Source organism: Breznakibacter xylanolyticus (assembly GCF_003254275.1).
Classification (GTDB): Bacteria; Bacteroidota; Bacteroidia; order Bacteroidales; family Marinilabiliaceae; genus Breznakibacter; species Breznakibacter xylanolyticus.
In genome coordinates, this window is the sequence record NZ_QKZK01000007.1 from 114,410 (window position 1) to 172,080 (window position 57,671).

At 48.6% G+C, this 57,671-nt stretch carries 50 protein-coding genes and 3 tRNA genes (1 of these 53 cut by a window edge); 22 read left to right on the forward strand and 31 right to left on the reverse strand.

Features of this window, described 5'->3' with window-relative positions; all coding sequences use genetic code 11:
* Positions 1 to 57 precede the first annotated feature (57 nt).
* The 9 genes from LX69_RS05800 to LX69_RS05840 form a co-directional block, all read right to left on the reverse strand.
* A tRNA-Trp gene (locus LX69_RS05800) sits at positions 58 to 129 on the reverse strand.
* Positions 130 to 171: 42 nt separating this feature from the next.
* Positions 172 to 1,359, reverse strand: a complete 1,188-nt coding sequence (tuf, locus tag LX69_RS05805; protein ID WP_111444883.1) for an elongation factor Tu — start codon at positions 1,357 to 1,359, stop codon at positions 172 to 174.
* A 90-nt stretch (positions 1,360 to 1,449) separates the two neighbouring features.
* A tRNA-Gly gene (locus LX69_RS05810) sits at positions 1,450 to 1,522 on the reverse strand.
* A 127-nt stretch (positions 1,523 to 1,649) separates the two neighbouring features.
* Positions 1,650 to 1,732: transfer RNA gene (locus LX69_RS05815), tRNA-Tyr, on the reverse strand.
* Between the two features lie 185 nt (positions 1,733 to 1,917).
* Positions 1,918 to 2,232: a ribosome hibernation-promoting factor, HPF/YfiA family gene (gene hpf, locus LX69_RS05820; protein ID WP_245934947.1), complete on the reverse strand. Its 315-nt coding sequence runs from the start codon at positions 2,230 to 2,232 to the stop codon at positions 1,918 to 1,920.
* 3 nt (positions 2,233 to 2,235) lie between these two features.
* Positions 2,236 to 3,120 (reverse strand): tyrosine-type recombinase/integrase, encoded by an 885-nt coding sequence (locus tag LX69_RS05825; protein WP_111444885.1) that lies wholly within the window; start codon positions 3,118 to 3,120, stop codon positions 2,236 to 2,238.
* Positions 3,121 to 3,201: 81 nt separating this feature from the next.
* Positions 3,202 to 3,393 carry a 30S ribosomal protein S21 gene (rpsU, locus tag LX69_RS05830; protein ID WP_111444886.1) on the reverse strand — a complete coding sequence of 64 codons (192 nt, stop codon included), beginning with the start codon at positions 3,391 to 3,393 and terminating at the stop codon, positions 3,202 to 3,204.
* A gap of 164 nt (positions 3,394 to 3,557) precedes the next feature.
* A complete protein-coding gene (locus LX69_RS05835) occupies positions 3,558 to 4,616 on the reverse strand; it encodes a ComEA family DNA-binding protein (RefSeq protein WP_170124255.1) in 1,059 nt (352 codons plus the stop codon).
* Positions 4,617 to 4,678: 62 nt separating this feature from the next.
* On the reverse strand, positions 4,679 to 6,007 hold the full coding sequence (locus LX69_RS05840) for a sodium-dependent transporter (protein WP_111444888.1): 1,329 nt from the start codon (positions 6,005 to 6,007) through the stop codon (positions 4,679 to 4,681).
* Between the two features lie 254 nt (positions 6,008 to 6,261).
* Between LX69_RS05840 and LX69_RS05845 the strand changes: the two genes are divergently transcribed.
* Positions 6,262 to 7,257: a class II fructose-bisphosphate aldolase gene (locus LX69_RS05845; RefSeq protein ID WP_111444889.1), complete on the forward strand. Its 996-nt coding sequence runs from the start codon at positions 6,262 to 6,264 to the stop codon at positions 7,255 to 7,257.
* An 84-nt stretch (positions 7,258 to 7,341) separates the two neighbouring features.
* On the opposite strand, the gene tamL is transcribed toward LX69_RS05845, so the two are convergent.
* Positions 7,342 to 9,654, reverse strand: coding sequence for a translocation and assembly module lipoprotein TamL (gene tamL, locus LX69_RS05850; protein ID WP_245934948.1), 2,313 nt, complete (start codon positions 9,652 to 9,654; stop codon positions 7,342 to 7,344).
* A 95-nt stretch (positions 9,655 to 9,749) separates the two neighbouring features.
* Between tamL and LX69_RS05855 the strand changes: the two genes are divergently transcribed.
* Positions 9,750 to 10,514 (forward strand): TrmH family RNA methyltransferase, encoded by a 765-nt coding sequence (locus LX69_RS05855; RefSeq protein WP_111444890.1) that lies wholly within the window; start codon positions 9,750 to 9,752, stop codon positions 10,512 to 10,514.
* Here LX69_RS05855 and LX69_RS05860 read toward each other — a convergent pair.
* The 4 genes from LX69_RS05860 to purL all read right to left on the reverse strand — a co-directional run bounded on the left by LX69_RS05860 (position 10,511) and on the right by purL (position 16,084).
* Positions 10,511 to 12,091: an NAD(P)/FAD-dependent oxidoreductase gene (locus LX69_RS05860; protein WP_111444891.1), complete on the reverse strand. Its 1,581-nt coding sequence runs from the start codon at positions 12,089 to 12,091 to the stop codon at positions 10,511 to 10,513. The genes LX69_RS05855 and LX69_RS05860 overlap by 4 nt on opposite strands.
* Before the next feature lie 147 nt (positions 12,092 to 12,238).
* Complete coding sequence (gene porT / locus LX69_RS05865) at positions 12,239 to 12,955, reverse strand: type IX secretion/gliding motility protein PorT/SprT (protein WP_245934949.1); 717 nt, start codon at positions 12,953 to 12,955, stop codon at positions 12,239 to 12,241.
* Between the two features lie 41 nt (positions 12,956 to 12,996).
* Positions 12,997 to 13,725 (reverse strand): bifunctional demethylmenaquinone methyltransferase/2-methoxy-6-polyprenyl-1,4-benzoquinol methylase UbiE, encoded by a 729-nt coding sequence (ubiE, locus tag LX69_RS05870; protein WP_111444893.1) that lies wholly within the window; start codon positions 13,723 to 13,725, stop codon positions 12,997 to 12,999.
* A gap of 133 nt (positions 13,726 to 13,858) precedes the next feature.
* Positions 13,859 to 16,084 (reverse strand): phosphoribosylformylglycinamidine synthase subunit PurL, encoded by a 2,226-nt coding sequence (gene purL, locus LX69_RS05875; protein ID WP_111444894.1) that lies wholly within the window; start codon positions 16,082 to 16,084, stop codon positions 13,859 to 13,861.
* Between the two features lie 509 nt (positions 16,085 to 16,593).
* On the opposite strand from purL, the gene LX69_RS05880 reads away from it, so the two are divergent.
* The 6 genes from LX69_RS05880 to LX69_RS05905 all read left to right on the forward strand — a co-directional run bounded on the left by LX69_RS05880 (position 16,594) and on the right by LX69_RS05905 (position 21,684).
* Positions 16,594 to 17,301, forward strand: a complete 708-nt coding sequence (locus LX69_RS05880; RefSeq protein ID WP_111444895.1) for a LiaF transmembrane domain-containing protein — start codon at positions 16,594 to 16,596, stop codon at positions 17,299 to 17,301.
* A gap of 18 nt (positions 17,302 to 17,319) precedes the next feature.
* Positions 17,320 to 17,901: an NAD(P)H-dependent oxidoreductase gene (locus LX69_RS05885; RefSeq protein WP_111444896.1), complete on the forward strand. Its 582-nt coding sequence runs from the start codon at positions 17,320 to 17,322 to the stop codon at positions 17,899 to 17,901.
* Between the two features lie 187 nt (positions 17,902 to 18,088).
* The gene (locus tag LX69_RS05890; protein ID WP_111444897.1) at positions 18,089 to 19,144 is read left to right on the forward strand and encodes a sensor histidine kinase; all 1,056 of its coding nucleotides are present in this window, start codon (positions 18,089 to 18,091) and stop codon (positions 19,142 to 19,144) included.
* Complete coding sequence (locus LX69_RS05895; protein WP_111444898.1) at positions 19,141 to 19,893, forward strand: LytR/AlgR family response regulator transcription factor; 753 nt, start codon at positions 19,141 to 19,143, stop codon at positions 19,891 to 19,893. Before LX69_RS05890 ends, LX69_RS05895 begins: the two co-directional genes overlap by 4 nt.
* Positions 19,894 to 20,320: 427 nt before the next feature.
* On the forward strand, positions 20,321 to 20,953 hold the full coding sequence (locus tag LX69_RS05900) for a class I SAM-dependent methyltransferase (RefSeq protein ID WP_111444899.1): 633 nt from the start codon (positions 20,321 to 20,323) through the stop codon (positions 20,951 to 20,953).
* 251 nt (positions 20,954 to 21,204) lie between these two features.
* Positions 21,205 to 21,684 (forward strand): hypothetical protein, encoded by a 480-nt coding sequence (locus tag LX69_RS05905; protein WP_111444900.1) that lies wholly within the window; start codon positions 21,205 to 21,207, stop codon positions 21,682 to 21,684.
* A gap of 370 nt (positions 21,685 to 22,054) precedes the next feature.
* Here the strand turns inward: LX69_RS05905 and LX69_RS05910 are convergent, their stop codons facing one another.
* Both LX69_RS05910 and LX69_RS05915 read right to left on the reverse strand, forming a co-directional pair.
* Positions 22,055 to 22,756, reverse strand: coding sequence for a response regulator transcription factor (locus LX69_RS05910; RefSeq protein ID WP_111444941.1), 702 nt, complete (start codon positions 22,754 to 22,756; stop codon positions 22,055 to 22,057).
* A gap of 309 nt (positions 22,757 to 23,065) precedes the next feature.
* A complete protein-coding gene (locus LX69_RS05915; RefSeq protein ID WP_111444901.1) occupies positions 23,066 to 24,094 on the reverse strand; it encodes a sensor histidine kinase in 1,029 nt (342 codons plus the stop codon).
* Positions 24,095 to 24,831: 737 nt separating this feature from the next.
* On the opposite strand from LX69_RS05915, the gene LX69_RS05920 reads away from it, so the two are divergent.
* The 5 genes from LX69_RS05920 to LX69_RS05940 all read left to right on the forward strand — a co-directional run bounded on the left by LX69_RS05920 (position 24,832) and on the right by LX69_RS05940 (position 32,398).
* Complete coding sequence (locus LX69_RS05920; protein WP_170124256.1) at positions 24,832 to 27,072, forward strand: inorganic phosphate transporter; 2,241 nt, start codon at positions 24,832 to 24,834, stop codon at positions 27,070 to 27,072.
* A gap of 289 nt (positions 27,073 to 27,361) precedes the next feature.
* Positions 27,362 to 30,082: a TonB-dependent receptor gene (locus tag LX69_RS05925; protein WP_111444903.1), complete on the forward strand. Its 2,721-nt coding sequence runs from the start codon at positions 27,362 to 27,364 to the stop codon at positions 30,080 to 30,082.
* Between the two features lie 52 nt (positions 30,083 to 30,134).
* The gene (locus tag LX69_RS05930) at positions 30,135 to 31,301 is read left to right on the forward strand and encodes a hypothetical protein (protein WP_111444904.1); all 1,167 of its coding nucleotides are present in this window, start codon (positions 30,135 to 30,137) and stop codon (positions 31,299 to 31,301) included.
* 331 nt (positions 31,302 to 31,632) lie between these two features.
* A complete protein-coding gene (locus tag LX69_RS05935; RefSeq protein WP_170124257.1) occupies positions 31,633 to 32,067 on the forward strand; it encodes a response regulator in 435 nt (144 codons plus the stop codon).
* 37 nt (positions 32,068 to 32,104) lie between these two features.
* Positions 32,105 to 32,398 (forward strand): hypothetical protein, encoded by a 294-nt coding sequence (locus LX69_RS05940; protein ID WP_146260653.1) that lies wholly within the window; start codon positions 32,105 to 32,107, stop codon positions 32,396 to 32,398.
* A 35-nt stretch (positions 32,399 to 32,433) separates the two neighbouring features.
* Here LX69_RS05940 and LX69_RS05945 read toward each other — a convergent pair whose 3' ends face one another.
* Entirely contained in the window at positions 32,434 to 33,099 is a 666-nt protein-coding gene (locus LX69_RS05945) for a DUF2461 domain-containing protein (protein ID WP_111444907.1), read from the reverse strand.
* A gap of 339 nt (positions 33,100 to 33,438) precedes the next feature.
* Between LX69_RS05945 and LX69_RS05950 the strand changes: the two genes are divergently transcribed.
* On the forward strand, positions 33,439 to 34,509 hold the full coding sequence (locus LX69_RS05950; protein ID WP_111444908.1) for an Ldh family oxidoreductase: 1,071 nt from the start codon (positions 33,439 to 33,441) through the stop codon (positions 34,507 to 34,509).
* A 60-nt stretch (positions 34,510 to 34,569) separates the two neighbouring features.
* Here the strand turns inward: LX69_RS05950 and dapA are convergent, their stop codons facing one another.
* Positions 34,570 to 35,457 carry a 4-hydroxy-tetrahydrodipicolinate synthase gene (gene dapA / locus LX69_RS05955; RefSeq protein ID WP_111444909.1) on the reverse strand — a complete coding sequence of 296 codons (888 nt, stop codon included), beginning with the start codon at positions 35,455 to 35,457 and terminating at the stop codon, positions 34,570 to 34,572.
* Positions 35,458 to 35,699: 242 nt separating this feature from the next.
* On the opposite strand from dapA, the gene LX69_RS05960 reads away from it, so the two are divergent.
* Positions 35,700 to 36,374, forward strand: coding sequence for an aspartate kinase (locus LX69_RS05960; RefSeq protein WP_111444910.1), 675 nt, complete (start codon positions 35,700 to 35,702; stop codon positions 36,372 to 36,374).
* Between the two features lie 117 nt (positions 36,375 to 36,491).
* On the opposite strand, the gene LX69_RS05965 is transcribed toward LX69_RS05960, so the two are convergent.
* Entirely contained in the window at positions 36,492 to 37,217 is a 726-nt protein-coding gene (locus LX69_RS05965; RefSeq protein ID WP_111444911.1) for a hypothetical protein, read from the reverse strand.
* A 175-nt stretch (positions 37,218 to 37,392) separates the two neighbouring features.
* Here LX69_RS05965 and LX69_RS05970 point away from each other — a divergent pair, with 175 nt between their 5' ends.
* The 6 genes from LX69_RS05970 to LX69_RS05995 all read left to right on the forward strand — a co-directional run bounded on the left by LX69_RS05970 (position 37,393) and on the right by LX69_RS05995 (position 41,609).
* Positions 37,393 to 37,941, forward strand: a complete 549-nt coding sequence (locus LX69_RS05970) for an ATP-binding protein (protein WP_111444912.1) — start codon at positions 37,393 to 37,395, stop codon at positions 37,939 to 37,941.
* Between the two features lie 332 nt (positions 37,942 to 38,273).
* Positions 38,274 to 38,792: a flavodoxin gene (locus LX69_RS05975; protein WP_111444913.1), complete on the forward strand. Its 519-nt coding sequence runs from the start codon at positions 38,274 to 38,276 to the stop codon at positions 38,790 to 38,792.
* A gap of 31 nt (positions 38,793 to 38,823) precedes the next feature.
* A complete protein-coding gene (locus LX69_RS05980) occupies positions 38,824 to 39,048 on the forward strand; it encodes a 4Fe-4S dicluster domain-containing protein (protein WP_111444914.1) in 225 nt (74 codons plus the stop codon).
* A 57-nt stretch (positions 39,049 to 39,105) separates the two neighbouring features.
* On the forward strand, positions 39,106 to 40,188 hold the full coding sequence (locus LX69_RS05985) for a 3-methyl-2-oxobutanoate dehydrogenase subunit VorB (RefSeq protein WP_111444915.1): 1,083 nt from the start codon (positions 39,106 to 39,108) through the stop codon (positions 40,186 to 40,188).
* Positions 40,189 to 40,198: 10 nt separating this feature from the next.
* Positions 40,199 to 40,960 carry a thiamine pyrophosphate-dependent enzyme gene (locus tag LX69_RS05990; RefSeq protein WP_111444916.1) on the forward strand — a complete coding sequence of 254 codons (762 nt, stop codon included), beginning with the start codon at positions 40,199 to 40,201 and terminating at the stop codon, positions 40,958 to 40,960.
* A gap of 70 nt (positions 40,961 to 41,030) precedes the next feature.
* Positions 41,031 to 41,609 (forward strand): 2-oxoacid:acceptor oxidoreductase family protein, encoded by a 579-nt coding sequence (locus LX69_RS05995; RefSeq protein WP_111444917.1) that lies wholly within the window; start codon positions 41,031 to 41,033, stop codon positions 41,607 to 41,609.
* 219 nt (positions 41,610 to 41,828) lie between these two features.
* On the opposite strand, the gene LX69_RS06000 is transcribed toward LX69_RS05995, so the two are convergent.
* From LX69_RS06000 to LX69_RS06015, 4 genes are all read right to left on the reverse strand, one after another.
* Positions 41,829 to 42,827: an alpha/beta hydrolase gene (locus LX69_RS06000; protein ID WP_111444918.1), complete on the reverse strand. Its 999-nt coding sequence runs from the start codon at positions 42,825 to 42,827 to the stop codon at positions 41,829 to 41,831.
* Between the two features lie 158 nt (positions 42,828 to 42,985).
* Positions 42,986 to 44,512: an alpha-N-arabinofuranosidase gene (locus tag LX69_RS06005; protein WP_111444919.1), complete on the reverse strand. Its 1,527-nt coding sequence runs from the start codon at positions 44,510 to 44,512 to the stop codon at positions 42,986 to 42,988.
* Between the two features lie 93 nt (positions 44,513 to 44,605).
* The gene (locus tag LX69_RS06010) at positions 44,606 to 45,730 is read right to left on the reverse strand and encodes an aldose epimerase family protein (RefSeq protein ID WP_111444920.1); all 1,125 of its coding nucleotides are present in this window, start codon (positions 45,728 to 45,730) and stop codon (positions 44,606 to 44,608) included.
* Positions 45,731 to 45,766: 36 nt separating this feature from the next.
* Entirely contained in the window at positions 45,767 to 47,266 is a 1,500-nt protein-coding gene (locus LX69_RS06015; protein WP_170124258.1) for an arabinan endo-1,5-alpha-L-arabinosidase, read from the reverse strand.
* 357 nt (positions 47,267 to 47,623) lie between these two features.
* Here LX69_RS06015 and LX69_RS06020 point away from each other — a divergent pair, with 357 nt between their 5' ends.
* The gene (locus LX69_RS06020; RefSeq protein WP_170124259.1) at positions 47,624 to 51,958 is read left to right on the forward strand and encodes a hybrid sensor histidine kinase/response regulator transcription factor; all 4,335 of its coding nucleotides are present in this window, start codon (positions 47,624 to 47,626) and stop codon (positions 51,956 to 51,958) included.
* A 21-nt stretch (positions 51,959 to 51,979) separates the two neighbouring features.
* Here LX69_RS06020 and LX69_RS06025 read toward each other — a convergent pair whose 3' ends face one another.
* The 8 genes from LX69_RS06025 to LX69_RS06060 form a co-directional block, all read right to left on the reverse strand.
* The gene (locus tag LX69_RS06025) at positions 51,980 to 52,693 is read right to left on the reverse strand and encodes a PHP domain-containing protein (RefSeq protein ID WP_170124260.1); all 714 of its coding nucleotides are present in this window, start codon (positions 52,691 to 52,693) and stop codon (positions 51,980 to 51,982) included.
* A 90-nt stretch (positions 52,694 to 52,783) separates the two neighbouring features.
* The gene (locus tag LX69_RS06030) at positions 52,784 to 53,125 is read right to left on the reverse strand and encodes a serine kinase (protein WP_111444924.1); all 342 of its coding nucleotides are present in this window, start codon (positions 53,123 to 53,125) and stop codon (positions 52,784 to 52,786) included.
* Complete coding sequence (locus LX69_RS06035) at positions 53,112 to 54,494, reverse strand: [Fe-Fe] hydrogenase large subunit C-terminal domain-containing protein (protein WP_111444925.1); 1,383 nt, start codon at positions 54,492 to 54,494, stop codon at positions 53,112 to 53,114. Before LX69_RS06035 ends, LX69_RS06030 begins: the two co-directional genes overlap by 14 nt.
* Positions 54,495 to 54,518: 24 nt before the next feature.
* Complete coding sequence (locus tag LX69_RS06040) at positions 54,519 to 54,929, reverse strand: ATP-binding protein (protein WP_111444926.1); 411 nt, start codon at positions 54,927 to 54,929, stop codon at positions 54,519 to 54,521.
* Positions 54,930 to 54,941: 12 nt separating this feature from the next.
* Complete coding sequence (locus tag LX69_RS06045) at positions 54,942 to 55,286, reverse strand: DRTGG domain-containing protein (RefSeq protein ID WP_111444927.1); 345 nt, start codon at positions 55,284 to 55,286, stop codon at positions 54,942 to 54,944.
* A gap of 44 nt (positions 55,287 to 55,330) precedes the next feature.
* Positions 55,331 to 56,152, reverse strand: coding sequence for a bestrophin-like domain (locus LX69_RS06050; protein ID WP_111444928.1), 822 nt, complete (start codon positions 56,150 to 56,152; stop codon positions 55,331 to 55,333).
* A gap of 112 nt (positions 56,153 to 56,264) precedes the next feature.
* Complete coding sequence (locus tag LX69_RS06055; protein ID WP_111444929.1) at positions 56,265 to 57,461, reverse strand: SpoIIE family protein phosphatase; 1,197 nt, start codon at positions 57,459 to 57,461, stop codon at positions 56,265 to 56,267.
* Positions 57,445 to 57,671, reverse strand: the 3' portion of a protein-coding gene (locus LX69_RS06060) for a [Fe-Fe] hydrogenase large subunit C-terminal domain-containing protein (protein ID WP_111444930.1). 1,633 nt of this gene lie beyond the right edge of the window; the window shows 227 of its 1,860 coding nt (coding positions 1,634-1,860); its start codon lies beyond the right edge, outside the window; it ends in the stop codon at positions 57,445 to 57,447. The genes LX69_RS06055 and LX69_RS06060 overlap by 17 nt, the downstream gene beginning before the upstream one ends.

Genomic DNA, 57,671 nt, shown 5'->3' on the forward strand with positions numbered 1-57,671 from the left:
TTGGGTCACAAAATTAGCAAATGCACCAACAAAAACAAATCTAAATTGTGCAAAAAGCACGGGAGGAGAGATTCGAACTCCCGACAGCTGGTTTTGGAGACCAGTGCTCTACCGCTGAACTACTCCCGTAGAAAAGGTGGAGGAAACCCTCCACCTTTGAGTTATTGAAACTTATTCAATAATTTCAGTAATCTGACCAGCACCTACAGTACGGCCACCTTCGCGAATCGCGAAACGCAAACCTTGGTTCAAGGCAACAGGGTAGATCAACTCTACAGTGATGCTCACGTTGTCACCAGGCATAACCATTTCAGTACCTTCGGGCAAAGAAATTTCACCGGTGATATCCAAAGTACGCAAATAGAACTGAGGACGATATTTGTTGTGGAAAGGAGTGTGACGACCACCTTCTTCTTTCTTCAACACATAAATTTCAGCTTTGAATTTAGTGTGAGGCTTGATAGAACCAGACTTACACAATACCATACCGCGTTTTACGTCAGCTTTGTCGATACCACGAAGCAACAAACCTACGTTGTCACCAGCTTGGCCTTCGTCCAAAATCTTACGGAACATTTCAACACCGGTACATACGGTTTTCTTACCTTCAGAACCCAAACCAATCAACTGCATTTCATCGCCAGTGTGAATGATACCAGTTTCAATACGACCAGTAGCCACAGTACCACGACCAGTGATTGAGAACACGTCCTCAACAGGCATCAAGAATGGTTTTTCAGTATCACGGGGAGGGAGAGGAATCCACTCATCCACAGCAGCCATCAATTCAACTACTTTTTCTTCCCACTCAGCTTCACCATTCAAAGCACCTAAAGCAGAACCACGGATAACAGGAGAATTGTCACCATCGAAGTTATAGAAACTCAAAAGGTCACGAAGCTCCATTTCAACCAAGTCAAGAAGTTCAGCATCGTCCACCATATCCACTTTGTTCATGAACACAACGATACGAGGAACGTTTACCTGACGAGCCAAAAGGATGTGCTCACGTGTTTGTGGCATAGGACCGTCAGTAGCAGCACAAACCAAAATTGCACCGTCCATCTGAGCAGCACCGGTAACCATGTTTTTCACATAGTCAGCGTGACCAGGACAGTCAACGTGAGCATAGTGACGGTTAGCAGTCTGGTACTCAACGTGAGAGGTGTTGATAGTGATACCGCGTTCTTTCTCTTCAGGAGCGTTGTCGATAGAATCGAAAGATTTTACTTCAGACCAACCTTTTTTCGCTAATACTGTTGTGATAGCAGCAGTAAGAGTGGTTTTACCGTGGTCAACGTGACCAATGGTACCAATATTCACGTGAGGCTTGTCCCTTTTAAATGTTTCTTTAGCCATAACTCAAATTATTTGACAATTAGATATAAATGTGAATAAATTCCGTTTTTAAAAAAATGCTTGTTACCAACAAGCCAGGTTTACCCTATGAGCGGGAAACGGGGCTCAAACCCGCGACCCTCAGCTTGGAAGGCTGATGCTCTATCAACTGAGCTACTCCCGCTTATGATGCTTTTAAACATTAAAAATCAGGGCACTAAAGATAAACAATTTCACAATACATCGATTGAAAAAGTTTAAAAAGATGCCTTGATTACGATATTTATCTATGCAAGCAAAGATAAAAATTGTGGGGAGAGGAGGATTCGAACCTCCGAAGTCGTAAGACAACTGAGTTACAGTCAGTCCCATTTGGCCACTCTGGTATCTCCCCAAAACTTCAGCACCATCTACAAAAAGAGATGGTTCATTCCCTTTTATTCAATTTAATAGGCTGATCACATTGAGTAAATCAGCCTATTAAATCAAATTTCAAAACAACAAAATGCTATTCTGAAATCGGTGTGCAAATGTATGTTTAATTTTTAATCCAGCAAAAAAATCTTGCATTTTTTTCACTTAAACTGCACGCACTTTTTCTTTCCATTTAATGAGTTGTTTTCTCAGCGCCTCACAAGCCAAATCAATTGACTCTTCAAACGACTTCGATTGCTTCTTGGCAAAAAGATCACCGCCTGGAATATTCAGGCTGATTTCGGCGACTTTGTTCTCAGTATCATCCGACTTATCAAGTCGTAGAATCACCTCTGCGTTCATAATGCCGTCAAAATACTGCTCGAGTTTATTCACTTTTTGATTCACAAACAACTCTAAATGATCGGCAGTTGTAAAGTGCACAGATTGAATGGTCACGTTCATAGTACAATCCTCCATAATTTAAGCTCTTGGATGAGCTTGTTTATAAATAGTGTTAAGCTGTTCAAACGTATTATGTGTATATATTTCTGTTGCCGACAAATTGGCATGTCCCATCAATTCTTTAATTGCATTGAGATCGGCGCCGTGATTCAGCAACGTGGTTGCAAATGTATGCCTCAACACATGAGGACTACGTTTAGCCAAAGTAGTAACCAAGGCAAGGTGTCCTGTGACAACACGGTATATCAACTTATTATATACCGGAGCGCCTTTGTCTGTTAAAAAAAGATGTTTCCCCACTGAAGAACCAAATGAACTGTTCCTTATCAACAGATAATCTATGATGGAAGCTTTCATACTAGCTGTAAACGGAACAATCCGTTGTTTGTTGCGCTTACCTGTTACACGAATGACGCCACCGGAAAGATCAACATCGGGAATGGTCAACGAAGATAATTCAGAAAGACGCATCCCTGTCAGATAAAACAAATCAATGATTAATTTGTTGCGCACACCGGGATAGTCACTTCCAAATTCAACGTGATCGAGCAGGAGATCCATCTCCTTTTCCTTCACGAAAACAGGAAGTCTTTTGGGAATTTTGGGAGCTGAAATTTTATCGGTAGGGCTGGTTTCGAGCACCCCTTCACGAAGCAAAAACCGGAAAAAGGACTTCAAAGTAGCCACTTTCCGGTTCACAGATCTTGCTGTCACCCCGGCATCTAATAGATTCATCATCCACTGACGGATGTGCCTAAAGGTAACACGAGACCAATCAGAAATTTGATTGGACTCTAAAAAATTATAGAATTGCTTTAAATCGCCCTCATAAGCCGTAACGGTATGATGCGATCCTCGCTTTTCGTACTGTATATAATTCAGAAATGAGTGAATGAATTGCATTTACAAAAGGGCTTTAATCGGATGAACCGTTATGACAATATACAAAAAAAAGAGTGATATTGCTCCCATTTGCAAGGAAATTTATTCTTCTACACGCTGAAGTTGCTCAATGTAAATTGCTTTCTTAATTTGCTCACGACGAACCACAGATGGTTTAGTGAAAGCCTGACGGTGGCGCAATTCTTTCATGGCACCGGTTTTCTCAAATTTACGTTTAAATTTTTTCAAGGCACGCTCAATGTTTTCGCCTTCTTTGATAGGTACTACGATCATAACAGATTCGATTAATATGAAAAATTAATAATTAACAATCATCCAAAAATCAAGACGTTACACAGAGATGATTTGCTTCTGCACGTCAATTTTTGCAGTTGCAAAGAAAAGGAAGATTCTTGACTACCACAAATTTTACGACATTTTTTTTCACATCCAACACATTACTGCAGGCAGAAGTAATGACTGTACATTTGAGCATCGACATCGGCAAATACCATTAGACTCATGACGTCGTCGAGATGACGAATTGGCCCGTTTTTTTGTCGTAAATCGACAATGGCTTGCGCCCTGTAATACCCCAACAAGGGGTGCTCCTTCATGCGTCTGAGGGAAGCTTGATTGATGTTTAGTGGAGTGATCAGTGAATTATCCACTTTCAGGAATGGCTTGGCCAGCTCGACAACGGTGGGAGGCATGCCATAAACCTGTAACAATTGATCGAGATGATAAAACCCACCGAGTTTACGTCGAAATTGCACAATACGTCGTGCAAGCACAGGACCAATCCCTTTGATAAGGGTTAATTGGGATGTATCAGCAGCATTAACCTCAACGACAAAATTAGTTTCGGAAGTTCTGGCATGACGAGGAGCTAGAGCGTTGTGAAAAAAATCGCTAACGCACACACCGATATTTTTCAACTCTCCAAGGGTATATGTTTTCTTAAACCAGTGTGTATTGCGGATTTTCATAACAGAATCAGCGACTGCATCATCAATACCAAGCGACTTGAGTCGCGCAGCATTCACTCGGTTCAGATCAATTTCAAAATCGTTTCCTTTAGAATAGCCAACAGCGACAGGCAACCAAGGCTTCCGAGGGATGACGTCAAACACCATTGAATCGGCCAGCCGAGCTACAAACATGGTATCAATCCCGTAAAGCCGCTTCACATCAGTGATATTACGAAAGCACCCCCCGGCTTCGAGGTATTTCTTCCAATTAAGAATTGCATTTCGGCTCAGCCCCATCTCCTCTAATTGTTTTATCGAAACCGTATTCGGATTAAACCGTTGCAAAACAGCACCAACATGAGACTTCGGTTGTTCAGACGTTGACGTCAACGTACTATCGGATAATGACAATAAAAGCGCTGCCGTTTCGCGATAGCGCATCTGATTGGGCATGAGCAATACGAGCACGACCATCACCAGGATGACAATAACCATAAAAAAGCAACGCTGTTCCAACCGGGAAAGCGTCCAAAAATCTCTCCACATAAGGTATAAAGTTTGGTTCATCAATATAAAAAGAAGAATACAAACCCGCAATCAGTAAACAATTATCCCAACCACCCAAGCCCGTTTAAAAAGACCAAAGCAATGGCTAACGGGGCAATAAACTTGATTAACCACCAAAAAACAGGAAAAAACTTCATGGTATTTCCCCCGGCTTCAAGTTCATTCTTAACCACATGACGTTGAAGCACCCAAACCACAAACAAAACGATAAACATCCCTCCCACTGGCAATAAAATATTAGAAGAGAGAAACTCGAGTACCGAAAAAAAGGCCGCATATTTGACACAAAAAACCGACATGACAGTCATAACCACTGCAGCGACAAGGGTTGCCACACGCCGTTTCATTTGTAGCTCCTCAGTAAAATAGGCAACCACGACTTCGAGCAATGAAAATGTTGAGGTGAGTGCAGCAATACTCAGAAGCAGAAAAAATAGCGAGGCAAACAAAAAACCACCGCCCATTTTTGCAAAAATGTTGGGTAAAGTCACAAACACCAATCCGGGTCCTGCATCGGGCTTGAGTCCAAAAGCAAATACAGCAGGGAAGATAACCAAGCTAGAAAGGACAGCCACCAACGTATCGACCGAGGTTACGGAAATAGCTGTATTTCCCAAACGCTCTTTTTTACTGATATAGGAGCCATAAGTTGCCATCACCCCCATTCCTATACTCATACTAAAAAAAACCTGCCCCAAAGCTACCATGACGGTTTTGGCCGTCATTTTGCTGAAATCGGGTTTAAAAAGAAATTCGACACCCGCCCAAGCCCCATCAAGAGACAAAGAACGAAACATGAGAAAGACAATAATCACAAACAAAAGGGGCATCAAAAACTTAGAATATTTTTCAATTCCCCCTTTAACGCCTCCCATCACAATAATGACATTTAAAGCCATAAATAAAAGCGTCCATAGGACGGGACGATAAAAATCGGTCGTGAAATGAAGGTAATAATCGTTTAACTGCTCGACCGAAAGCCCTTCGAGGGAACGGGTCATCGAGGCGTAAAAATATTCGATGGTCCAAGCACCCACCACACTGTAAAAAGCCATAATCACAAAAGCAGCTCCCACGCCCATCACCCCAACAAGGAACCAAGGACGTCCGGGCGTAAGAAAATGAAAGGCTCCGATGACATTTTTACGCGACAAACGTCCAATCAACATTTCGGACATCATAATAGGAATGCCAATAAGAAGAGCGATGAATAAATAAAGTAACAAAAAAGCAGCCCCGCCATTCTCGCCCAGCAAGTAAGGAAATCGCCAAATATTCCCTAACCCGACAGCCGAACCGGCCGCTGCGGCAATCACGCCAAAGCGGCTTGAAAAACTTTCTCTCTCGAGACCCGAAGATTTTTTTTGCATATAGAGTGTTTTGCAATGAACAGAAATGAATGTAGAATGGTTTAATGCATGAGAGTAATCATCTCCCCCCAACACACATGCACCTCAATCTGAAAAATTCCTACGCAAAGTTAAATGATCCTTACAAAAAGGCAATTTACCTTTTGAATTATAGTAAAAATTGTAAAAGTTCTTTGCAATCATTATTTTTGGGGCGGATTTCCCGAATGAGAAGTCAATGCAATTGAATTACACAAACATAAACAATTAAACAAATGGCTGTTAATTACAAAGAATTGGGCCTGGTAAACACGAAAGAACTGTTTGCCAAAGCAATTGCCGGTGGCTATGCCATCCCGGCTTACAACTTCAATAACCTGGAGCAGCTTCAGGCAATTTTGCAAGCATGCGTTGCAACCAAATCGCCCGTTATCCTCCAGGTCTCTTCGGGTGCCCGCAAATATGCCAACGCAACCCTTTTGCGCAACATGGCTAAAGGTGCTACCGAATATGTGAAAGAATTGGGTTATGATATTCCGGTTGTATTACACTTAGATCATGGCGACAGCTTTGAAATTTGTAAAGAATGTATCGACAATGGTTTTTCATCGGTGATGATTGATGGTTCACACCACTCATACGAAGAAAACATTGCCCTTACCAAAAAAGTAGTTGAGTACGCACACGCACACGGTGTAACCGTAGAAGGTGAATTGGGTGTATTGGCAGGAGTAGAAGACGACGTGGTTGCAGAGCACTCAACCTACACACGTCCCGAAGAAGTAGAAGACTTTGTGAAACGCACCGGCGTGGATTCACTGGCTATTTCAATCGGCACATCACACGGAGCGCACAAATTTACGCCAGCACAATGTACTCGTAACGCTGAAGGCGTGTTGGTTCCTCCCCCGCTGAAATTCGAAATCCTGGATGAAATTGAAAAACGAATTCCCGGATTCCCCATCGTTCTTCACGGAGCTTCTTCAGTTCCTCAAGAGCATGTTGCAACCATCAACAAATTCGGTGGTGCGATGAAAGAAGCAGTAGGTATTCCAGAAGAGCAACTGCGTCGTGCAGCGAAATCGGCTGTATGCAAAATCAACATCGACTCAGACGGACGTTTGGCCATGACTGCTGCCATCCGCAAAGTATTGGCTGAAAACCCAGGCGAATTTGACCCTCGCAAATATTTGGGTCCTGCACGTGACGTGTTGAAAGCACTTTACATGCACAAGAACGAAAACGTATTGGGTTCTGCAGGAAAAGCATAATCGAATCACGATTTTACCACTATAAAAAAGGCTGCCCTATCCGGCAGCCTTTTTTCATCCCCCAAGGGATGGATAATTCGTTCATCAAAACGGATAACCAATGGCAAAGTTAAAGGTCAAATCGTTCCAACCAAACGGCTGATTGGCCAGCACCCAGCGTTTCCCAACAGGCTGTATGGGATCCCGAGCCTTAACTCCGGCATCCATCCGAAAAAGAAAATAATTAAAATCCAACCGAATGCCGGCTCCAACACCAATTGCAATCTCTTTATAAAACTCATCAAATTCAAACAGCCCCCCCGGCAAACTGGCATCCGAACGAATTCCCCAAATATTACCGGCGTCGGCAAACAAAGCACCTTCGAGCACCCAAAACATTTTAAAACGATATTCGGCATTCAGTTCTAATTTGATATCGGCCGTTTGATTATAAAAAGCAGAAACAGTATCGACAAAAGTTCCCGGCCCCACCCCACGCACCGGCCAAGCCCGAAGGCTGTTGGCTCCACCTGAGAAATACCTTTTTTCAAAAGGGAGCACTTTGGTGTTACCATAAGGGTATCCGACCCCTGCAAACAGGCGATAAGCAAAAGTATTGGCCCGGTTGATGGCATGATGATAACGCACGTCCACATCACCCTTGACATACTGCGAGAACTGAATATCCATCACCCGGTAATGACCATTTTCATCAGGTTTTTCCCATAGCGAAACCAACGAGCGAAGGAAATTGCCGGCACCTTCCATATTAATGCGAGCAAACCAATATTCGGTTTGACGAGTTCGGGACTGATTATTGAACTGAAAAGCATAGGATGAATTGAGGATAAAGTGATCTTCGTAGCTATACCTCAAAAAAGTGCCACTGATATATTTCCAAAAATCATCGTTGACATAAGGCAACCACACCAAGTTAAACTCAGCAGGATTAAAGGTATGGGTCACATAGCGCGATGAACGCCAATTATAGCCATATCTCAAATTCGCAATGGTACGGGTATAATCAGGACGATGCTGATAACTATATACAGCCTGAATATTGGTTTTAGGTGTAAACCGTTTACGAAATCCCTCAAACTCAAAAGGCAACCAAAACTTGGGCACTTCCAGTCCAACTTCCACACCATATTCAGAAGTATTGAACACATCGGTGGTATTGCGCACAAATTGACGCTCCTGCGACATTCGAAAACCGACATCCAGCACTTCGGCACCCCGCCACAAATTGCGATGCTGATATCGCAAGTTACCTCCAGCCCCCAAGTTACCCGAAGAATTAGTCCCTTCAACCTCCACCGAGAATACTTGTTTACGCGCAGGCACCATTTGAATGTAACAATCGAGCCACCCATTTTCGTCATCCGGAGTCGTTACATCCTTATATCGAATGTCGACATATCGGAAATAAGCCAATCCCGAGAGCAACATCTGCGTTCGATCGGCATAAAAGGCATTAAACCGCTCCCCCGGAGACAAATAGCTGGAGCTAATCAATACCGTAGGATGAACCTCAATATTTTTTTCAAACAGAAACACATTCCCCTCATAGGACAACGTATCAAATCCCTGAAAGCCACCTTCAAGCAAAGCCCGCTGAGGGGTTTCACTAATGATGTAATACACATTGCGGTAATAATAGCGACGATGCGTCCCATTAGGATTGGATGCACCATCGGGCAATGGACAAGAAAGAATGAGGGAATCGACGACAGCATACCTTCCCAGTGCACTATCGACAGAGAACGAGATGTAATCTTTATTAAACGCGTAATAGCCCTGGTTTCGCAACCGCGAGGTAATGCGATCGCGTTCTTCATCGTGCAACGCGGCATCAAACGGTCGGCCGCGCCTTAACAACGAACGGGAAGTATCGGCCAACACATAGGCACGCATCGAATCGTCATCCACGCGGTAGCCCATTTGGTCGATGCGATAACGCCGGGAGGGGTGAATGGTATACACCACCTTCACCTTTTTCTTTCCGGTTGGGATAACGGTATCGGTCACCAATGCGGTGAAAAAGCCCTTGGAGTGCATCAGGCGTTGTAACTGGTCGCGCGACATTCGGGTCAGGACTTCGTCATATAACACCGGCTCCTCACCAATGCGGCGCAACACCTTATTGACCCATTTGGATGTATCGGCACCCGAAAGGTTATAAATGCCCAGATGAGCCTTCCAAAAACCCAATATTTTCACATTTTCACGCTGACGCAGATAACTTTTCATCTCCAGCATGGAGATATCACGAATGGGAGAATGAATCATTGTGCGTGCCAGCATCTGCTCACCATCGGGCACATAACGAGTGGTACGGCATCCTGACAAAAGAGAGACCCCTACCACAATCAGTACTAACCAAAAGCCGTTGGAAAAACAGAAAAAACGATATCGCACAACGAAGAACTCTACTTGTTACCCTTCAAACGGAAAGCGTGTAAAGATATTGAAATCCATTTAATAAATTATTTTTGCACCCAAATGAATTTGGGATGCTAAGCAAGAACAAGATTAAACTCATCAACTCACTCACCCACTCGAAATATCGACAACAGGAAGGGCTTTACATTGCCGAAGGCACTAAACTGACCGAGACGTTGCTGGATGCGCAACGCCCCATTGCCACCATTATTGCGACACCACAATGGTTGTCAGCACACACACTCCCCCCTTCCATCGAAATAGTGGAAGCAGATGAGAGTGAAATGAAAAAAATCACCCAACTGAGCACCCCCTCCCCGGTGATGGCACTGGCTCGAATCCCAACCAACCAGTCCACGCCCAACACGCCCGAAGGACAACTATGGCTGGGGCTCGACAACATTCGCGACCCGGGCAATATGGGCACCATCATCCGTTTGGCACAATGGTTTGGCATCGATGCCATTATATGCAACAAAGGAACTGTGGACTGCTACAACCCCAAAGTGGTGCAGGCCACCATGGGTGCCATCGCACATGTCAACATCCACTACACGGCACTCAACGCGTTTATTGCCACACATCAATCGGAACAATGGCCCGTGTATGGTACTTTTTTAGAAGGGAGAAATCTGTTTCAAGAGTCGCTCTCAGCCAGTGGCATGATTGTGCTGGGCAACGAAGGACAAGGCATCAGCGATGAAGTCGCCAAAGAAATCAACAAAAAAATCCTCATCCCCGACTTTTCCGGAGAAGGCCAAAAACCGGAATCCCTCAATGTTTCGGTGGCAGCAGCCATCGTGTGTGCCGAATTTCGGCGCAGAACACTTGGCTAAGCTTCGGAGATCTCTTTATGAAAGATGATGGCCGCCAAACGTTCGGCACACTTTTCACCATCGATGGCACTCGATGCTATGCCCCCCGCATAACCGGCACCTTCACCACAAGGAAACAGACCGTTGACATGGATGTGCTGCAATGTATCGGCATTGCGGGGAATGCGTACCGGAGCAGAAGTGCGGCTTTCGGTACCCACCACAAGGGCATCGTTGGTCAAAAAACCATCGGCCCACTTGCCAAATTGCTTGAACCCGTCGCGCAGGCGGAGCGCCATGTTATCGGGCAAAATGAAGTGCAAGGGCGATGCAACCAACCCGGGCACGTATGAGCAATCGGGCAAATCGAACGAGAGACGCCCTTTTACAAAATCACCCAGACGTTGAGCCGGCGCAATGACCCCGTTTCCACCATTGATATAGCACAACCGCTCAACGTGTTGCTGAAACATCAATCCGCCCATAACCCCATGATTTTGGAACTCACCAATATCCTCGGGACGAATTTCGACCACCATGCCCGAATTGGCAAAAGGCGAATTACGACGCGAAGCCGACATACCATTGACCACCATTTCGTCGGGACCGGTCATGGCCGGCACGATGAAACCGCCCGGGCACATGCAAAACGAATAAACCCCGCGCTCCTGCACCTGAGTGGTAAAACTGTAGCTGGCAGCCGGCAAATAAGAGCCACGCCCCTGATTGGTATGATATTGAATATTGTCGATCAATTCCTGCGGATGCTCCACCCTCACGCCCATGGCCCACGTTTTAGCCTCCAGAGCCACCCCTTTGCGGTGAAGCAGATGGTACACATCGCGAGCCGAATGACCGGTAGCCAGGATAACGGCCTGTGCCTCGATGCGGTCGCCGGTTGCGGTTACCACCCCTTGCACGGTATTGTCATCGATGAGTAAATCATCCATCCGGGTGTTGAACAAAACCTGTCCTCCGGCATCAAGAATGGTTTGCCGGATGTTTTTAATCACGGCAGGTAATTTATCCGTTCCCACGTGAGGATGGGTGTCCACAAGGATGTCGCCATCGGCACCATGAAAACAAAGCACCTGCAAAAACTTATGAATATCGCCCCGCTTATGACTCCGGGTATAGAGTTTGCCATCGGAAAAAGTCCCTGCCCCACCTTCGCCAAAGGCATAATTCGATTCGGGATTCAAGCCCTGATTGCGATTGAGCAAAGCCACATCCTTCTTACGCTCGCTCACCTCCTTGCCCCGTTCAATCACCACCGGACAAAGCCCCAGTTCGATGAGCCTCAATGCGGCAAAAAGGCCGCCGGGGCCGGCACCCACCACAATAACCCGCGGTGCAGTCGAAACGTTACTATACCCCAAAGTGAATGTCTCGGCAACAGGGACCGCTTCGTTGACCCACGCCTGCACATGCAACTGTACAAACACCTGTTTCTGACGGGCATCGATAGAACGACGAACCACCCGAAGACCGGTAATTTCATCGGGACGAACCCCCAACTGTTTGGCCACAAGAGGCCGATAAAACACTTCGGAGGAAGCTTCCTGCGGCGTTAAGCGCAATGCAATCTCTTTATTCATGACAACGAAAAATCAAATCAAAACTCCATCATCCAATGTCGGCGAGGGAAACGGTGCAAAGAAAGTGCATTTTGACGAAACCATCAAACAGCCACCACAGACGCCATTCACAGGCCTTCGTGCAAGCTCACAATGGAAATTCAGCAACTACTCAAAATAAAATGTGAAATGAAAAATATTCGACGTCAACTTGTCGATGGCTTGACCGAAAACCATGTCAGCAGGGTCTTCGGTAGCCTTATAGCCTTTGACATTGAGCATGCCAAACGATGCCTTGAGTTCGGTAGAGAGACGAAAATAATTCAGATAGAAATCGATACCGGCACCCACCTCAAGGCAAACATCGAAGGGTTTGAGCACCATTTTTTCCTGTTTACTCCGAGCCAAGTCGACCCGCATGTTGACCCCGCCGATCAAATAAGGTTTGAAATTTTGATCACGAACCGCACTGTACTTCAACAACAAGGGAAATTCCAGGAAAGTCGATTTCAATTCGATGGGATTTTCGACCCGCTTGCCATCCTCATAAATGAAATATAAATCGCGCTGACCAAAAGAGATGCCGGGCAAAAAGCGAAGATTAAAATATTTGTGCAGCCGCAAATCGGAGACAATGCCAATATTAATGCCCGGTTGCAGATGAATGATATCAGCATACAAAGGCGTCTGCTTGTTCAAATCAGTGGCCACTCCGTTATTGAAGACCTGAAAATCCATGGTATTGAGCCCCAATAAAAAGCCAAAGTGCAATTGCCGTGCGTCGAAACCGGGCAAGTTGGGCACATTTCGTTTTCGGGGGACATTTTGAGAGAACATACACATGCCCCAACACCCCAAACATATTATCAACAGGATTTTCTTCACACCAAACCGATTTACAGGTAATAAACAGCCCTTACACGGTTTTATTGCACCGGATTGACCGAAAAATAGATGGTGGCAATGCCAAACGAAAGCCGATACTGGCGAATCTGTTCCATCCCCACAACGCTTAAAACCGCCATAAAGTCCTCTCCTTCGGGAAACTGCTCAACCGACTGGGGTAAATAATCATAAGCCGCACGATCCTTTGAAATCAACCCGCCCAAGAATGGCAAAATGGTGGATGAATAAAAACGAAACAACTGTTTAACCGGAAACACCGAAGGCTTTGAAAATTCGAGCACCAACATGCGCCCCCCGGGCACCAAAACCCGTTTCATCTCCCGAAGCCCCTGCTCAAGGTTCTCGAAGTTGCGCACCCCAAATGCCACGGTCACCGCATCGAACGAGGACGAATCGAAAGGCAACCCCTCCGAATCCCCCTGCACCAGAGTCACGTCGGTCAATTGACGCCGAGCGACCTTTTGGCGAGCCACGTTGAGCATCTGCTCCGATAAATCGAGGCCGGTCACACTCACCTTCAAACGACGATGAATGGCAATGGCCATATCGCCGGTTCCGGTGGCCACATCCAGCACACGCGGGCAAGGTGACTGCCGAAGAATTTGAATGACTTTGCGACGCCAAATCTTATCGATGCCCATCGACAACAGATGATTCAACAAATCGTAACGAGGCGCAATGTTATTGAACATTCGGGCAACCTGACTCTTTTTCCCGTCAGTAGCATGTTTATATGGAATCACCGTCATGGGGATATGCAAAAGGGGTTTGAGCCCCAAAAGTGGGAAAAGATTGCGAAACGGCAAAAACCTACTTCCCGAAAAGGCAAGGGGCAAAAACCCATATCCGTTTTTGCCCCTTGCAGGAAATTATACCACTCAATCAATCTCTTTCTTCAACCCAACGCTTCAGCGTGCTCTCAAAAGCCGCCTTTAAATCCTTGATAAAGCCATACGACTCATCGTCCACGCGAATCTCGCCCTTGGTGACGTGCCCCAAAACAGAGAAGGGCACCCCACTGTCGACCATGAAATCGACAAATAAATCCTGCTTGCCCGGGGCAACCGACACCACCACGCGGCTTTGCGCCTCGCCAAAGAGGAAGGCATCTTTTCGGACTTCGGCATCGGTGGTGATATCAAACCCAAAATCCATGGGAATGGCGCACTCGAGCAAGGTAAAGAACAAGCCGCCATTGGAGACATCGTGAACCGAATGCACCAAATCGGCCTTGATGGCTTCCTTCACCACCCGCTGCACATCCAGCTCTTCCTCCTCCACATAACGGGGAGGCGCCATGGCATCCACCCCAAAAATGATTTTCAAATATTCGGAGCCATTGACATCGTTGTGCGAGCAGCCAATAAGAAATATCATATCGCCCTTTTGACGAAATGGCAAAGTGGTATGATGCTGCAAATGATTAATCAGCCCCACCATGCCGACCACCGGCGAGGGAATAATGGGAAGGATGCGCCCCTCTTGCGACCGATGATTGTGGAAGCTGACATTGCCCGATACCACGGGCGTTTTAAAGGCCTCACAGGCACGCGCCAACCCGCGGATGCTCATCACAAATTGCCAATACACTTCGGGGTCGTGGGAGTTGCCAAAATTGAGGCAATCGGTCACGCCAATAGGTTCGCCGCCCGCACACACAATGTTGCGCGAAGCCTCGGCCACCGCTATTTGGGCTCCAATGTAAGGATCGCCCGTCATGTAATTGGGATTGCCGTCCATGGTGAGCACCAACGCCTTGTGGCTTCCATTGACCGGCACAAAAGCCGCATCAGAAGGGTATTTTCGGTTCTCACTTTCGCGATGAAGCAGTTTATCGAAGTGGTCGACCAGCCATTTCTTGGACGATACATTCAGACCCGTGATCATTTTGCGTACCACGGCCGGATAATGGTCGGGCTCCTGAAGTTGATCCACCGGATAAGAGGTGGGTTTAAAGAGCGGTTCAGCCCAAATGGGGTCATACACGGGCGCATTACCGCCCAGGCCGACATACAACACCGGGATTCGAGCCACCGATTCCTTACCATCCATACACTCCAGAATGGTTTCGGAAGTGACGCGGCCAACCACCGCCAGAGGCAAATTGGCATCGGCCGCCAGGGCAGACACCATCGCTTCGTCGTCGGGGTCGATGCAGAGCAGCAGGCGCCCCCAGGTTTCGGACAGGAGAATCTCGCGAGAGGTCATCTGTTCGCGCACCGGCACCTGTTGCAAATGCAGCACAATGCCATTGTGTGAACGAGCCGCCATTTCGGCCGCAGCGCCCACGATGCCTTGCGCGCCAATGGGTTGCACCCCGCGCAGCACCTCTTTTTGCATCAAAGCATCCAACAAGCCCTGCAGGTTTTTCTCAACCGACACATCGTGCAAATCGTCGAGCGAAATATTTTTGGCCTCAAGCAGAAAAGCCATGTTGGCCACAAACGTATCGTCATCAATGCCATCCTTTCCGGTAGGCGCTCCCACAATGGCTATGAGCTGTCCCGGTTTGGGGGCAACGCCCGACAACAAACGGTCAGCATTGGCAACGCCCACCACCATTTGATTGACCACTGGGTTAGAATTAAATCCCTCGTTGAAATAGACCTCGCCACCCACCACCGGCACATCGAGGCCACGTTCGAAATCACAAATCCCTTCGACCACCCCTTTAAACAGCCAACGAGCCGTATCGCGATGGCCATCGCCAAAGCGCAACGAACTGAGAATGGCCAGCGGCGTGGCACCGGTGGACATGATGTCGCGATGCACCACCCGCAACCCGGTAGAAGCGGCCAAACGAGGTTGCACGGCGCAGGGGTGGTTGTGCGACTCAACCTTGAACACGCACGCCAAGCCGTCGCCAATGTCGATGGCACCGGTGTTGTCGCGGCCGGCCTCAACCAGCACCCGCTCACCCTTACGGGGCAGCAATTGCAACCATTTGAGGGAGTTTTTGTAGCAGGCATGCTCGGACCAAAGCAGTCCAAAAATTTCGAGTTCCAGCTCATTGGGCACCCGCCCCATCACTTCGCGAATCAGGCGATACTCTTCATGAGAGAGGCTGACGCGTTCAGCATCTTTTTCGGTGGTCAATAATAATTCCATCACTAAGGTTTAAAGTTGGTTAGATAAAAAAATGACGTTTGCGCATTCATATTAATAAAGGAATCATTCATCCCCTTATGGCGCAAAAGCGAAAATGAAATTAGAAAAAAAAGAAACCGAAAAAACATCACACAACGCAATCAGACCGAAAGGGTTATCAAATCACCCTCAAAGATGGGGGTGGCACGTCGAAACGGTTGCACTTCGCAACCCATGGGGTGATCATCACCCCCCAACACCCCGCTCCCCAAACCATCCCTTCCGCCCCCCCATTGTAACAATCCGCGCCCCAACATCCTTCAGAGACACCTCATCGACACTCACCGCCCGATATCGCCCACTCACCGAAAGCGAGTTTGATAAAAGAATCGGAGCCACTACTTTTGAGCCATCATTAATAAAAGTTGACGCAACACATCTCAACGTTGTTTAGTTAAGAGAAGAAGACGTGAGATAATGAGATCACTCACGAAACAACAAAGTATCACATTTCATCAAAAACAGACATCATGAGCAAAAAAACATGCAATTCGGTTCAACACTGGGGCACCGGACTGGTATTTATCGCTGCCGGCCTCATTTTTTTAGCAGGCAACCTGGGGATGATTCCGGATGGTATTTACCACGTGCTCACCAGTTGGCCCATGATACTGGTAGCCATTGGCACCATCACGCTATTCAAGGGCGAAATGAGGCCCACGCTGATTCTCTATTCCATTGCGGCTTATTTTCTGCTGCCGAAAATCATCCCCGGCTTGTCATTGGCCGAGATATGGAAGTTTTGGCCGGTGCTACTCATCATCATCGGACTATCTATTATATATAGGCCTAAAAAAAAACGGGATTTTACGATGCCCGAGGAGATGACCAGTAATGATGATGGTTTTGACGAGATTGCCGTGTTTGGGGGGCGCAACATTCGCATGGAGTCACAACAATTTAAGGGCGGCAAGGTCACCTGCATTTTTGGAGGAAGCGAACTGCAAATGACCCGTTGCCGCATGGCCGGCAACAGCGCGGTGATTGAGATGACGGCCATCTTTAGCGGGGTGAAAATGATTATTCCCCGCGAATGGAACGTGAAAGTGGAAGTGGTGAGCATCTTTGGCGGATTTAACGACAAACGGCTCTACACCCAAAACAACGCCGACAACACCCCCACACTCTATATTAAAGGAGTGACCATATTTGGTGGGGGTGAATTGATAAGCTATTAAAATCAACTCCCATTCACAATGTCTAAGAAAATAGTCATCATCAACGGCCATCCCGACAAACAAAGTCTGTGCTACACCCTGGCCGAAAGTTACCATCGCGGAGCCCTGTCGGGCGGGGCGCAAAGCCAGATGCTTCACTTGTGCGAGATGACTTTTAACCCGGTGCTGCAATACGGTTATCGACAGCGCACACCTCTGGAGCCCGACCTTGAAAACGCCCGCCGGGCGATTGGCGAAGCCGATCATCTGGTGTGGATTTATCCCACGTGGTGGGGCACCTTTCCTGCGCTGATGAAAGGATTCATAGACCGAATCTTCCTGCCCGGATTTGCCTTCCGGTACCGCGACAACTCGCCGCTGTGGGACAAGCTCCTCAAGGGCAAAACAGCCCGCCTGATTGTGACCATGGATTCACCACGCTGGTACTATTGGCTGGTGGCACGTCAACCGGGACACCACGCCATGAAAAAAGGGCTGCTGGAGTTTTCGGGCATCCGTCCGGTTCGCATCACCACGCTGAGCCCGGTGAAAAGCAGCACCGACACCACGCGCCGGAAATGGCTTGATCAAATTCACCAATTGGGCTGTCAACAATGTTAAGTCAATGTCGTTTAGTTAGTGACAATTGAATAATAGACAAGAAGAAATTTAGACTGCAGATAGATTAGACTGTAAAGACGAAGAAGACATCTAATTATCTTTCCTTATCTCATCATCTGTCTCATAGTCTTACGTCTTCTTCTCTTAATTTAACGACATTAAATATTAAGTCCTCAATCCCTCATCCATGCTTCACCCACTGTTTTCGCAAACCCGAATATTGCTTTACTACCTCAGCGGATGGCTCATCATTGCCCTAATGCAGGGACTGGTGGTTTACCAAATGGCGCCGCTGAGCCTGGCACAGGTCATTGGCGACACGCTCATTTACAACAGCATTCTGTTGGTTCTGAGCTTCAGCTTTTGGTTTCCGCTGCGCTATGCCGACAAAACCAGCCACACACTCACGCAACTGGGCAACAACCTGTCGGTGTACGTTATATATCTGGCCATTTGGATGGCGGCCGGATGGGGAATCACCCGGCTGCTGTACGGACATGAGCCCGATTATGTGGCATTCACCACCCAAATCGTTTGGTTCAGGGCGCTGTGGGGAGCCATTTTGCTACTGCTCATCGCAGTGCTGTACCATACCTTTGATTATTACCGCGACCTGGAAGAAAAAAAACAACAACACGAACAAATGGAACGTCTGATTAAAGAAAGCGAACTCAAGGCCCTCAAGTCGCAACTCAACCCCCACTTCCTGTTCAACAGCCTAAACTCCATCAGCTCGCTCACCATTACCGATCCCGACGGGGCGCGCGAGATGATCCACAAACTGTCGGATTTTATGCGCTACTCGCTGCGGCACAACGACCACTCCCTGCTGCCGCTTCGCGACGAACTCGAGAGCATGCACCGCTATCTGGACATCGAAAAGGTGCGCTTTGGCAGCCGCCTCGAATCGGAAATTCATGCCGAGGCCACGCTGCTCGACCTGCAGGTGCCGGCCATGATTTTGCAACCCATCTACGAAAACGCCGTGAAACACGGGGTGTACGAAAGCATTGAGCCCGTGCACATCCGCACCTATTGCCGTCTGCACCAGGGCATGCTGGAAATTTCGGTCATCAACAACTACGACCCCGAAGCCCTGCCCCGCAAAGGCGAAGGGGTGGGACTTGAAAACATTCGCCAGCGCATGCGACTGCTGTTTCAGAGCGATGGCCTGTTTCAGGTGAGTCGCGAAAACAATCACTTCGAAGCCACATTACGAATCCCCCAAACCACCCTCGCATGAGTGAACCTACCTACAAGGCTCTGATTGTGGATGACGAAGCGCCGGCACGCGACCTCATCCGGGCTTACCTGAAAGCCTTTCCCGCCATTGAAGTGGCCGGCGAATGCGCCAACGGGTTCGAAGCCCTGAAAGCCATTCAGGAGACCCGCCCCGACATTGTGTTTCTAGATGTGCAGATGCCAAAAATCACGGGCCTGGAGTTGCTCGAGGTGCTCGACAGCCCGCCGGCCGTGGTCTTCACCACCGCCTTCGACCAATATGCCATACGGGCATTCGAGATGAGCGCGGTCGACTATCTGCTCAAGCCCTTTTCGCAACAGCGGTTTGCCCAGGCCATCGACAAAATCACCGACCGTTTGCGGCATCAAACCCCACAGCCCATTGGCGAGCTGGTGAACGCGAGCCACCAAAACGGCGAGCCCCTCACGCGTGTGGTGGCCAAAAGCGGAAACAAAATGGTGGTGATACCCATTGACGACATTTTGTATGTGGAAGCGCAGGAAGATTTCGTGCTCATCTACACCCCCACTGGACGGTATGCCAAAAGCCAAACCATGGCCTTTTACGAGCAACAGCTTCCGGCGTCGCAATTTGTGCGCATCCACCGGTCGCACCTGGTCAACATCGACCACATTCAACGGCTCGAAGCCTACGACAAGGAGAGCTATGTGGCCATGGTGAGCAACCAACAAAAACTGCGCGTGAGCCGCAGCGGTTACAAAAAACTGCGCGACACGCTGAGGTTTTGATGTGGAAGATGAAACGCAGAGACATTTTAACCGCAAAGACGCAAAGGGAGGAACGCAAAGGGCGCAAAGCGTTTTCTTAGCGAGCTTGGCGGTAAGAATTTAACCGCAATGGGCGCAAAGGGAGGAACACAAAGGGCGCAATGTGTTTTCTTGGCGAGCTTGGCGCAATCTTGGCGTCTTGGCGGTAAAAGTTTAACCGCAAAGGACGCTTGGGGGTTTGAAACCTGTCAGGGTTCAAAAATATTCTGAAAAAAGAACTCCGTGCTTCCCGGTGCCTTCTCCGTGGGACTCGGTGCCCCACCCCAATTTCACATACAATAGAAAGGATGATGCCGATGCTTCATATTTTCAGACTTGAAACAAAACGTTGATAAAAACGGATGAACGACTCCCGAATGACCAATCACCTAAACAACAATACCCAACCATGAAAAACAGAGTAGAAAAAGAACGAAGCTTTTGGAATTCGTACGCCCAAAAGTATGATGCCTTTATTCACAACAATGCGTCAAAAACCTACGAAACCCTCCTCACCCATCTGGCAAAAGACACCCATCAGGCCAAAAACCTGTTAGAAATAGCCACCGGCACAGGCATCATTGCACTAAAAATGAGCGCCCATGTCACAAACATCATCGCCATTGACATCGCCCCCGAAATGATCAGCGTAGCCAAAGAAAAATGTGTACAACAGTCGATTGGCAATGTTGATTTCAGGCTTGGCGATTCCTGCCATCTTGAGTTTGACAACAACAGCTTCGACACCATCATTGCATCCAATGTGTTGCACTTATTATACAGCCCCGACTTGGCCATACAGGAAATGAAACGGGTGCTCAAAGACGATGGACAAATCATCATTCCGACCTATTGTCACGGCGCCAACCTGAGAAGCCATGTGATATCAAGACTGATGGGTCTTTTCGGATTTAAGGCGCGCACCCGATGGACGTTAAAGGCTTTTGAAAATTTTGTGACCAGCAATGGCTTAAAAACCGTGAAAACGGAAGTCATTCACGATAAAATTCCCTTGGTGTATTTGATCGCTCAAAAGGGATAACACCCGGCACCCGCCATTGAACCAGCCTCACCCGGAAGCCTGCCCTGTCGGCAGGCTTTTTTTGCACGCCCCATTGCCATTACAACAAAACCATTAAATTTGTTAACCGAAACAGCAACATCGCAGACCCCAAGGGAAGAAGAAGAGCGTTGAGATAAAGTGAGATGAAGAGGCGAAGGCGCGGTCTGCATTGCCCCAAGGAGCCAACCCGGTTATGAAACATTTAATATCAACACTTAAAATCTTCATCTATGTCGAATTACATTTCTGCCTCCCTCTCGGTTGAGGATCAACAAAAAATCATGAATCATTTTGCCGAAATCCGCAAGATTTTGGCTTTTAGCGTGAGCTTAACCAACGCCCAAAAGCGCACCATGCCCATGCTCAACGACGGTCGCCGTCCGTTTACCGAACGCTGTATCAACTACGCCACCACCGATGCGCGCATCATGCCCCCCTACGCCGATATGGACGAGCTCAAAAAAGACCTGTCGCTTTACGATGCGGTGAGCCCCCTGGAAATGGAGGCCGTGAGCATTTCCGAAATGATTTCGAACATTCGCATGGCCGCCGGGTCGGATGCCTATGTGGCGGCGCTCTCCATTTACAACTCGGCCAAAGGGGCTGCCAAACTGGGCTTGCCCGGCACCAAGGCCATTGCCGATGAGCTGAGCAAACTGTTCGACACACAAAGCAAAAGTTCCAAAACCAATGCTGTGACCAATAATTAAAAACCAATCACACGCGCCGGCATCCCTGACGGGTTGGCAGGGGCAGGCGCATTGCACAAGGGGAAAACCAAACGGTTTTCCCTTTTTATTTAACCGTGCAGGGGGGTACCCTCAGGGTAGGGGGGGGTACCCTAAATGCGGAGGGGGGTACCCTAAATGCGCAATGATGCACAAAAAATGCGCATCGATGCGCAAAATATGCGGACCGATGCGCATTTTTTGCGCACGCGTGTACAATTTGGGTACCCCCCCCTGCCCTAAATGCGCATCAACGCGCAAAATATGCGCATCGACGCACAAAAAATGCGCATCGGGCTACATAAAATGCGCAACGAGGCGCCCGGGCACTGCCAGTTGTCAATGCCACGCCTCAGTCGACCAGCTTATACCCCACGCCCTTGATGGTTTTGATGAAGTCCTGGCCAATTTTTTCGCGCAGCTTACGAATGTGCACATCAATGGTGCGGTCGCCCACAATGATGTTGTCGCCCCACACGGCACTGTAAATTTCGTCGCGGGTAAACACCCGGTCGGGCTTTGAAGCCAGCAGCATGAGCAGTTCAAACTCCTTTTTGGGCAAGTCCAGCTCGGTGCCTTTGTGAATGACCACGTAACGTTCGCGGTCAATGACCAAATCGCCCAGGCTGATCACGGGCGTGTCGCCGGCCACGGCCACAGGCGCCGCAAGGGGGGTGTAACGCTTGAGCAACGCACGCAACCGGCTCACCAGCACTTTGGGTTTGACAGGCTTGTTGATGTAATCGTCGGCACCGGCCTCAAAGCCGGCAATTTGCGAATAATCTTCGCCCCGCGCCGTGAGAAAGGCGATGATGGTTTGGCGCAGCTCGGGAATTTTTTTTATCTCTTCGCAGGTCTCAATGCCATCCATGCCGGGCATCATCACGTCGAGCAGAATCAGGTGGGGACGCAGCGAGGTAGCCATTTGCACCGCCTCGATGCCATTGGAAGCGGTAGACACCTCGAACCCCTCTTTTTTAAGATTGTAGCCGATAAATTCGAGTATATCCGGCTCGTCATCCACCAAAAGAATGCGGTAATTTTCAGAACTCATATCGTTTTGCTTTTCTTGATGTAAAGATAAGCGCCACACACTACCGAATGTTGATTTTGTGTTAAGAAATCGTTAGGGATGCGTGAGGGGATGAAGGCGTGGGCACAAAAAATCGACTCTGCACGTTACAAAAGCAAAAGATGATGCCAATGCAGGCATTAATAACCGTTGGCTTTAGCCAACGGACAATAGTAACAATCCCCAGGGGCTTTAGCCCACGAAATGATTGGGCTAAAGCCCAATTCATTCATTCATCCGTCCGCTAAAGCGGACGGTTATTAAAAACCGGCGTCATCGTCATATTAAATCTCACGCCTTTTCGAGCGTAAAGGTAAACGAAGTGCCCACGCCGGGTTTGCTGCTCACGTTAATGGATTGTCCGTGCGCCTCAATGATGTGCTTCACGATGGCCAGCCCCAGTCCGGTGCCGCCCTGGTCGCGGCTTCGGCTTTTGTCGATGCGGTAAAAGCGTTCAAAGATGCGGCTCAGCTCCTTCTCCTCAATGCCGATGCCGTCGTCCTTCACCTCCACCAAAATGAGGTTGTCCATGTCGTAAAAACGCACGGTGGTGGTCCCGTTCTTCTTGCCGTAGTTAATGGAGTTGACCACCAAATTCATCAACACCTGGTAGATGCGTTGCTTGTCGGCACGCACAAAGGTGTCGCGATGGGTGTTTTTGCCGGCCTGCAAAACAATGTTTTTGTCGCGGGCGCGAATCTCGTTGTAGTCAAACACATCGTTCATCAACTGAAAGATGCAAAAGGTTTCGAAATTCAGTTCCAGTTCGCCCGACTCGAGCTTAGAGATAGCCTCCAAATCCTCGATGATGGAGATCATGCGGTCGATGCTTTTTTCGGTGCGTTTGAGGTACAGCAGGTTGATGTTGGGATCGTCAATGCCCCCGTCGAGCAGCGTAAGGATGTAGCCCTGTATGTTAAAGATGGGCGTTTTGAGCTCGTGGCTCACGTTGCCGATGTACTCCTTGCGGTATTTCTCGAGACGGCGCAGCTCCTGTATTTCGCGCGAGCGGGTCTCCATCCAGTCGGCCACCTCGGTGTTGACACGGGCAAACAGTTCGCCCTTTTCGTCGAGTGCCTGCACGTTCTTGGGTTTAAAGCTGTGGATGGTTTTGTAGATGGGCTTGATTTTTTTGTCGATAAACTTGCCAATAATGGCATTGATGATCAGGTAGGCCCCGGCAAAAAAGAGGGGCACACTCACCATCATCGACACATACAGGTTGCCCGACAAATGGTTCGCCACAAAAAAAAGAAGACTCAATCCCACAAATACCAGGGCGACGATGCCGGCAATGCGTTGCGATTCGGAGGTTTTCATGAATAAAAAAGTATCAAGACATTCGTATCAGGACACAAGATATAATAGTATTGCCTCATAGGGCTATATGTGACCCGTTAATTCAATTAGTGAAACAAGCCGTGTGTTTATCGTGAAAAACACTGTATCCAATGGTTTCAACAAACACTTTGCAAACAAAAACATGTCACAGAGCAAAACAGAGGAGAGTTTCACCGAGTTCAGTCTCGTTTCCCTCAGTGGATCTCTATGCATTCTGCTATATAACTCTTTGAGTTATCTGCTTTATTATTTAAACGCAATGCGTTAAAAATTAACTCAGCGCCTTTCTTGGCATAGCCAAGCGACTGCGTCGATTAGCGCCTCTGCGTTTATTTTGACTCTGTGCAATCACACATTTAACAAATGCAGAACGACCGACCGGTTTTGACCAGTTTTCATTTATCCTATCCGAGCCAAATTACACAATTTTACGAGAGCAAAACTAATCAGATTGACGGAGAGAAGCCCCCCCGTGCCGGGTTGCAAGGTTAAGAAATGGTTAAATTTCCCAACCCTGGGGCAAAAGGGAATCAGACATTTTTATTTTGATGCAAAAAAAGTGACATTTGCCATTCGATGCCATTGAGTTCAACGCACGAAAACGAGAGAAGATCTCACAAATTCATTCGCCATCCGATCATCGGCTGATGAATGTCACGTCTTCACCGAAGCGCTCAACGACATTGATTTGTCAGGATATTCAAAACCCACCGATTATGACCATCGCCATCATTGCCTTGTTTGTTGTAGGAGCCCTCGCCAGCCTGGTGGTTGGGGTGAGCAATGATGCGGTAAATTTTTTGCATTCGGCCATTGGCTCGTCGGTGGCACGCAAACGGGTCATCTACGGGGTGGCCGCGGCCGGCATGATGCTGGGCGTGCTGCTGTCGCAAAACATGATGAACCTGGCCTGTCACGGGGTGGTGATGCCCGAGTTGTTCACGTTTCGCGACCTCATGGCCGTGTTTATTGCCGCCATGCTGGTGAACATTGTATTGATAGATGTGTGCAACAGTTACGCCATCCCCACCTCCACCACCACGGCGCTGATCATCAGTCTGGCGGGCGCTGCGCTGGCCGTGGCCATTGTGAAATCGCAAACCACACAGGTGCAGGCCAGCACGTTCATCGACACCAACCACATCTTTATGATTATGGCGGGCATTTTCATTTCGGTGATACTGGCCTTTGCGATGGGTGTGGTGACGCAGTTTGTGTCGCGCCTCATTTTCACCTTTCAATCGCAACGCCGCTCGCCCGTTTTGCTGTCGCTGGCCGGCGCCGTGTCGGTGACCGTCATTGCCTATTTCATCATTCAAAAAGTGCTCATCACCGACCTGTTTCCGTGGGACAGCGCGCTGAATTTCATCCATCGCTACCTGGGGGAAACCATCGGGCTGGTGTTTGCCCTGTCGTTTTCGTTTTTCCTGATCTCGGGCAGTCTGTTTTTTATCGACATCCCGCGCGTGGTGGTGATGTTTGGCACCTTTGCCCTGGCCTTATCGTTCGCGGCCAACGACCTGGTCAACTTCATCGGCATCCCGCTCACGGGCATCGAAAGCGCCCTGAAATGGGACGCCTCGGGGCTTGCGGCCGATGCCTACACGCCGGGGGCGCTCGAGAGCCATGGCTTGGACTGGTCGAACCTGTGGCTGCTGTTTTTTTTCATGCTATCGGGGGTGACGTTGGGCATCACCATCTTCAGGTCGAAAAAAACGGAAGCCGTCATCGACACCGAATTGTCGCTCGAGCGACAAACCATGGGCGACGAACGATTTGGGTCGTCGGAGTTGTCGCGACGGGTGGTTCGTCTATTTTTGCATCTCTTCAGAAGTGTGCAACCCAACCCGCACTCGGGCACGGCACGATGGATTCAAAAAAGGTATCAGCCGGCCACGGGAAGCGTCACCGCCTCGGTGGTTTATTTCGACACCATTCGGGCGGCAGTGAATTTGGTCATCGCCAGCATCCTGATATTGTCGGGCACCTGGTTTCGCATTCCCATGTCCACCACCTTCATAGTATTTATGGTGGCCATGGGCACGTCGCTGGCCGACCGCGCCTGGAACCGCGAGAATGCCGTGTACCGCGTCTCGGGCATGTTCACCATCTTAGGAGTGTGGTTTTTGGTGTCGGTGCTCATTTTGTTGCTCTCGGGCTTGCTGGCCATCCTCATTTGGTACATGCAGGCACCCGCGGCTGTGGCATTGACACTGCTGGCCGGCTTTGCGCTGTATCGGTCGTACCGATATTTTAAGCACCGGATCCACAAAAAGCAAATCATCAACAGCGAATTAAAAAAAGAAACCGACTTTAACCTCGAATGGATGTCGGAGACCGGCAGCGAGCTCATTCGCAAGCAACTGCTGGAAACCTCCAAAATATACTTTCTCACCCTTCAGGGATTTGTTGAAGAAGACCATCACCAGCTTCGCGAAGCCTCCGATAAGGCCGGGATTCTGGTGGGTCAATCGAAAACCGGGCGTCAAACCTTGTTTGCCAACATCATTAAGCTGAGCGACCAAATGCTCGAAGCAGGACACCATTATATACAGGCCTACGATTACCTCACCGAACTCATCAACAGCCTGCACCAGCTCACCCTGCCCCTGCGCGAGCATGTCGAAAACAATCACAAGGGACTGTCGGAACCCCAAAAAGAGGAGATCCTGCACCTGCTCGACGAAACCACCACCTTTATCAACTACCTTATTCACCTGGAAAAGGAACGCAAATTCACCAGCCTCGACGAACTGGTGCAGCGTCAGCAAATCATCATGCCGCTGATTGACGAGATGCGCAAAAGCCAACTCAAACGCCTCAAGTCGGGCGACAGCAAAACGCGTGTGAGTGTGCTTTATCTCGAGATACTTTCCGAAACCAAAAACATCCTGTTGTACGCCATCAACATGGTCAAATCGCACCGCGATTTCTTCAGCGCCTCGCGCCTGTATTAACGAGCGCCTTCTCCATGTCTCTTCAGACAAATCGGGCTGTCTGAAGATCTAAAAATCTTCCTCACTTCTTCATCATTAAAGCCTCCGAAACGTCATTTGTTAGCGCATTGTTAAATGGATGTAAACAACACGCAACACACCTGAGGCATTCAACATCCAAACCACATTGCATCAGCCACATCAGCCAAAAACCACTTTACCCATCCTTAACATTGATTTAAGCCAGAGTTAGCCGCCAACGCTTGACATTGGGATAGTTTTGCTTGTGATTTTAAGACGAAAAGCAAGCATGAAACCATTACTCATTTTAATGACGATCCTGACCCTCACCACGGGCGCATTGGCGCAGCAGGGTCAACTCATCGGTAAAGTCACCGATAGCAAAACAGGCGAAGAACTGGTGGGCGCGGCCATTGTGGTGGATGGCACCACGCAGGGAACCATCACCGACTTCAGTGGCGATTACATTCTGACGGGACTCGAACCCGGCACCTACACTTTTCGCTGCCAGTTTATTTCGTACCAGCCGGGGCTGAAACAAAACATCACCATCACCGCCGGGCAAAGCACCACCGTGAATTTTGAACTTCTGTCGGCCGAAATCGACCTGCAAGAAGTGCAAGTGGTGGCCAAGGCCAAACGCGAAAGCGACAACATGTTGCTGATGGAACAAAAGACCGCCGTGAAATTCTCCGAAGCCATTGGCGCGCAGCAACTCTCGACCCAAGGCGTGTCGGATGCCGCCACGGCTGCCACCAAAATGACCGGCATCACCAAGCAACAAGGCTCTAAGACCCTCAACATACGGGGTCTGGGTGACCGCTACAACGCCACCACCCTCAACGGGTTGCCGCTGCCATCGAACCACGCCGAGTACAAAAACATCGACCTGGAACTTTTCTCGACCGATGTGATTGAATACGTTGCGGTGGAAAAGGTTTACTCCCCAAACTTGTCCGGCGACTTTGCCGGAGCCAACATCAACGTGGTGTCGAAGAAATTCTCAGGCGACCCCTACTTGGAGGTGGGGGTGAAAACCGGTGCCAACACCAATGCCATGAACGAAGATCCGTTCTACACCTCTGATGGTGTTGGCTATTGGGGATTCGACAACTTTGAGCAACCCACATCGCTGAGCCGGTACAGCTTCGACCGCAACTGGAACCCTAAAAATACCAATGGGGCTCCCAATACCGGATTTTCACTCGCCGGAGGACGCACGCTCAAGGCCGGCAAAACCGACATCAACCTGTTTGCCACGGCCTCGTTCGACAACGAGATGTCGGCCAGCGACCTGATTCAACGCAAAGTCAACGGCAGTAACAACATTCGTCAGGACTTGACCGGGAACCAATACGACATCGCCACCCAAAGCACCGGCATGCTCAACGTGAACCTGAACCGCGGGCGCAACAACTACTACCTCAACTCCCTGTTTTTGAATTCATCCACCCAAAGCGTGACCAACCTGCGCGGCTTCATTCTCGATTTGGCCGAAAACGGCGCCTACGTCTCCCGCCAGGAATATGAGCGCACCACCATGTGGGTGAACCAAATGCTGGGCGAACAAAACCTGAGCAAATCACTGCAACTCAACTGGGGCATCGCGATGAACAATGTCTCCAACATCATTCCCGACCGTTTGCACTACACCCTCGATGGCGAAGACGAAAACATCAAATCGTTTACCACCAACGACATTGCCAACACCAACCGCTACTACCACGAACTGACCGAAGATGAAATCGCCGGCAATCTGTCGCTCGACTTCAAATTTGGAAACTCACTGAACCAGGGCGACTACCGGGGCAAACTGTCGGTGGGCGCCACGGCCAAACAAAAAGAACGGGACTTTATTGCCACCCAGTTCAACCACAAAATCAACAGCAATGCCTCCATCCTCGTCACAGACGTGGACAGCTACCTGAACGAAACCAACCGCGCGGCCGGCAATTTCGACCTGCGCACGCTCAGCACGGCCATCATTTCATCGACCTACACCGGAGAACAACAAATTATCGGCGGATTTGCAGCAGCCGAATATCAGCTCACCCGCAAACTCTCTACCCTGATGGGAGTGCGCTACGAACAGGTGTATCAAAAAATCACTTACAACACCACCCTTAGCAAAGGCAGCAACGACTTTATCGAAAGTAACCTGCTCCCGGCTCTGACCCTCAAATACACCCTCACCGACAAGTCGAACCTGCGTCTGGCGGCGGGAAACACCTACACCCTGCCCCAATTCAAGGAATCGGCACCCTTCCTCTTCGAAGGCATCACCGATGCCACCGTGGGCAATCCCTACCTGAAGCCCTCGAAGGATTTCAACGCCGAAATTAAATGGGAACACTTCCCCAACCCCGGCGAACTGGTTTCGTTGGCGCTGTTTGGGAAATACATTCAGGATCCCATCAACAAATTCGTGAAAGCCTCGGCCTCAAACGATTTTACCTATGCCAACACCGGAGACCAAGCCGAGATCGCCGGTATCGAAATCGAACTCAAAAAAGAGCTCTTCAATCACGCCACCCCCGGCGGCAGCCGCAAACTCTCGCTGGCCACCAATGCCACCCTGATGCACACCTCGCAGTCGCTCGATAAGAATAAAATATTAAAAGAGACCAAGAACACCGTGTCGGTGAACTTCAACAAAGAGAGCGAAGTCCTGCAGGGCGCATCGCCCATCATCGGCAACGCCAACCTGAGCTACCGCCAAAGCTGGAAAGACGATCAGCGCACCTTCACCACCTCGCTGGTGTACGGATATGTGTCCGAAAGCCTCGCGCTCATCGGTTACTCAGGACTGGGCAATCAGGTAGACCAGTCGTTGCAAACCCTCGACCTGATCATCAAATCATCATTCAACAAACTCGACCTCAGCCTGGCAGCCAAAAACCTGCTCAACCCCGATGTTGAAAAAATTCAGGAAAACAGCACGCAAAACTTCCTGGTAAAATCGGGCTCCAAAGGCATCAAACTCAGCCTGAGTCTCAGCTACACCTTTTAAATGAATCGAACTTAAAATAGACGACCAAATTTTAAAACTAAAACAATTAAACATGAAAAAGTTATTTCTGTCATTTTGCATGATTTCGGCCTTGATTTATACCGGCTGTAAAGAAGATGAAAACGAACAAACCAATGTGTTCAACCCCGATGCCGCCGACTTTCAGGGCGATATTCCTGCCGGTGACGACATCACCCTGGACGCTTCAAAAACATACAAGCTCACCGGAGCACTCATCGTGAAAGAAGGCGCCACGCTCACCATCCCTGCCGGAACGGTCATCTCGGCCACTCCCACCAGCGAAACCGACACCCAAGTGCGTTACATCGCCGTAGAACGCGGTGCTAAAATCTACATCAACGGCTCAAGCAGCCAACCGGTGGTGATGACCAGCGATGTGAAAGCATCCAGCTCATGGGGCGGATTGGTGGTTTGCGGTTATGGCATCACCAATGTGGGAACCAACGTCGAAGCCGAAGTATCGGGTCTGCTGTACGGTGGCGACAACAACGCCGATAACTCGGGCAGCATCAAATACCTGCGCCTCGAATACACCGGCTACAAATATTCCGACACCAAAGAATTCAATGGTCTGTCGATGTTTGGCGTCGGTTCAGGCACCACGGTTGAGTATGTGGTATCGTACAAAGGTGGCGACGACGGCATCGAATTTTTCGGCGGTGCTGTGAACGGCAAATACCTCGTGTCAGTTGACAGCGAAGACGACGGCATCGACTTTGCCGACGGATGGAGCGGAACCGGTGAAAACTGGATTGCCTACAACTCATCAAAATCGGGCATCGAAGGCTCAAACAACGGCAACGATGGCGCCAAAACACCGTTTACCAACGCCACCCTGAAAAACCTCACCGTGTATGGCATGGGCGAAAAACCCTTCTACTTCAAAGAAGGAACCGGCAAAGTGACCGTTGACAACATCGTGATCGGTGGCTTAAAAGCAACCAGCACTCACAAGTATTTTTACTATGATGGCGAAACCAAAGACGCTCCCACCAAAGCCCGCATCGAGGCCGGCGACGTGAAAATCACCAACGTGAAATATGTAGATGTTACCGAAGAACAGAAATTTGTGTCTGAATTATCATCGCACATCACCGAGAGCGCCACTGCCACCGGTGCCGGCAATGGAACTGCCAAACCCAGCTGGTTGCCCGATGCCCTCAACAAAGTGAACGCCAACACCAATGTTCTGAACTAACCCGAAAATATGGATTGTTCCCTTTTTCGAGTGAGGGATACAGTTCCGTTTTGCTTTCGTCTGAAGAGGCATTCCGCAAGGGATGCCTCTTTTTTTAAAACCTAAACACCTGACAAACAACACCCACCAACCACCGTTAGCCCACCCCCCTTTTTAGGTGGGTGCAAAATAGCTCTTTTGTACGAGCACAACCCCTCTTTCCTTTCTATGATTACAGTCACAGGTTCCGTTACTTTGGAAGAATGCCGAAAAGATGCTTAACAGCACGAAACACGGGCTGAAAACACACAAAAAAACATCACTCCGGCTTCACTCAAAACAAACAACGACCATGAATACCTCCAATCAGGAACCCCAGGAAATGATCCAAACCGCACAATTTTTTATTGTGGATGACAATGCCCCGTTTCGCACAGCATTAAGAGAGTTTTTGGAACAAGAACTGGCGCAAAAAGTCAGCGGAGAGGCCACCAACGGCGTCGAAGCGTTGGCCAACGACATGATATACACTGCCGACATCATCATCATGGACATCATGATGAAAGAGATGGATGGGATCAATGCCGCCCGTCGGCTTCTGTGGGAATTCCCTAACCTGAAAATTCTGGCCGTGACTGCCAGCGAAGATTCCATTTTTCTGCGTCAACTGGTTCACACCGGCTTTTACGGCTGTGTTTTTAAAAGCCAGTTATTCAAAGACCTGCCAGATGCCATCCACAACATTTTAGAAGGACGAAGATATTACCCACAATCACTCAAACTGTGATTGGCATTGCCAAGAAGGAGATTTTGTGATGAAAGAAATGGCAACCCATATCGCAACTTTCAACATCCTGATACACACCCACGACGACAAAGCGACCGACGAAGGCTTGCTCTTTCGGTCTATCAAAACCCTGTCGGACAAAGGTGTCATCAATGGCATGAAACCCCTCTCTTTGGTCAATGGTCAGGACTATTGGAGCCTCTTTTATACCTGCGACTGCCCCAAATCATCTATCGAAGCAATGCTCTCTCCCATTCATCAGGACTTTTTTATCCATAAACTCTCCGATGGCAACCTGTTTGAAGTCATCGAAGATGCCGGTTCCGAATAAGACCCCATTCACACGTGATTGAGGATTTGGAAATCTCATTCCAAATCCTCAATCACGTTATTAAAGAATCTCACCAAGGGCACCATGGGAGCCATCACCACATCAAGCTTCTCGCTAAAATCGGATGCCGTCACTTCAATGTCGGTAAACGTGTGCATGGCTCCGTAAGACTTGTAACGAAGCAAATCAATATCCACAAAGTTTTTATCAAACCCCTTAGGCGCGGTCTTGAGTTTTTCTCCGTCTAAATCGCCAAACAAGCTTTTAAATTGTGGATGGTGAATAATGGCCTTAAAATCGCCGGTGCGGTGGAATATCTCCTCTCGCAAAGCATTAAGCACCCGAGGCTGCGGCATGTGTGAGCCGCCCCACACAAAACAATTTCCCGGTTCTAAATGCAGATAGTAACCGGCAAAAGGGCTCTTTTTCCCACCCCGAACCACATACACGCCCATGTGCGTTTTGTAAGGTGTTTTGTCGGCAGAGAATCGGGTATCGCGATAGATGCGATACGTGCAATCCTTCAATTCAACAGCCCCCACCGTGTCATCCAACCGAATGACACGCATAATTTGCTCCAGCGCTACCCGCTCGAATGCAGCCTTGGCCGTTTCGTAACCGGCCTTATTGGCATGAAACCACTCCCGCTGATTGTTCGCGGACAACTCCTTCAGAAAATCAAGCACGATTGAAATATCCATTTGAAATAAAAATGTGTTAACAATAGGATTCACAACACAACACCGTTAAATCAAAAAAAACAATGTTGATTATCAATGAGAAGAATACTTAAAACGATTAGACAGTTGATTAGATAACGAATAATTTATCGACAGATTTCTCAGTCTCTTCGCCCACATCCATCTGTCTGACGTCTAAAAATCTTCCTGCCTTTTATCCGAGAACACGAACATAACGACATTGATATAACATTAACCCAATGACCTCAAATCACCATTTGAAAAGCGCCTTCCAAATTAGCCATTTTTAAAGCCCTCCAACAAGGTTTTTCTTATAATTTTGGCAGCAAAACCAACAACATGATTTACACTGCCTCACAACTCGAAACCTTTACCCGTAACATCTTTATAAAAATGGGCTCCACCGCCCAAGATGCAGAAACAGCCGCAAAAGTACTGATATCTGCCGACTTGCGAGGTGTAGACTCGCATGGAGTAGCCCGTCTGAGCGGCTATGTGCGACTTTGGGAAAAAGAGCGCTTAAACGCCACCCCCCAGGTGAAAATCATTCACGAAACCCCCAGCACAGCCGTTGTGGATGGCGATTTGGGTGCCGGACTGGTGGTTGCCCCTAAAGCCATGGCCATTGCCATTGAAAAAGCACGGACAGCCGGTTCGGGCTGGGTGGCGGTTCAAAACAGCAATCATTTTGGCATTGCCGGCTACCACAGCATGATGGCACTGGATCACGACATGATTGGCTTTGCCATGACCAACGCCAGTCCATTGGTAGCCCCTACCTTTTCGAAAAGCAAATTCCTGGGCACCAACCCCATTTCGGTGGCCATTCCGGCCGGAAACCAACCGCCATTGGTCATCGACATGGCCACCACTTCGGTGGCCAATGGAAAACTGGAAGTACTGCAACGCAAAAACATGTCGATGCCCGAGGGATGGGCGCAGGACGAAAATGGAAATCCCACCACCGATGCCGCCATCCTCAAAAAAGGGGGAGCCATGCTGCCATTGGGAAGCGACCGCACACACGGTTCCCACAAAGGGTATTGCCTGAGCAGCTGGGTCGATATTTTTTCGGCGGTGCTTTCGGGCGCCAATTACGGCCCCTGGGTTCCCCCGTTTGTAGCCTATATCGATCCCATTTCTGAATCAGTGGGCAAAGGCATCGGCCACTTCGTGGGAGCCTGGCGTGTGGATGCTTTTCGCCCCGCAGATGAATTTAAACATCATATGGATAACTGGATAGAGACATTTCGTAAAGCCGTCCCGGTGGATGGCGAAGAAAAAGTACTCATTCCCGGGGATCCGGAACGAGAAATCACCGCACAACGCCTCAAGGATGGCATTGACCTTTTACAACCTGTCGTAGAAGACCTGATGGCATTGGGACAAAAAATGGGGGTTGAACTTTAAATCACATCATAAAAAAAGGGCCACAAGGCCCTTTTTTTATCTTCACATTATCTATCACTATCAAATACCTAATTTTTTCAATTCAAGAAGTAAAGCCTCTTTGTTTTTAGACTCCATCGCACATAAAGGTGCACGAAATACCTCTTCCATCAATCCCATGTGTGCCAATGCCGTTTTAACCGGAATGGGATTTGACTCAATAAACATCAAGTCCATCAACTGCTGATACTTAAAGAATATTTCATTGGCCTTTTTCACCTCGCCATTCATCGACAAAGCCATCATCTGCTGAAAATCACCGGGAATCACATTGGCAACCACCGATATACAACCATCAGCTCCTAAATAATTGGTCGACAACGATGTAAAATCATCTCCACTATATACTTTAAAGCCTTGGGGGCGACCGGCCAATAGCTGAGTAACTACGGCAAGACTTCCTTGAGCCTCTTTGATTCCAATGATATTTTTAAACTCATTCGCCAAACGCAAAGCCAGTTTCACCGAAATATTACTTCCGGTACGCCCGGGGACATTGTAAAGAATCACCGGAACATCCACCGCTTTGGCAACCGTCGAAAAATGCAGGTACATTCCTTCCTGCGTGGGCTTGTTATAATAAGGAGCCACGATCAACACACCATCTACGCCCAGCGAAGCGGCTTTTTGAGTATAAACCACACACTCCTGGGTAGAATTACTGCCAGTACCGGCAATCACCGGAATGCGGCCATTGACCCGTTTGACGGCATGAGCAATCAACGCTGCATCCTCATCTTCGGTCAACGTTGGAGTTTCTCCGGTAGTTCCGCAAACCACAATCCCATCGGTGTGCTGTGCTATATGAAAATCAACCAAACGGTCAAAAGCTTCAAAATCAATCTCACCGTTCGCTTTAAACGGTGTCACAATGGCAACGATTGATCCTCTTAATTCTGCAATTCCCATTCTGTTTACGATTCGTTTAGGTTTAGAATGACTCAGCAAATATACGGCTTCACCCCCTTGAAAAAAAATTTAGGCAAAAATAAATTTCCAATGTAACATTGTGTTAATATCTTAACTTTTTGTGTATTATTGCAGAAGATTGCTCAGCATAAAGAGTCGATAAATTATCATTAACAAATGCCGTCAAACATCTGTTAAGAATCCAGGATCCCGAACAATTAGTCACCACACATTCACACCGTATGATAACTGTTGCACAAGCCGTAGAAACCGTCATTAAAGTTAAACCGTTTTTGGCCGAAGCCCTGAGCGAGGGCATTGTCAACATCTCGTCAGTAGCGCGAAAAATTCAGCCTCAAGTCGAGAAAATCGTTCAAAAACCAATCAAGGAGGGTGCTATTGTCATGGCTCTCAACCGCATGCTCCCCCAACTCTCCGATTCGCTGCACACCAACGTGGGTGCCCTACTCAACCAACTGGGCGACATCATTGTACGCTCCAACCTCACTGATTTCACCTTCAGGAACAGCAACACCATTTTTCAATGCCACACAGCATTGATGAATGAGATGGTCGACAATCAGGATGTATTTTACACCCTGGTGCGGGGCGTTTTTGAGTCGAACCTAGTGGTGAGCGGCTCTTACGAACCAACCGTTGAAGCTCATTTCAAAAACGAAGAACTCATTTGGCGAAGCAGCAATCTTTCGGCCATCACACTAAAACTACCGGCCGGCAACATCCACTTCACCGGGTTCTACTACCAAATACTAAAAATGCTGGCTTGGGACGGAATCAACATTAAAGAAGTGGTGTCGACCACCAATGAATTCACCATCATCGTCAACGATGAAGATGTGGATCGGGCGTTTTCAATCCTCAAAGGGCTAAAAACATCGGGCAAATATTTGTCCTAAAAAGACATACATCACAAAAAGTGATGCCATTTATTATAAAATAAAGACGCAAAGCGTACATGGATTACATGGTCTTTGCGTCTTTGTTATATCATCAAACCCTATCCCCAGAACAAATTACTCCTCATCAGTAGTCCCACTCATTTGCATCATCTCATCCATGGTCGGTGCCTGAGTAATGGTAATGCCTTCGGGAACCTTAAAACGGTCATCCGAGATCGCGACATCTTCTTTAATGCTGACAGCCTCTTCAACCACCTTCATTCCTCCAATGGTGCTTTCTACTTTTAGCACAATTCCCTGATAATGCCACTGACGGGTTCCCATCAGCTCGAAAACATCACATGTTTTTCCCAAAAACGATTCCTGACCATGCCATGTCCCACCATTTTTTTCAACAAAATCCTTTAATGACATATTTTTAACATCTGTCATAAACGATGCTGCCATCACTTTCCCCATTTGCTTCATTTCCTCCACATTTCCTTTGACACCTGTTTTGGTAATCAAATCAATAGAATAGGAATCATTCCCATCCAAGATACTTAACGTATGATTCTCCGTTTCAGAAGAATGTCCCATAATAGACATAGCCGTTTTATCATGACTCAGCGTGGCCTGACGACGCCCGTAATCAGCAATCCACATGGTGCGCGTCCCTTCGCCTTTAGCACCCATCCCCTCAGTTTGAGTCACATATTCGACCTCGATCGATTTAAACGGATAGATTTTTTCACCATCATTCAACGCACCCGACTTATCACCCCCGGATGATTGACCACCACAAGAGGTAAGTCCTAACAAAAGAAAACACCCTACAAAAAAAACACCAATGATTTTCATTCTCAGATTATTTGAAAGGTTAATATTTAAGATGACACAAGATAAAACAATCCTATTTTCATTCCAAACAATAAATTATGGCCTCAAATAAAAACAAGAACGCAAACGACCTTGCGATGACACAAGAGAAACAATAAATCCTTAAATTGAGTAAGAAAAAACGAGCCGTTCAGCCATGAGAGACCTCGCATCACACCTCCTTGACATTGCTCAAAACGCCACTACAGCAAAGTCCTCGCAAGTAAAAATAACCATCGAAGAGTCACCCACAATTGTAAAAATAACGATTCAGGACAACGGCATCGGCATGTCTGAAGACGTTCTTTGCCGGGTAACCGACCCGTTTTTCACGTCACGCACCACTCGAAAGGTAGGCTTAGGAATTCCTTTATTACAGCAAAACAGCCGACAAACCGGTGGCGATGTACACATCACGTCCAAGCCGGGAAAAGGCACACAAGTTGAAGCCCAATTCATCACCTCTCACATCGACTGCCCGCCATGGGGAAATTGGCCCCAAGTCTTCGCCCTTCTCATTGCCGGACACCCCGAAGTGCATTTCATTTATACGCATCGATGCCAACAAAATCAATTTATCATCGACACCAACGAAATCAGACACACCCTGGAGGAGATCCCCCTGACCCACCCCAAAGTGATAGGATTCATCAAAACCATGACACGAGAGCTCTTGAATGAATCAGGTTCTGCGGCGTGCTCATAACCCAAAACACAAAAAAACTCATTTAGATTAAACCCAACCAATCTGCCACTTACCGCAGGCAGCAACCAAAATGAAGAATTTTCATTTTGCAGAAATAAAAAAAAGTCGCAATTTTGACGTGAAGATTCTGAATTACCACCTGGGGTTAAGTTGGGGCATTTCTCGGCCCTGCATGTTTTATATTTATACCTCATCATCATTTACATTTACTGGCGTGACAACAATTTGAGCACCCATGGTGTTTCAAAAATTGACGGCACCATCGAACAACGTTCAATAACGTTGTGAAACATGCGTTTAAATAGTCACTCACCATTAAAAAATTGTTTTCTATGAGCAAAACAGCTGTATTTTTCGGTCCTCAAGGTGGAAGCGTTCATAAAGTAGCCCAAATGGCAGCATCGGAATTAGGATCCGATATAAAAATGGTCAGCATCCAAGGCACCCAGGCCTCAGAACTGCTCAATTACGAGCGGATAATAATGGGCATCAGCACCGTTGGGAGAGCTAACTGGGACTCGTCGCACCAAGATTCGGGCTGGGATGCATTTCTAACACAAATGCAAAATATGAATCTCGCAGGCAAGCGAGTCGCCATTTTCGGATTGGGTGATGCCCTCACCTACCCCGAAAACTTCGTGGATGCCATGGCCATTCTTTACGATCGCTGCAAAGAACTGGGTGCAACCATCGACGGTGAATGCCTGCCCGATGGCTACCAATTTACCGACTCGACAGCCTTGCGCAACGGCAAATTCATTGGCTTACCCATCGACGAAGACAACGAACCGGAACTGACAACCCCACGCCTGCAAGCATGGATAAAAGGGCTCAAAGCACTCGGTTATTGACAAAAATCAGAATCATAGCAAATCAATAAAAATGGCAAAAGTTAGAGGAGCAATTGTGGTCGACTCGGCTGTATGCAAGGGTTGCGCCTTGTGCGTCGAAGCCTGCCCGGCTCAAGTTATTCAATTATCCGTTGAGCTCAACGCCAAGGGGATGAACTATGCCGCCATGGCATTACCCGATGCCTGCACCGGTTGCGCCAATTGCGCCATGGTGTGCCCCGACAGCTGTATCACCGTGTATCGGGTAAAAATTTAATCCCAAAACAGATTGAATCATTAACGGATACAAAACCATCCGGTTATTACATCAATAATGAAAGAAGTAAAGTTACTGAAAGGAAACGAGGCGATTGCCGAAGCAGCCATCCGCTACGGTGTGGACGGTTATTTTGGTTATCCCATCACACCCCAGTCGGAAATTATGGAAACGCTCATGGCGCAACACCCGTGGGATACCACCGGGATGGTGGTGTTGCAAGCCGAAAGCGAAACAGCCTCCATCAATATGGTATATGGCGGAGCCGGCTGTGGGAAAAAAGTCATGACGTCCTCATCAAGCCCGGGGATGAGCCTGATGCAAGAAGGACTGAGCTACATTGCGGGTGCTGAACTACCATGCGTGGTAATTAACGTGGTACGTGGCGGACCGGGGCTCGGAACCATCCAACCGGCTCAAAGTGACTACTTTCAGAGTGTAAAGGGAGGCGGACATGGCGACTACAAGCTCATTGTATTGGCGCCATCTTCAGTACAGGAAATGGCCGATTTTGTGCCTTTAGCCTTTGAACTGGCGTTTAAATACCGCAACCCGGCTCTAATTCTTTCAGATGGAATGATTGGACAAATGATGGAAAAAGTCACATTGCCCCCTTATCAGCCTCGCTGGACTGAGCAAGAGATTGAACAGCTTCATCCTTGGGCTACCACCGGGAAAAAAGCACATCGCTCCAAAAACGTCATTACTTCGCTGGAGTTACTTTCGGACGAACAGGAACGACACAACCAAAAATTACAAGCCAAGTATCAACAAATGCAGGCCACGGAAGTGCGTTACGAAACATTTTCGTGCGAAGATGCAGACTACCTGCTCATCGCGTATGGATCCAGTGCCCGCGTGTGCCAAAAAGCAGTTGAAATAGCCCGCGAAAACGGATTGAAAGTTGGTCTTTTGCGCCCCATCACCCTCTTCCCCTTCCCAACAGAAGCCATTCACAAACTGGCGCAACAAGTGAAGGGGATCCTCACGGTAGAAATGAGCGCAGGGCAAATGGTCGAAGACGTTCGCCTGGCCGTAGAAGGCAAAACACCAGTGGCACATTTCGGGCGATTTGGAGGAATCATTCCCTCGCCGGGCGAAGTGGTAGATGCCATCAAACAACAATTCATTAAAGGATGATGCTATATCAATGACAACAAACGATATCGTAAAACCCGAAAACCTGGTGTACGCCAAAACACCCGTACTCAGCGATGCGGTAATGCATTATTGCCCCGGCTGTAGTCATGGGGTAGTACACAAACTGGTGGCCGAAGTGATTGAAGATTTACAAATTCAGGAACAAACCATCGGTATTGCACCGGTGGGATGTGCCGTGTTTGCTTACAACTACTTGGAAATAGACTGGCAGGAAGCTGCTCACGGACGGGCACCGGCTCTGGCAACGGCGGTCAAACGCCTCCACCCACACAAGTATGTATTTACCTATCAGGGCGATGGCGATTTAGCGGCAATTGGGACGGCAGAAACCATCCATGCCTGCAACCGAGGAGAAAATATTGTCATCATTTTCATCAACAACGGCATATATGGCATGACCGGCGGACAAATGGCGCCAACCACTCTCGAAGGGATGAAGGCATCGACCTGTCCCTCGGGACGAAATCACGAGCGCGATGGTTTTCCGCTCAAAATGTCCGATTTATTGGCTCTGTTGCCCGGCACATGTTATGTAACCCGACAGTCGGTACACACTCCCGGCAACGTGCGCAAAGCCAAAAAGGCGATAACACAAGCTTTCAATAACCAAAAGGCACAAAAGGGAACCTCGGTGGTCGAAATTGTGTCATCTTGCAACTCGGGATGGAAAATGAGTCCGGTGCAAGCCAACAAATGGATGGAAGAGCATATGTTTCAGCAATATCCATTGGGTGATTTAAAAAATATTTGAAGCATTTCTTATACCACCGATGCATGAGTCATCCAATGATATAAGAACCAAAGGATTAAGAATAACAACCATGACAGAAGAGATAATTATAGCCGGTTTTGGGGGACAAGGCGTCCTTTCGATGGGGAAAATCCTGGCCTATTCGGGCATGATGATGGGCAAAGAGGTCAGCTGGATGCCCTCGTATGGTCCGGAAATGCGGGGCGGCACAGCCAACGTCACCGTCATCATCAGCGACAACCGCATCAGTTCGCCCGTTTTGCACGAGTTTGACACAGCGATTCTGCTCAATCAACAATCCGTCACCAAGTTTGAAAGCATGGTAAAACCCGGAGGTGTACTCATTTACGATGGCAATGGCATCGTGAGTCACCCCACTCGTAAAGATATATCCATTTACCGCGTGGATGCATCCGAAGAAGCGGTTCGCTCTAACATGCAGAAAACCTTCAACATGATTGTGACCGGCGCCTACATGAAAGTCAAACCGATTGTCCACATGGCCGATGTGCTCAAAGGCCTCAAAAGCTCGCTCCCGAGCCGTCATCATCATTTACTGCCATCAAACGAGAAGGCCATTGAAAAAGGAATGGAAATTGTCGTTCCGGTCAACGTGGTTTCGGCCAACTGCTGTGTCAATTGTCATTAAATCAGCCACAAGAAACTAAGCGTTAACTCATCTTCCTCAGGGTAACCAACTAAGAACTGACACTGAGTTGCAGTGAGATAAGATGAGAACCCGTGAGGAGAAGAAACCTCAACGAACTCTATAAATATAGTTATGCAGTTACAACAATAAAATCAAAAAAGCTGCTACAAATCACCCAATGTGCTTTCTAGCAGCTTTTTTATACATCATCACCCCCTCTTACCGCTTTCGAATTTTCATGGTTTCAACCAGAAAGGAATCAATTTGATTGACGGTTTCATCAAACCATGGATGGAACAACCAAAAAGTGTGCATGCAATCGACATGCTCGTAAACCCGGGTCTCAATGCCCCACTGTTTCATTTTAGCAATCATATCGTCGCGTCCGCCATGAAACCGGGGAATAGAACTATTAATAAAAATGGAAGGCGCAGAGTGTTTGTGCACATGCGTGAGAGCGGAGGCCTCCATTCTCGTTAGCGTATCTTGAGCCACCGGTTTTCCAAACCATAACGTGGCAGCCGAAGGTTTTCCGGGCGTATCCTTCCCTTCACCCGACTCGGGATGGATAAAAGCCAAAACGCCATCAATATTCACCACGGCTGCGACACGATCGGAATAACGACGATAAATTGACGACTGAAACCCGGGATAATAACCATTAATGGCACCCACGAGTGCCGCCATTTGGCCTCCGGCTGAAGTGCCCTGAATCGCAATTCGCCTCGTATCAAACGGGAAATCGTCGGCACTGGCTCGTACCCAGCGAAGAGCTGTTTTGATGTCGATGATGGCAGCCGGGTAGAGCGCCTCCATCGACAAACGGTATTCGACGCAAATGGTGGCATATCCCCGTCGTGCCAATTCAAAGGCCATGGGGTGATCCATCTCTTTATCCCCGCTACGCCAACCTCCCCCATGCACAATGAGCACTACCGGGAAACGCTTTTTTTTCACTGACGTCTTCGGATAAAACACATCACAATGCAATTCTCTCTCCCCCAGCGTTGCGTAGGTGATGTTGCGATGAATCATCAACCCCGAGGTATCACCCATATCAACCACTTTGATAAGCGGATGTTTTTTAATGTGCTTTTTATACTCATTGGCTACAGTAAACGAACTATCAACGGGCACATCAGGATGCATTCGGTAATGTTGAGCACTGACAGACAAGGAAAACAACCACACTATCCCACTAAAAAGATATCGAATCATAACCAATCATTTTTGATAACTGCAAGATACTCCCCCATTTTAATATTCACTGGTGAATATTGAGCTTTCATGATAAAATATTGACAAATCGCTCCCACCGAACACAAAAAAAGCCGCTGCTATAGGGCAACGGCTTTATAAGGGAAAAGAAATTGAAATTACTTCATTTGCACTAACACAACTGACTTCGCGGGGATTTCAACAGTCAGTTTATTGCCTTTAGGCTTGGCCACATTAAAAGCCTTGAGACCAACCATTTCAGGCTTACCAAAATCGTTGTAATCGGTAATTTTTTCGCCGGTGATGATTTGACCGGTAGCCGTTTTGCCTTCAAAACCAGTCACATCAATTTCAACTTTGGTTGATTGGGATGCGTGAAGGTTGCACAAGGTTACACTCACCGTTTTATCCTTGATGGAGGCAGAGGCATTGACCATCGGAATTTTTTGATCTCCCATCACATAATCTTGCGTCTGAATGTTCATGGGAATCAACGTAGCACCATGGTGCACATTGTACATTTTAAAGACATAGTAAGTGGGCGTCAGAATCATTTCATCGCCCTGAGTGAGAATTACAGCCTGTAACACATTGACCATTTGGGCAATATTAGCCATTTTCACCCGATCAGCGTTGTTGTTGAAGATATTAAGATTGATCCCCGCCACCAGAGCATCACGTAACGTATTTTGCTGATACAAAAAGCCGGGGTTCGTACCGGGCATCACATCGTACCAGGTTCCCCATTCGTCAACAATCAAGCCGATTTGCTTTTTGGGGTCATATTTGTCCATAATTTCGCCATGCTTGCTGATGAGTTCCTGCATGCGCAAGGTATGACGCAAGGTTTGATGCCACGACTGTTCATCAAAAACAATAGAAGAACCCTTATCTTCCCAACGACCGGGGAACGTATAATAATGAAGTGACAATCCCTGCATGAGGAACTTGTGATGCTGCGTTTTATTCATCAACACTTCCGTCCAACGATAATCATCCACATTGGGACCGCCGGCGATTTTATATTTCACACCACCACAATAGGTTGCATAATTACGATACAAATCGGCATAATACTCAGGCGTCATGTGTCCACCACATCCCCAGTTTTCATTACCAATGCAAAAATACTTGATATCCCAGGGTTTATCACGACCGTTTTCTTTGCGCAAATTGGTCATCGGGCTGGGGTTGTTAGAAGTAATGTACTCCACCCACTGAGCAGCTTCGCGCACAGTTCCTGAGCCTACGTTCAGATTCACGTATGGTTCGGCACCAATCAGTTCACAAAAATCGAAAAACTCATGCGTTCCAAAACTGTTATCTTCGGTGACCCCACCCCAGTGGATATTCACAATAGAGGGACGATTTTGCTTGGGACCAATGCCATCGCGCCAGTTGTAAGTATCGGCAAAACAACCGCCGGGCCAACGCAAAATGGGCACTTTCATGTCGCGGAGGGCTCCAATCACATCGGTACGGAAGCCCCGAATATTGTCAATTTGAGAACCCGGCTCGACCAGAATTCCACCATAAATCAATCGCCCAAGGTGCTCGGCAAAATGACCATAAATTTCAGGATTAATGCGCTCCTTGGCCTGATCGGCCTGCAAAGTAATTTTGGTTTGCGCCGACAAAGGCAATAAGGCAAGCGTCAGCAAAAAGGCAATAGAAATTCTTTTCATATTCATCAGTATATCAAAAGTTAATAATGACCAAACAAAAGAGGCACCCAAGTTGATTATTCAACGAGCGGTGCCTCCTGATTAAAGATTGGGTTACTTTACCCCAAATTTCATAATGGTAGTCGAAGTATATTTCTCGCCGGGATTAAGAATCACCGAGGGAAAATTAGCCTTATTGGGCGAGTCGGGGAAATGCTGAGTCTCCAAACACAAACCGCTGTATTTCACCAACGACCAATCACCTGTTTGTAGGGTACCATCGAGGAAATTCCCTGAATAGAACTGAAGCCCGGGCTCGGTGGTCATAATCTCCATGGTACGACCGGATTTGGGATCAGTTAAACGACCCGCAAACCGAAGCGAATCAGCCGCAACAGGCGTGAGCACAAAGTTATGATCGTATCCGCCAGGCACCTGATCGATGCGGGCACCAATGGCAAAAGGCTTGATAAAATCAAAAGGAGTGCCTTCAACCTTCACCAATTCGCCGGTGGGAATCAATGTCGAATCAACAGGCGTATATTCCAAAGCATCAATGGTCAACTCATGATCAAGAATCGTACCCGTTCCCGACAAGTTGTAATAGGCATGATTGGTCAAATTCACAGGACAAGCCTTATCGGTCGTTGCCTCATAAGTAATTTTCAAATCGTTGTCCTCAAGCGCATAAACTACCTTCACAGACATATTACCGGGATATCCTTCTTCACCGTCTTTACTCACATAGGTGAGTTCCAATGCAGGAGCGCCGCAACAAGAGGTGGTTGGATTAGCAGTCCAAACGACTTTATCAAACCCTTTGATACCGCCATGCAAGTGGTTAGCACCATCGTTGGTGGCAAGTTGATAGGTCGAATCGTTTAAGGTAAAACGTCCTTGAGCAATACGGTTTCCAAAACGGCCAATCAAAGCTCCAAAATAAGGAGTTCCTTTCACATAAGGCGCCAGACTATCAAAGCCCAACACGATGTTACCCATCTGCCCCTTGTTGTCGGGAGTTTTAATCGAAGTCACAGCGCCACCATAAGTGGTGATTTTAACTTCGATACCGGTTTTACTTGTCAGGGTAAACAGCTTAACGGAATCACCGGAAGGGAGTTGCCCCCAAGCCTCTTCCTGAATAGGCTGACAACTTTTCTTTTCACAATTACATGCAAATAAACCTGCTGCCACTACGGCAACAGACAGCATTTGATTAACTTTTACAAATGTTTTCATAGACATAAAGAACTGATAAATTTGAGTTGATAATTTTTAGTTTTTATTAGTCAAATTTACCTTTTTTCCCCAAACAGCAACACCTTTTTCATTCAAACCTGAAAATAAAATTGACTCTTTTTGATTCTCCCAATCCCAACCGCGAAAAACCATACACTCCATTTGATTCATCTTCAACACATCACCGGTCAGTGTCCATTGTCCCGACAGCCCACAGGTAAGAGTCCCCGCATCAGTCATCACAACTTTTTGAGAAAGGTTGAACATTTTATCGTTGTAATTCCATCCTCCGGGAGGAATTTGCCCTTGCCATAATTTCACCTGATCGGGAAGTTCATTCAGGGTAATCACTTCCCATTCACCAACAACATCATCATTGGAGATGGGAGCCGAATAAACACCGGCATAACGCTCGGGCGACACCACCGGCCAACCCGATGGGAGCCAAAACATCTGTCGGGTTTGCATCACCATCATCAGATTATCGGGGGCCAAACGTCCCTGATGCAGCATAAAAAACTTCCCATTGTCGTTCATCACCCCACAGTGAGCATTTCCCGACCATCCGGGATGGTTATTGAACCGGTACGAATGGGTTAGAATGGGATAATTATTAGTGGTATCAGCCATGTCGTTACCAAAGAAGTCGAGAAAAGGACCTTGCGGATGGTCGGAACGCCCCACCCGGACATTATAATGCGTAAAAAGCGGGTCGTAGGAGACAAAGAGAAAGTATTTCTTTAAGTCGGGATGATAAATTATTTCGGGCGCTTCGATGATTTGATTGGTTCGATTGGCACGGGTTGCCACCAAATGCCCCTGATCGCCGGGAGTAAGTGTCAACCCGGTAGCAGGATCTAACTCAACGCAATGAAGCCCACCAAAATAAGACCCATAATGCATCCACATGCGCCCATTTTGAGCATCCGTTACAATGGAGGCATCAATGGCATTCATCACGCTTTCAGGCGAAGTTTTAACCACACATCCTTCATGACTCCATGGTCCTTGGGGATTTGAGGCTTTGGCCATTCCGATATACGACGAATTGGTTCCAAAACCCGACACCGAATAATAAAGACGATATTCACCCTCATGCCTGACCACATAAGGCGCCCAAATACCATCCCCCCCTTTGCCATCGTTGAACTGACGCACATGCGCAACAGCATCATCAGGTACCCGATCAAATACCCAACCCACAAACTGCCAATTAATCAAGTCGTTTGATTTTCGGATTTGAATGTGGCCCGCAGCAATAGAATCGGGATTAAACTCCACCCCCGGAGCCATATAATAAGCATCCGTTGAGAATACATAATAACAGCTATCCACTTTCAATAGCGCCGGATCATGCACATTGGCAGCTCCCCACTGATGCCTGTTCGACAAAGGAGTGATGCCCGAATAATCGTCAGGATAAGGATTGGCAGTCCAGCCAGGACTATGATTAACCGACGATTGACAAGAGACCATCAGCGCAAGTAAAAACCCCATCGCAACGGGATAAACACGATTGAATGAATGCTTTAACATATCAACAAAAAATAAAGATATTCAACAAAACCCTACAAATCATCATACCAAACCTGAGCGAATCCGAGTCCTTAATTTAGAGATACAAGATGGGTAAACATGAAAGCATCAGAAATGTTTTTCGCTGCAATAAAATTAGTTCCATCACACAACAACATCCTTCATATAAGAACCGCCCTCAATCCTAAATCCAACAAGTGCATTCCTAGGCCGATTGCATACTGTAAAATTACCGTAAAACACAGCAGCAGCGGAGGACGAACCGCTTCATGTAGGGGATGGATGGGTAAAGTTGAATTTAGCTTTTGCAACACCCAAGAGTTTCCTGTAAATTCGGAGAGTAAAATAAAGTTTGATATGGGGATGGGTCATTATTTCTATCGGATTTTTGTATGTGGATGCCTGCTGGCCGGCATCATACCGGAAACAGCGAAAGCATCGGACGAGTTTAGTTATCATTTTCAATATTTAACCATCAATGAAGGGTTGCCACAAAACACCGTCAACGCCATTGAACGGGATGCGCACGGTTTTATGTGGTTTGCCACCGGCAATGGTCTGAGCCGTTACGACGGCTACCGGTTTCGCAATTTCAGCAAACCACAATTACCGTCAAACCTGGTGATGGCATTGGCACAAACGCCGGATTCCCGTTTATGGATCGGCACCACTGGCGGCCTCAGCTACTATGACTTAACGAAAGAAGAAATTGTTCCATACACAACACTACTCAAAGACAACCAGCCTATCTCCATCCAGGCGCTCCACTGCGACACCCGGGGACGATTATGGGTGGGAACCACCGACCACGGCCTGTTCATGCTTCAAAAACAAGGTGAAACATATCACCCCACCCATTTAGACACGTCCAACTCGATGCTTCCCGGACAATACGTGGGCGCCCTGATGCAATTGCGCGATGGCCGACTCCTGATCGGCACCAATCATGGCATTGCAGTATTTCACGAGCCACAGCAACAGCTTAAGCCCTTGGGGGCAGGAAACCTGCAGAACTCCTTCATCCTGTCGATGCTCGAAACACGCGAAGGCGACCTATGGGTAGGAACCCATTATGGCGCTTGGGTGTACAACCCACAAACAGGACGCGACCAATGGTTCCTCAACAATCCTTACGACACGGGCTCGTTGAGCCACAACCGGGTGAACACCATCATTCAGGATCCCAAGGGCACCATCTACCTGGGAACCCTGGGCGGCGTCAACATCTACCGCCCCCGCAACGACCGATTTACAGTTATTGGTCAACAGGACAACAACCGCTACAGCCTCAACAATCCGTTTGTGAAATGCATGCAAGCCGATGGGCAGGGCAATGTATGGATTGGGACTGAAAAAGGAGGGGTCAACCAATTCAACCTTTACCAAAAAACCTTTCATCACCTAATCAAAGATCCCCAGCAAACCAACAGTCTGTCGAGCAACACCGTGAACGCCATCCTCACCAACGGCAATGAATGGTGGATTGGGACGGCCGGCGGCGGTCTGAACCGATACGATGCCCGAACCGGTCAATTTGTGCATTACCGAAACAATCCCGGCTCACCATCGTCCATTTCGAGCGACTTCATCACCTCGCTCTATCTAACCCCCAAGGGCGATTTATGGATTGGCACTTGGGGAGGAGGTATCAGCAAACTGCAACCGGGAGGCACCTTTAAACGACTCACCCCACCGGTCAACGACCCTGAAACCAATTACGAAAACGCATTTATCTCATCCTTACTTCCCGACGAACGTGGATTTTTATACGTGGGCACAGAAGGAGGACTGGCCATTTTAGATTTAAAAACGGAAACATTTCGCAAACTCGACCCAAAAAATAATGCCCTGGCACAAATCAACGAAATTGGGTGCATGTGTAAAGACCGCGACGGATATGTGTGGACCGGAACACGCAACGGCCTTTACCGCTTTAAGGCCGATGCCATCGATTGGTCGTACAACGTGGTGTGCCCCGAAAACCAAATGCAGTATTTCAGTCAATCCAGTGCCCCCTCGGGCAAAACCCATTTGCCGGGCAATTACATCGCCTCACTTTTTGAAGATGCGGATGGCAACATCTGGATTGGCACCTATGGGGACGGATTGGTGCGATGCACAAAAGACAAAAACAACGGCTTCACTTTCAAGCACTACCGACACACCGACGGCCTGAGCAACGAGGTGATTTATGGCATTTTGCAAGATGAATCGGGATTCATTTGGCTGAGCACCGACTACGGTTTATCACGCCTCAACCCCCAACGCGAACAGTTCGACAACTTTTACAGAGCCGACGGACTGCTGAGCGACCAATTTTATTGGTCGGCAGCTTTCCGATCCAGGGAGGGTTACCTCTTTTTTGGAGGCACCAACGGATTGAACTATTTCCATCCCTCGTCATTCCCCGTTTATCCCCATCAACCCAATGTGGACATTGTAGGCGTGAATGTGTTCAACCACCCCGTTCAGGTGGGCGAAGAACGTTACAACCGCGTGGCCATTGGTCGCACCCTGTCGCAATGCGACACCATTGAACTGTCGTATCGCGATAATGTGTTTTCAATTGAGTTTTCGGCATTGGATTATTTTCATTCTGCCAAAATCAAATATGCCTACCAATTGGAAGGTGTGGACAGAGATTGGGTAGAAGTCACCGCACAACAGCGCGTGGCCGGGTATTCAAACCTGGCGGGGGGCACCTACCGTTTTCGTGTCAAAGCCAGCAACAGCGATGGTGAGTGGAACGACCAGGAACGCGTGATGACCATCATCATCCACCCGCCATTTTGGCAAACCACCTGGTTCAAAATCCTCATCCTGCTGGGATTAGTGCTGGCCGGAATCGGTTATCTCCGATACCACACCAAACGATTGGTGGTGCAAAAAATGAAACTCGAAAAAATGGTGAAAGACCGCACACAAACCATTGAAGAACAAAACGAACGCATGCGCCATCAGGCCGAAGATCTGCAAAATGCCAATACCGTGCTCGAAAACCGGCGCGAGCTGATTGAAAACCAAAAACGAGAGCTCGAAATCATGAATGGCGAAATAGTGCAGCAACGCGACCAGGTGGTTGAACTCAACAAACAAATCGAGCAAATCAACCAGCTCAGGATGACGTTTTTCACCAACATCTCGCACGAGTTCCGAACCCCCCTCACCCTCATCATCGCCCCCATCGAGAAACTATTGCGCGAAGTGCACCTCCCGGGAGCCGTTAACGACGTTCTCACAGGCGTGCAACGTAATGCCAAACGTCTCAACCTACTGATCGACCAACTACTGACATTCAGAAAAATCGAGACCGGCAACCTCAAAATTATGCTGCGTCACGACGACCTTGGTGACTTTATCAACGATGTGTTTCACGCCTTTGATGCACTGGCTCAACAGCGAAATATCTCCTACACCCTTCAGCTTCACATCGACAGCCAACCCCGCTGGTTCGACCGCGACAAACTCGAAAACATCCTTTACAACCTGCTGGCCAACGCCTTTAAATACACCGACGAAGGGGGCAACATCACCCTGACCATCCGCGAAGAAATGGTGAAACGCGACACCACCCCATCCCCCACCCTGGTGATAGAAGTGAGCGACAACGGCATCGGCATCGACGAAGCCCACGTCAGCCACATCTTCGAACGATTTTACCGCACCCCGCAAGGCAGCAACATTAAAGGAACCGGCATTGGGCTTGCGCTCACGCGCGACCTAGTGGAGGCCATGAACGGCGCCATTATGGTGACCTCCAAAGTGGGTCAGGGCAGCACCTTTACCGTCACTCTGCCTTGTGGCAAAGAAGCTTTCCCGGGAGCCGAAATCAGCGACCTGGACGAATTTGAACCCTCCGATTTGGGGAGCAAAGTACAGATCATCGCCGATCATTTGACCGACGACGAACCCTTTATGAACGATGACGAACGCGACGCTACTGACGAGCCGGTGGTGCTGGTGGTTGAAGACAACAAAGAGCTGCTTTCATTTCTCTCGGGCGCCCTGTCGGATGACTTCAGGGTGGTGACGGCCGAAAACGGTAAAACAGGCTACGAAATGGCGCGTAAACACTCCCCCGAATTAATTATTTCGGATGTGATGATGCCCGTGACCGATGGCATTGAGATGTGCCGACTGGTGAAGAGCAACCTCTACACCAGCCACATCCCAGTGATTCTGCTCTCAGCCAAGGCGCAAATTGAAAACCAGCTCGACGGACTACAAACGGGCGCCGATGATTACATTGCCAAACCCTTTAACCTGGAGATTTTACGTGCCAAGGTAAAAAACCAAATCGAAGCCCGACAGCGCATGCGCAACCTGTTCACCTCACAGGCCAGGGTGCAACCGATTGAAAACACCCCATCGTCTATCGATGAAAAATTCCTGACCAAAGCCTACGAAATCATGGAATCGGGCTACACCAACCCCGACTTTAACGTAGAACTCTTTGCCGACCAAATGTTTGTGAGCCGAAGCCTGTTGTACAAAAAACTCAAGGCACTGGTCGATCTCTCGCCCAACGACTTCATCACCGTTTATCGACTCAAAAAATCGTTACCCCTGCTGGCATCGCGCGAACTGTCGGTCAACGAAGTGGCCTATCGCATCGGCTTCAACGACCCCAAATATTTCAGTCGGGTATTTAAAAAATTCTACAAAAAAACGCCCAGCGAATATGTGGGATAAAGAAAGGCAGGCATCCGAACATCATGCCCGGCGGGGATGGCCCATTTGCCGCAAACACGCCCGCAGGGCATCGAACGACACCTCCGGAGCCTGAAATTCCAAACATGCAGCACCTATTTGCCCGAGACTATGGGCATCAGAGAACGACACCAGCGGGTATTTCAGCAAATGGGGATGAGCCTGTAAAAAGGCGTCCCGTTTGCAATGAGGCGAAAGCTCAATGGCATCGAATGGCAAGGCGGGGTCAACCATCCCAAGTTGGCTAAGGATGCTGTAAGAAGGACGATCGGCGTGCGCGGCAATGAAAATGCCATTGAGCGCTTTCACGGCATCGGCCACCTCGTCAATGCCGGCATCCAAAGCCATGATGAGCAATCGAGACTCCTCGCCCAAAATGTTCTCTGCGGCATCCACCCACACCTGGTCGCCAAAACGCCGGGGATCGTTGGGAAAATTAGGCAAATGAAGATCCAAAAATTGCTGAAAAGCATCCTGCTGAGGGGGCGTTTCAAAATAAGCCAGACAATGCACCTCCTCGCGGGTGTTGATTTCCACACCGCACCACACCGTCAACCCCGCTTCGCGTCCCACTTGCTGCACCTGTTGGCACTGCCGCATGCTGTTGTGATCGGTAATGGCAATCAGGTCGAGGCCACGACGCAGGGCTTGCTGCACGATGCGCACAGGCGTCATCTCCAAGCTTCCGCAAGGCGACAACACTGTATGAATATGCAAATCGGCGCGATATGTTTGGCTGTGTGCGATGGGTGAATAAAATGAGATGTCAAACAAAAAAAACATGAACCACCCAACATTGCCAAGGGATTACCCCCGGGGGTTGAGCAATTGGTACAAGCGCCCTGAAATCTCAAACGCCTCCAACGACGTACCCAGCAAGGGAATGCCCTCTTCGTGGCTCTGCACCATCGTATCGGCCGCGGGCTCGAGGCCTTTGACCAGGATCACGGCGGCTACCTCCTTGAGCGAAGCCACGGCCATGATGTTGCGATGCGTTTGCAGGGTGATCCACACCTGCCCTTCATCCACATTGCCCATCACATCGCTCAACAAGTCGGAGGTGTAGCCTCCGGTTACGTCGTGATCCAGACCGGCCTGTCCGCTGAAAACCGTCAGGCTCAATTCGTTTACCAAGTCACTTACCTTCATATTTAGCGCCTTTTTTTCGACAATCTTTATCCAATCGATCCTTGCCCCAAGTTTTTTCGATGATGCGAATGGCATGGTCGCTGCTGAGCTTGCGATGTTTTTCCATGGTTCGCTGTAAAAAGATGCAATGCGACAAATTGGCTTCGCGGCGGGTGATGTCCTCGGCCAGGCTTTGGCAGTTGGGAGCCCCGCAGGCGCCACAATCAATGCCGGGCAAATAACACATCAGGTTGCGTGCCTGCTGCATCTTTTTAAGCGCCTGCCCTACATCGGCACCAAAAGCCTGAATGCTGCGGGGATGTATCTCATCGAGCGTCAAATGCTCATCGAGATAATCGAGAGCAGCCCCATAAGCCGGATTGTCGGTCAACGACCCGTCCTTCATCGACAGAGTCTTTTTGCGCAACCGCTCCACTATGAGAAAACGGTTACGACTCATGAGCACTCCGCCGGCACACCCCTCGTCACAGCCGCGCAATTCCAGAAAATCAACATCGGTGATCTGGTCGGTCGTTTCGAGCTGATCCAGCAACTCAATCACGTTATGAATTTCGTCAATGGCCAAACAACGGCCCTGCATGCGGTCGGCCTCGCCATTGGTCAGGCTCCACAACGCCCCCTTATGAGGGATGGGAGGAATCTCAAGGGCCATGCCCTGCCCCACGTCGGGTTGTTGAATCAGCAGTTGTTGCACCTTATTATACAGGAAATCCATGTTGATGACACCATTGATGACCGACTGTTTTTCACCCACCGGGCTTTTCACAGCGGCAATTTTGGCGGCGCACGGGGTCACGTAAAACAAACCGATATCCGATTCATCGATGCCCTGGCCGATGAGCATTTGCTTATACAAAATGGACGTGGCATCGATGGGCGGTTTGATGGGAATAATATGGTCGACCAAGGCCGGAAACCGTACCTGAATGAGCCGCACAATGGCCGGACAAAAAGGGCTGATGAGAGGCTTATCGGGCATTTCTCCCTGTGCCTGCACCATGCGACGCGTAATGACATCGGCCGTCTGCTCCACCTGGCAAACATGGGTAAAGCCAATTTCCTGCACGGCGGCGTGAATGCGTTCATCGCTGACCGTATCGGCAAACTGCCCAAAAAAGACGGCCGGCAACAAAGCCACCCGCACCTTAAAATCAAAGATGCGGGCAAAATCGTCCTGCGCCACATAAATGGCATCTACGGGGCATGCCCGCATGCATTCGCCACAGTCAACACACCAATCCTGACGTATGGTTGCCTTGCCATCACGGATGCGAATGGCCGATGTGGGGCATTTCATCATGCAATGGGTGCACCCGGTACATTGGTCGGTGTTGACGTTTAAGGCATGATAAAATGATTCGTTGAGCATAACAACCGCTTAAAGATATAATGTTCAAAAATAAGTAATTAATTCGACCCGAGTTCCCACCCCCACCTGACTGGAGATGTTGAGTACATCGACATTTTTTTTCATATTGGGCAACCCCATACCGGCACCAAACCCCATCTCGCGCACCTTGGCCGAAGCGGTGGAATAACCGGCTTGCATGGCCAGGGGGATATCAGGAATGCCCGGTCCCTGATCGCGCACCTCAATGGAAACACTTCCCTGTTCAACACGCGCGGTAATGATCCCGTTGTAAGCATGAGCCACCACGTTTACCTCAGCCTCATACAGAGCCACCACCACCCGTTTGACCACCTTGGGATCGACATTCAACTGCTTGAGCACTTTTTTAATGCTGCTGGATGCATGCCCGGCTTTACTAAAATTACCCCCTTCTACCTCGTAAGTCAATTCCATGAATCACAAATATTAATAAACCGGCGCCAAGCCATGCGTATAAAGAATTCCCACGGTTCGATACATCGAATAAGCACATTCAAGCATCACCAGATTGTTTTCACAGGCCAAAGCCACCATGTCAGGGGTGGCTTTTTTGCCTCTGACCAACAACACACAAGCGATATCAGACATTTCGGCCGTACGAATGGTCTGCGTGTTGCACATGCCCGTGATGAGCACCAGTCCGTCGGTGTCGAGCGTGAGCACATCGCTCATCAAGTCGCTGGCAAAGGCCGCCCGCAAAGGCTCCGACAGTCGTTGATGGCCACACACCACGCGGGCGTCCAATAATGAAACAACAGTTGATATTTCCATACACAAGGGTTTTCAATAAACAGGTTCACGCAAGCCATGCACAATTATGACGCTGGGATAAGTGTGGCAAAATAGTGCTCCAAATCGTGCAAGGGTTTCAACGACACCTCCGTGCCACCCTCGCCCTTTTGGCCATAATCGAAGGGATTATCCAGATCGCGAATCAGAAAGAACATGTAAGATATCAAAAAAGTCACCACCAGGGTAAAAAACATCGACGCATAAAATGGCTTGATGTTGATGATGATCAATCCCACAGCAATGATGAGCCCCATGGCCTCGAGAATGGCATAGGCCGACTGAATAAAATTGGTATCCCGAATGGTGTCGATACGCAACAACATTTTGCGAAAATTGTGCTGCTCGTTTTTCAGCCGAATCACGTATGCCGGCTGCACTCCATCGCGCTCCAGCGCAACAAAAACATCATTCATTTGCGACAGCATGGCCAGCATGTTCACCGTTTTCTCGTTGCGATAAAACCACGCCATCAGATGCGACAATAACTGCTGTTGCAGCGACATCAAATGCGCGGTAGCCGCTGATGGCCTGGCTTGACTCAGGGTGTAAGCATCGTCGTACATGGTTCGCAGGGAGGCGGCCAATTCGGAAGGCAGTTTTTCGCTCTCCTTGTAATCGGCCATCACACCCGACAACAAAAAACCAATCAGAAAAATGGTTCCGGCCACCAAACTGGTAAACAATGCATTGAGCTCCATCACTTCCAACTGAAGATGATGGGCCACCAGTTTTAACGTGGCAACCAAAAGAATGACGGGCAAAATTTTGAATGCCAAGGCCCATTTCTGCCAAAAATTGCGCGTGGTACGCCGAAAAAGATCTGAAGATGAAATGTTTCGATTCATTTTAATGGATTCATTACGGGTCACAAATATGTGATTTAATCATCGAATCCCGACATCCGGACAGAGAAAAAACGGCATCGACCATTCATGATCTGATCCCCCGCCCCGTCAGTCACAAAAACGAGAGCTGCACCTGCTTTAAATAACGATCCTCGAGCAGCTTGGCCATGCGCCGCAAGAGGGTGCGACGCATCTCCAGTTCCACGGGCAAAGTGGGATCCTGATGAGCCATGTTGATGCGGGTGCCCACCACCACGTGAATGTGATCACTCTCGAGCAGCATTTTCACCATCAGGTGAGCCGGCCCATTTCCCGAAATGTCACTATCGGTGTTGCTTTCGAGCATGCGCAGGGCTTTCCCCAGCGTGAGAATGCCCTCAGTCACCAGATCAATGCCCTCGACCACGGACACGGGAGGCAATTCAGGATCGGTCACCTCCATGCCGGCATCGAAACGCAAAGCCAGCTCTCGGGCAATGATTTCGGCCGTGGTTCCCCCGGCCACAATTTTTTTCCCCTTGAATTGCTGCACCTGGAGGGCAAAATCCAAATCGTTTTTCTCGTCGAAGGGCGGACCCGACACCAGCAACAACTTGCGGGGTTCACGCAAATAGATAACGCCGCACGAAGTATCGTCTTTGGGCTGCCCGCCATCGTAGCGAATGGCCAGCGCCACCATTTTTCGACTCAGCCGTGCCGATGCCGCATAGGGGTCGCCCGTTACCAGTCGCAAAACCCCTTCCACGGCTCCCTGCCGCCCCCATCCAAAAGGAAGCGCACGACTGCCCATGCCGGCCTGCACAATGCCGTCGGACCAAAAAATGATGCGATCGTCCTTGCATGCCTGAAATGCGCACACGTGCAACACTTTGCCACCCTGATGCCCTTCGATGGCCAGTTCGACCACCTCCCAGCCGGGATCGAACACCGTGGTGCCACGCAACACCAGACACCGCGGGTTGTCGTATTCCACAATAGAGGTCAGTCCATCATCATCGATGTCGATGATTGAAAAAGTGCTATAACTGATGCGACGAGTGCTGCACACAGGCAGGGTTTTCATGATGATTTCGGCCGTTTGACGCACATCTTTTCGCCCAATGGTGAAGTTGAGTGCCATGGATGCCGTGAGCGTGGCCAGCACATTGGCCTTCACGCCGCTGCCCATGCCATCGCTCAGCACCATGATGGTGCGCCCCTCTTCGCGCACGCGACGCGAGAGAAATACATCGCCGCAAATCATCTCGCCATGATGATGGCTTTGTGAGCAATGCACGTCGAGGAAAAAATCGTCAGGACACGGGTTCATGGTCACCTCCAGTCATTTGGGCATCGATAATGGAATTGAGAATTTTTTCGGTTTTAGATGCGCTCTCCCCCAGCAAGAACGCGATTTGCTGAACGGTTTCGAGATTCTCGCGAATGACGGCACGGGCACGCTCCACCACCTCATCGCGACGAATGTCGGGCGCCGCCAAATCACGAATAATGCCCCCAATCACCTGATGTTTACGAATGG

What these genes read in the sequence shown, in the direction of transcription:
- tuf (WP_111444883.1), bottom strand. Translation starts at nt 1,359, where the DNA reads ATGGCTAAAGAAACATTTAAAAGGGACAAGCCTCACGTGAATATTGGT.
- hpf (WP_245934947.1), bottom strand. Translation starts at nt 2,232, where the DNA reads ATGGAGGATTGTACTATGAACGTGACCATTCAATCTGTGCACTTTACA.
- LX69_RS05825 (WP_111444885.1), bottom strand. Translation starts at nt 3,120, where the DNA reads ATGCAATTCATTCACTCATTTCTGAATTATATACAGTACGAAAAGCGA.
- rpsU (WP_111444886.1), bottom strand. Translation starts at nt 3,393, where the DNA reads ATGATCGTAGTACCTATCAAAGAAGGCGAAAACATTGAGCGTGCCTTG.
- LX69_RS05835 (WP_170124255.1), bottom strand. Translation starts at nt 4,616, where the DNA reads ATGTGGAGAGATTTTTGGACGCTTTCCCGGTTGGAACAGCGTTGCTTT.
- LX69_RS05840 (WP_111444888.1), bottom strand. Translation starts at nt 6,007, where the DNA reads ATGCAAAAAAAATCTTCGGGTCTCGAGAGAGAAAGTTTTTCAAGCCGC.
- LX69_RS05845 (WP_111444889.1), top strand. Translation starts at nt 6,262, where the DNA reads ATGGCTGTTAATTACAAAGAATTGGGCCTGGTAAACACGAAAGAACTG.
- LX69_RS05855 (WP_111444890.1), top strand. Translation starts at nt 9,750, where the DNA reads ATGCTAAGCAAGAACAAGATTAAACTCATCAACTCACTCACCCACTCG.
- LX69_RS05860 (WP_111444891.1), bottom strand. Translation starts at nt 12,091, where the DNA reads ATGAATAAAGAGATTGCATTGCGCTTAACGCCGCAGGAAGCTTCCTCC.
- ubiE (WP_111444893.1), bottom strand. Translation starts at nt 13,725, where the DNA reads ATGACGGTGATTCCATATAAACATGCTACTGACGGGAAAAAGAGTCAG.
- purL (WP_111444894.1), bottom strand. Translation starts at nt 16,084, where the DNA reads ATGGAATTATTATTGACCACCGAAAAAGATGCTGAACGCGTCAGCCTC.
- LX69_RS05880 (WP_111444895.1), top strand. Translation starts at nt 16,594, where the DNA reads ATGAGCAAAAAAACATGCAATTCGGTTCAACACTGGGGCACCGGACTG.
- LX69_RS05885 (WP_111444896.1), top strand. Translation starts at nt 17,320, where the DNA reads ATGTCTAAGAAAATAGTCATCATCAACGGCCATCCCGACAAACAAAGT.
- LX69_RS05890 (WP_111444897.1), top strand. Translation starts at nt 18,089, where the DNA reads ATGCTTCACCCACTGTTTTCGCAAACCCGAATATTGCTTTACTACCTC.
- LX69_RS05895 (WP_111444898.1), top strand. Translation starts at nt 19,141, where the DNA reads ATGAGTGAACCTACCTACAAGGCTCTGATTGTGGATGACGAAGCGCCG.
- LX69_RS05900 (WP_111444899.1), top strand. Translation starts at nt 20,321, where the DNA reads ATGAAAAACAGAGTAGAAAAAGAACGAAGCTTTTGGAATTCGTACGCC.
- LX69_RS05905 (WP_111444900.1), top strand. Translation starts at nt 21,205, where the DNA reads ATGTCGAATTACATTTCTGCCTCCCTCTCGGTTGAGGATCAACAAAAA.
- LX69_RS05910 (WP_111444941.1), bottom strand. Translation starts at nt 22,756, where the DNA reads ATGAGTTCTGAAAATTACCGCATTCTTTTGGTGGATGACGAGCCGGAT.
- LX69_RS05915 (WP_111444901.1), bottom strand. Translation starts at nt 24,094, where the DNA reads ATGAAAACCTCCGAATCGCAACGCATTGCCGGCATCGTCGCCCTGGTA.
- LX69_RS05920 (WP_170124256.1), top strand. Translation starts at nt 24,832, where the DNA reads ATGACCATCGCCATCATTGCCTTGTTTGTTGTAGGAGCCCTCGCCAGC.
- LX69_RS05925 (WP_111444903.1), top strand. Translation starts at nt 27,362, where the DNA reads ATGAAACCATTACTCATTTTAATGACGATCCTGACCCTCACCACGGGC.
- LX69_RS05930 (WP_111444904.1), top strand. Translation starts at nt 30,135, where the DNA reads ATGAAAAAGTTATTTCTGTCATTTTGCATGATTTCGGCCTTGATTTAT.
- LX69_RS05935 (WP_170124257.1), top strand. Translation starts at nt 31,633, where the DNA reads ATGAATACCTCCAATCAGGAACCCCAGGAAATGATCCAAACCGCACAA.
- LX69_RS05940 (WP_146260653.1), top strand. Translation starts at nt 32,105, where the DNA reads ATGGCAACCCATATCGCAACTTTCAACATCCTGATACACACCCACGAC.
- LX69_RS05945 (WP_111444907.1), bottom strand. Translation starts at nt 33,099, where the DNA reads ATGGATATTTCAATCGTGCTTGATTTTCTGAAGGAGTTGTCCGCGAAC.
- LX69_RS05950 (WP_111444908.1), top strand. Translation starts at nt 33,439, where the DNA reads ATGATTTACACTGCCTCACAACTCGAAACCTTTACCCGTAACATCTTT.
- dapA (WP_111444909.1), bottom strand. Translation starts at nt 35,457, where the DNA reads ATGGGAATTGCAGAATTAAGAGGATCAATCGTTGCCATTGTGACACCG.
- LX69_RS05960 (WP_111444910.1), top strand. Translation starts at nt 35,700, where the DNA reads ATGATAACTGTTGCACAAGCCGTAGAAACCGTCATTAAAGTTAAACCG.
- LX69_RS05965 (WP_111444911.1), bottom strand. Translation starts at nt 37,217, where the DNA reads ATGAAAATCATTGGTGTTTTTTTTGTAGGGTGTTTTCTTTTGTTAGGA.
- LX69_RS05970 (WP_111444912.1), top strand. Translation starts at nt 37,393, where the DNA reads ATGAGAGACCTCGCATCACACCTCCTTGACATTGCTCAAAACGCCACT.
- LX69_RS05975 (WP_111444913.1), top strand. Translation starts at nt 38,274, where the DNA reads ATGAGCAAAACAGCTGTATTTTTCGGTCCTCAAGGTGGAAGCGTTCAT.
- LX69_RS05980 (WP_111444914.1), top strand. Translation starts at nt 38,824, where the DNA reads ATGGCAAAAGTTAGAGGAGCAATTGTGGTCGACTCGGCTGTATGCAAG.
- LX69_RS05985 (WP_111444915.1), top strand. Translation starts at nt 39,106, where the DNA reads ATGAAAGAAGTAAAGTTACTGAAAGGAAACGAGGCGATTGCCGAAGCA.
- LX69_RS05990 (WP_111444916.1), top strand. Translation starts at nt 40,199, where the DNA reads ATGACAACAAACGATATCGTAAAACCCGAAAACCTGGTGTACGCCAAA.
- LX69_RS05995 (WP_111444917.1), top strand. Translation starts at nt 41,031, where the DNA reads ATGACAGAAGAGATAATTATAGCCGGTTTTGGGGGACAAGGCGTCCTT.
- LX69_RS06000 (WP_111444918.1), bottom strand. Translation starts at nt 42,827, where the DNA reads ATGATTCGATATCTTTTTAGTGGGATAGTGTGGTTGTTTTCCTTGTCT.
- LX69_RS06005 (WP_111444919.1), bottom strand. Translation starts at nt 44,512, where the DNA reads ATGAAAAGAATTTCTATTGCCTTTTTGCTGACGCTTGCCTTATTGCCT.
- LX69_RS06010 (WP_111444920.1), bottom strand. Translation starts at nt 45,730, where the DNA reads ATGAAAACATTTGTAAAAGTTAATCAAATGCTGTCTGTTGCCGTAGTG.
- LX69_RS06015 (WP_170124258.1), bottom strand. Translation starts at nt 47,266, where the DNA reads ATGTTAAAGCATTCATTCAATCGTGTTTATCCCGTTGCGATGGGGTTT.
- LX69_RS06020 (WP_170124259.1), top strand. Translation starts at nt 47,624, where the DNA reads ATGGGGATGGGTCATTATTTCTATCGGATTTTTGTATGTGGATGCCTG.
- LX69_RS06030 (WP_111444924.1), bottom strand. Translation starts at nt 53,125, where the DNA reads ATGAAGGTAAGTGACTTGGTAAACGAATTGAGCCTGACGGTTTTCAGC.
- LX69_RS06035 (WP_111444925.1), bottom strand. Translation starts at nt 54,494, where the DNA reads ATGCTCAACGAATCATTTTATCATGCCTTAAACGTCAACACCGACCAA.
- LX69_RS06040 (WP_111444926.1), bottom strand. Translation starts at nt 54,929, where the DNA reads ATGGAATTGACTTACGAGGTAGAAGGGGGTAATTTTAGTAAAGCCGGG.
- LX69_RS06045 (WP_111444927.1), bottom strand. Translation starts at nt 55,286, where the DNA reads ATGGAAATATCAACTGTTGTTTCATTATTGGACGCCCGCGTGGTGTGT.
- LX69_RS06050 (WP_111444928.1), bottom strand. Translation starts at nt 56,152, where the DNA reads ATGAATCGAAACATTTCATCTTCAGATCTTTTTCGGCGTACCACGCGC.
- LX69_RS06055 (WP_111444929.1), bottom strand. Translation starts at nt 57,461, where the DNA reads ATGAACCCGTGTCCTGACGATTTTTTCCTCGACGTGCATTGCTCACAA.